The organism is Bacillus sp. FSL M8-0350 (genome assembly GCF_038593345.1).
GTDB lineage: Bacteria > Bacillota > Bacilli > Bacillales > Bacillaceae > Bacillus > Bacillus safensis.
On sequence record NZ_CP151985.1, the window covers coordinates 1,551,983 to 1,609,653 of the forward strand.

The following is a 57,671-nucleotide window of genomic DNA, read 5'->3' on the forward strand; positions in this document are numbered from 1 at the left end:
GAACGTGTCACAGTTGAAGGAAAAGTACATAGTGAGCCCGTTCTCACCTATTATGGCAAAAAACGAAGCAGGCTGACATTCAGGCTGCTTGTCGGGCGTTTTCTCATTACGGCGATTTGTTTCAATCGCCCGTATTTAAAACGAAGCCTTGTGTTAGGTGATACAGTTTCCGTCACAGGAAAATGGGATAAAAACCGTCAATCTATCATGGTGCAGGAATTTAAAAAAGGGACGCACGAGCAAGATGGCAGTATAGAGCCCGTTTATTCAGTAAAAGAAAATGTGACCGTGAAAATGATGAGGCGCTTTGTAAAGCAAGCCTTGTCACTTTATGCAGACAAAGCTGAAGATCCATTGCCAAAGCAGCTTGTTTCTGCCTATAAACTCATGTCCTATCAGGAAGCATTAAAAACCATTCATCTCCCAGAAACAAGAGACTCGCTCAAGCAAGCAAGACGCCGTTTTGTGTACGAGGAATTTCTCATCTTTCAGCTGAAGATGCAGGCGATTAGAAAGAAAGAACGAGAGAGAACATCAGGCATCCAGCATCCGTTTTCCAAAGAGGCAGTTTTTGAGTTTGTTGACAGCCTGCCATTTCCGCTGACGAAGGCACAATCAAGAGTGCTTGATGAAATCATGTCGGACATGGCGTCTCCATATCGAATGAACCGGCTGCTCCAAGGAGATGTAGGTTCAGGGAAAACAGCTGTTGCGGCCATTGCGCTTTATGCCGCTCATTTATCAGGTTTTCAAGGTGCATTAATGGTCCCAACAGAAATTTTGGCAGAACAGCATGCCGATTCACTTTACCAGCTGTTTGAAAAATGGGGGCTGAATATTGCCCTTTTGACAAGCTCTGTGAAAGGAAAGCGACGCAGAGAATTGCTTGAACGTTTAAAAGAAGGCGAGATTGACATATTAGTCGGCACGCACGCACTCATTCAAGACGAAGTCGAATTTCAACAGCTCGGTCTTGTCATCACAGATGAGCAGCACCGGTTTGGCGTAGAGCAGCGGAAAAAACTAAGAAGCAAGGGGCAGGACCCGGATGTCTTGTTTATGACGGCCACACCTATTCCGCGAACACTTGCGATCACTGTCTTTGGAGAAATGGACGTCTCCGTCATTGATGAATTGCCAGCTGGCAGAAAACAAATCGAAACGTATTGGGTGAAGCATGACATGCTTGAGAGAATTCTTGCTTTTGTTGATAAAGAGCTGAGAAAAGGCAGACAGGCATATATTATTTGTCCGCTCATTGAAGAATCAGACAAGCTTGATGTCCAAAATGCGCTTGATGTCCATAGCATGCTCACTGAGGCATACCGCGGCAAGTGGTCGATTGGCTTAATGCATGGGAAGCTGGCGAGTGATGAAAAAGATCAGGTCATGAGAGCCTTTACCGCAAATGATGTACAAATTCTCGTTTCAACCACAGTCGTTGAAGTCGGGGTCAACGTACCGAATGCAACCATCATGGTCATTTATGATGCAGACCGCTTCGGACTGTCTCAGCTTCATCAGCTAAGAGGCCGGGTCGGACGAGGAGAGCATCAATCATTTTGTATTTTAATGGCTGATCCGAAGTCAGAAACGGGGAAAGAGCGGATGCGGATTATGTCCGAAACAACCGATGGCTTTGAATTGTCTGAAAAGGACTTAGAACTAAGAGGACCTGGCGACTTCTTCGGTAAAAAACAAAGCGGAATGCCAGAATTTAAGGTAGCAGATATGGTTCACGACTATAGAGCGCTGGAAACGGCTAGAAAAGATGCAGCAGACCTTGTCCAATCGGACGCCTTTTGGACTGATCCCGAATACAAAGAACTCCGGCAAACGCTGATAGACAGCGGTGTGCTGGGAGGAGATAAATTAAGCTGATCAAATGCTGGAGGAATTTTCTTGTCTTTTTGAAACAAGGATTGATTTATCATCTATGAGATTATATACTACTATTAGTACCTAGTCATAAATGTACGGATGGTGTCTGCATATGAAACTAAATAAAAAAGAACGTCAAAAGCTTCTCCAGCAAACGATCAGCTCGACTCCATTCATTACTGATGAAGAATTGGCAAGTAAATTCGGTGTCAGCATACAAACGGTTCGTCTTGATCGTTTAGAGCTGTCGATCCCTGAATTACGCGAAAGAATTAAGCATGTGGCCGAAAAGACATTAGAGGATGAAGTAAAGTCACTTCCACTGGATGAAGTGATTGGAGAAATGATTGATGTAGAGCTTGATGACCAAGCCATTTCCATTTTAGAAGTGAGAAAAGAGCATGTATTCAGCCGAAACCAAATTGCCAGGGGACATCATCTCTTCGCCCAGGCAAATTCGCTGGCAGTTGCCGTCATCGACGATGAACTGGCTTTGACAGCAAAAGCGAATATCAGGTTTACAAGGCAGGTGAAACAAGGCGAAAGAGTCGTCTCTAAAGCCAAAGTAGCCTCACATGATAAAGAAAAAGGAAGAACCGTAGTTGAAGTAAACAGCTATGTTGGTGAGGAAGTTGTCTTTTCAGGTGACTTCGTCATGTATCGCTCAAAACAAAAGTAAAAGGTGGCACGTAATATGAGAATTGCAGTCGATGCAATGGGGGGAGATCATGCCCCTAAAGCCATTATTGACGGTGTGCAAAAAAGCTTAACAGCATTTTCAGATATCGAGATTACACTTGTCGGCGATGAAAACAAAATCAAACCATACATAACAAACAACGACCGCATCACGATTTTAGATGCAAAAGAAGTGATTGAACCGACGGATGAACCAGTGCGTGCAGTTAGACGTAAAAAGGATTCATCTATGGTGAAAATGGCGCAGGAAGTATCCGAGGGACGAGCAGATGCCTGCATCTCAGCAGGAAATACTGGCGCCCTCATGACAGCTGGACTGTTTATCGTAGGCAGAATTGACGGTATTGACAGACCGGCACTTGCCCCAACCTTGCCAACACTGGATGGCAGCGGCTTCTTGTTACTAGATGTTGGTGCCAACGTTGATGCTAAACCAGAACATCTCGTGCAATATGCCATGATGGGATCAATCTACGCAGAGCGTGTCTTCCCAAAGAGCAATCCGCGTGTTGGACTGTTAAATGTAGGAACAGAAGATAAAAAAGGCAACGATTTAACGAAAAAAACCTTTGAATTATTAAAAGCATCAGATTTGAATTTCGTAGGAAATGTAGAGTCTCGTGACTTATTAGAAGGTGTTGCTGACGTTGTTGTCACAGATGGTTTCACTGGAAATATTGCGCTTAAAACAATTGAAGGCACAGCCCTTTCTGTCTTTAAAATGCTGAAAGAAACATTAACATCCAGTTTTACAGCAAAAATAGCAGCAGGCATGATGAAGCCAAAATTAATGCAGATGAAATCTAAAATGGATTACTCCGAATATGGCGGTGCCGCTTTATTTGGTTTAAAGGCACCTGTCATTAAAGCGCACGGCTCCTCTGACGAAAATGCCATTTTCCATGCAATTCGTCAGGCACGTGATATCGTAGAAAAAGACGTTTCAGCCATCATTCATCAAGAAGTCCAAAAAGAAACAACGAATGAGTCTTAATGGAGGTAAAGCAGCATGACTAAAATTGCATTTTTATTCCCTGGCCAAGGCTCTCAAAAAATTGGCATGGGAAAAGATTTATTTGACCAAGAAGCAGTATCTAAAGCTGTTTTTGAAGAAGCAGACAAGACCCTCGGGTTTGACTTATCTTCTCTGATTTTTGAAGGGGATGCAGAAGAACTGACGCTCACCTTTAACGCGCAGCCAGCTCTTTTAACGACAAGTATCGCCATCTTAAAGAAATTTGAAGAGAGCGGAATCAAAGCAGATTATACAGCAGGACACAGTCTTGGCGAATACACGGCCCTCGTTGCAGCAGGCGCACTTTCGTTTAAAGATGCTGTTTATGCAGTCAGAAAGCGCGGAGAATTAATGAATGAAGCTGTTCCAGCAGGAGAAGGCGCCATGGCAGCAATTCTTGGCTTAGACAAAGCGGCACTTGAAGAAGTGACAAAAGAAGTGACAGAGAGCGGTCACCTTGTAGAGCTCGCTAACTTAAACTGTCCTGGTCAAATCGTGATATCTGGTACAGCAAAAGGGGTAGAACTTGCTTCAGAGAAAGCGAAAGAAAAAGGCGCAAAACGTGCAATTGCCCTTGAAGTGAGCGGACCTTTCCATTCTGCATTAATGAAACCAGCCGCTGAAAAATTTACGGATGTTTTGTCAAAGCTGGATATTGCGGATGCGAAAACACCGGTCATCTCAAATGTAACAGCAGACATCGTGACTTCCCGAGATGAAATTGAGACAAAACTGATTGAACAACTGTATTCTCCTGTTCGTTTTGAAGAAAGTGTGGAACGCCTTATTGATTTAGGCGTCACAACATTTATTGAAATTGGTCCTGGCAAAGTGCTTTCAGGTCTTGTGAAAAAAGTGAATCGCCGCCTGACGACGATTTCCGTTTCAGATCAAGAAACAATTGAAGCAGCCATTCAAACATTGAAGGAGGATTCTTGATGCTTACAAATAAAACAGCCGTTGTAACAGGAGGATCACGCGGGATTGGCCGATCCATCGCGATTGATTTAGCGAAAAGTGGTGCAAATGTTGTCGTGAACTATTCTGGAAACGAAGCAAAAGCAAATGAAGTCGTAGATGAAATCAAAGCACTCGGCCAGCAGGCATTTGCTGTGAAAGCTGATGTCTCAAATGCTGAAGAAGTACAAGCCATGATGAAACAAGCGATTGATACCTTTGGTTCAATTGACATTCTTGTGAATAATGCAGGGATCACAAAGGACAACCTGCTCATGAGAATGAAAGAGAATGAATGGGATGATGTCATTAACATAAACTTAAAAGGTGTTTTTAACTGTACAAAAGCCGTGACACGTCAAATGATGAAGCAAAGAAGCGGAAGAATTATCAATTTGGCTTCAGTCGTTGGTGTGTGTGGTAACCCTGGACAAGCAAACTATGTTGCAGCAAAAGCTGGTGTCATCGGATTAACGAAAACAACAGCAAAAGAGCTGGCAACCCGTCATATTACTGTTAATGCAGTAGCACCAGGCTTTATTTCAACAGATATGACAGACAAGCTTGATGAAAATGTACAGACGGAAATGCTCAAGCAAATTCCGCTCGCACGCTTTGGTGCACCTGAAGATATTAGCAACGTCGTTGTCTTTTTAGCTTCAGAAGGAGCAGGTTATATTACAGGCCAAACCATCCAAGTAGATGGCGGAATGGTCATGTCCTAAGAAATATCAAAATTTCATTCGGTTTTCTCTAGTTTTTTAAAAACAATTCAACTATAATACTTTGAGGGGAGGTGAAAGGCAATGGCAGACGTATTAGAGCGTGTATCAAAAATTATTGTAGACCGCCTTGGCGTTGATGAGGCTGACGTGAAAATGGAAGCTTCATTTAAAGAAGATTTAGGCGCTGATTCCCTTGATGTAGTTGAGCTAGTTATGGAACTTGAAGATGAGTTCGATATGGAAATTTCTGACGAAGATGCTGAAAAAATTGCAACAGTCGGTGACGCTGTGAACTACATAAATAACCAGCAATAAGTGTAACAAAGTCCCGTCTACTTTTGACGGGACTTTGAAAATTTATGTTAGTTTCAACACATTCAGCTGATCAATTGTCAGCCTTTTTCAGATGCTGGGAGCAATGTTTCCCTGCATGTAGAAAGAGAGACTCCATATAATCAGTATCCTTAAAGGCGATTACGCCTACCTGGAGGTTGCTATGCCAAAACAATATAAAGACAAACAGAAACAGAGCAAAAAACTAGAGCAATTTAGAGAATTCCAGCAGCGCATTTCTGTACAATTTAAAAATGAAAAGCTTCTATATCAAGCCTTTACCCATTCCTCTTATGTGAATGAACACCGGAAAAAGCCATACGAGGATAATGAAAGACTTGAATTTTTAGGAGATGCTGTTTTAGAATTGACCATCTCTCAATTTTTATTTGCAAAATATCCAGCGATGAGCGAGGGAGATTTAACGAAACTAAGAGCGGCGATCGTATGTGAACCGTCACTTGTATCACTAGCACATGAGCTGTCCTTCGGAGACCTTGTTCTTTTAGGAAAAGGCGAAGAAATGACAGGCGGCAGAAAACGCCCAGCACTCTTAGCGGACGTATTCGAGGCGTTTATCGGTGCACTTTATTTAGATCAGGGGCTTGAGCCGGTTGAACGTTTCCTAGAAGCGTACGTCTATCCGAAAATTAACGATGGAGCATTCTCGCACGTCATGGACTTTAAAAGCCAGCTGCAAGAATTTGTGCAGCGCGATGGAAAAGGTGTGCTCGAATACCGTATCCTGCATGAAAAAGGGCCTGCACATAACCGGGAATTTGAAGCAAATGTATCCCTTCGAGGTGAAGTGCTCGGAATTGGAAATGGACGCTCTAAAAAAGAAGCAGAACAGCACGCTGCACAGGAAGCACTTGCTAAATTGCAGAAACATCATATGAACCAATAAAATCCCCCTCGTTATTCAGGGGGATTTCACTCTGTTTTCCATCATCTTTTTTCACTTCATATGGTAAGATGATAGTACTTTAAATACATAAGGAGGATCACTCTCATGTTCCTCAAACGTTTAGACGTGATAGGATTCAAATCATTTGCACAGCGAGTGACCGTGGACTTTGTTAAAGGGGTCACAGCTGTGGTTGGACCAAACGGGAGCGGCAAAAGTAATATTACCGATGCCATCCGCTGGGTACTTGGAGAACAATCAGCGAAAAGCCTCCGCGGAGGAAAAATGGAAGATATCATTTTTGCAGGAAGTGACTCAAGAAAAAGAGTCAATCTAGCAGAGGTGACTTTAACATTAGATAACGAAGATCACTTTTTACCGATCGATTTTCACGAAGTCAGTGTGACAAGAAGGGTTTATCGTTCAGGAGAAAGTGAATTTCTCATAAACAATCAATCTGTCCGCTTAAAGGATATTATTGATCTTTTCATGGATTCAGGTCTTGGAAAGGAAGCTTTTTCCATCATCAGCCAAGGAAAGGTAGAGGAAATTCTATCAAGTAAGGCAGAAGAGAGAAGAAGCATCTTTGAAGAAGCGGCTGGCGTTTTGAAATATAAAACAAGAAAGAAAAAAGCCGAGAATAAACTGTTTGAAACGCAGGACAACTTAAACCGAGTAGAAGATATTCTGCATGAACTAGAAGATCAAGTAGAACCATTAAGAATGCAAGCATCCATTGCAAAGGACTATTTGCAAAAAAAAGAAGAGCTTGAAAATGTGGAAATTGCCTTAACTGTCCATGACATCGAAGCACTTCATGAAAAATGGACAACACTTGGTGAAGCAGTCGAGCGCTTCAAACAAGATGAAATGAAGCAGTCTACAGATATCCAAGCAAAAGAAGCCAAAATTGAAGAGTCGAGAGACCGCATTCAAGCGCTTGACGAATCAATTAATGACCTGCAAGAAGTTCTTCTTTTCACAAGTGAGGAATTAGAAAAGCTTGAAGGAAAAAAAGAAGTGCTAAAAGAGCGAAAAAAAAATGCCGCTGCAAACCAAGGACAGCTTGAAGAAACGCTCGTTCGCTTAACTGAAAAGCAGGCGCTGTTAACCGAAAAGATTGAGCAGCAGAAAATCACGCGTGACAGCCTGCAAAAAGAGGTACACCAGCTAAAAGATGAAGTAAAAACAAAGCAGCATCAACTGTCGCTTCATAGTGAAGATGTGGAAGGTCAAATTGAACAGCTGAAAAGCGATTATTTTGATCTGCTCAATGAACAGGCTTCCATCCGTAATGAACGTAAATTACTAGAAGAACAGCAGCGCCAAGCAGCGATGCAGCTAGAGCGGCTGACGCAAAATAACCAAAAACATATCGAAGAACGAGTGTCTGTTAAAGAAAAGAAAACAGAAGCTGAGCAGCAGCTTTCAGCACTAGAAGAAGACATTCTGGCTCAAGTAAAACGCTTTAGAGAAGCAGAACAAAAGCTTGAGCAAATAAAACGTCAATACGAGAAAAAAGAAACGGCTCTTTACCAAGCCTATCAATACGTACAGCAGGCAAAATCAAAAAAAGAGATGCTTGAATCCATGCAGGAAGACTTCTCAGGCTTTTTCCAAGGAGTGAAAGAGGTCTTAAAGGCAAAAGAACGGTTAGGCGGTATTCACGGTGCCATTGCAGAGCTGATTCAAACGGATCAGCAGCATGAGACAGCGATTGAAATTGCGCTAGGTGCAGCCACGCAGCACATCGTCACAGAAAATGAAGCAGCTGCGAGACAAGCGATTGGATACTTAAAGCAGCACTCCTTTGGACGTGCAACCTTCCTGCCAATGAACGTGATCAAAGAAAGAACCATTCAGCTCAGAGATGTCCAAACAGCAGAGCAGCACGCTGCATTTATCGGCGTAGCGAGTCACCTCGTTTCCTTTGACGAAAAGTATCAAAAGGTGATTCAGAATTTGCTTGGAACTGTGCTGATCGTTAGAGACTTAAAAGGCGCCAATGAACTGGCAAAAATGCTTGGACATCGTTACCGCATCGTGACCCTTGATGGAGATGTCGTAAACCCCGGCGGTTCCATGACCGGTGGCGGCGTAAAGAAAAAGAACAACTCTCTTCTTTCAAGAAACCGGGAGATCGAAACGTTAACAAAGCAGCTCGTTGAAATGGAAGAGAAAACAACGATCCTTGAAAAAGAAACAAAAGAAACGAAGCAATTGATCGGAGCAAACGAAAGCCAATTAAACGAACTGCGTCAGCGCGGCGAAACCCTTCGTGAAAAGCAGCAAGATCTCAAAGGGAAGCTATACGAACTGCAAGTTGCAGAAAAAAATATCAATGCTCATCTTGAACTCTATGATCAAGAAAAAGAAGAATTGCAGCAGCGTTCTACTGAGCTCGCGGATAAGGACAAAAAGCAGGTCGCTCTTGAAGCCTCTATAGGTGAAAAATTGACGGCTCTTGATCAAGAAATCAATACATTAACAAAACGTAAGCAGACGCAAAGCTCAACGAAAGAAACCATTTCTGCAGAATTAACAGAGCTGAAAATCTCGCTTGCCAAAAAAGAGCAGTCCTTAGCGAATGAACAAGAAAAGCTTTCGAGCTTAATGTCTGAATTAGAAGAAGCTGAACAGACGCTGATGGAAACAAAAGAAGATCTGTCACTCTTAACAAGTGAAATGTCATCTAGTTCAAGCGGAGCCGAACAACTGGAAGAAGCGGCAAAAGAGAAGCTGGAAAACAAAAACAAAACAACCGCACTCATTTCAGAGCGTCGTAAGCAGCGTCTCGCTCTTTCTGAAACATTAGAATTTGCTGAACGTGAACTTAAAGAACAAAAGCGTTTGTTCAAGCAGCTCACCACAAGCTTAAAAGATGAAGAGATTAAGCTTGGCCGTATGGAAGTCGAGCTCGACACCCTGATCGCTTATTTGAACGAAGAATATGCCCTTTCGTTTGAAGGAGCAAAAGAGATGTATCAGTTGACGTTATCGCCAGAAGAAGCAAGAAAACGAGTGAAGCTGATCAAACTAGCCATTGAAGAGCTTGGAACAGTAAACTTAGGCAGCATTGACGAGTATGAACGTGTGAATGAACGCTATCTTTTCTTAACAGAACAGCGAAATGATCTGACAGAAGCGAAAAATACATTATTCCAAGTCATCGAAGAAATGGATCAAGAGATGACAAAGCGTTTCTCTGAGACATTCTCTCAAATCCGCGGGCACTTTGAATCTGTTTTCCAAGCATTATTTGGCGGCGGAAGAGCAGATCTTAAACTGACAGATCCAAATGATTTACTTAACTCTGGCGTTGATATTGTCGCGCAGCCGCCAGGGAAAAAACTGCAAAACTTAAGCCTTCTTTCAGGCGGAGAGAGAGCCTTAACAGCGATCGCTTTACTATTCTCTATCTTAAAAGTGAGACCTGTTCCATTCTGCGTGTTAGATGAGGTAGAAGCGGCGCTTGATGAAGCAAATGTTTTCCGTTTTGCGCAATATTTAAAGAAATACAGCCAGGAAACACAGTTCATTGTCATTACGCACCGCAAGGGAACAATGGAAGAAGCCGATGTGCTCTACGGCGTGACCATGCAGGAGTCAGGTGTTTCTAAGCTTGTATCTGTCAAACTAGAAGAAACGAAAGAGCTTGTCCAGTAATTAAAGGAGGTTTTTGAACCAATGAGCTTTTTTAAGAAATTAAAAGAAAAATTTACGCAGCAAACCGATTCAGTATCAGAAAAGTTTAAAGATGGACTCGAAAAAACGAGAAACTCCTTCCAAGGAAAAGTAAATGAACTGATTTCCCGCTACCGCAAAGTCGACGAAGACTTTTTTGAAGAGCTGGAAGAGGTTCTGATCGGCGCTGATGTCGGTTTCACAACTGTGATGGAACTGATTGATGAGCTGAAAAAAGAAGTGAAATTAAGAAACATTCAAGATCCAAGTGAAGTACAAGCGGTCATTTCTGAAAAACTGGTTGACATCTACAATAGCGGAGAGGAACAAATCTCTGCGCTGAACATTGAAGACGGGCGTTTGAATATCATTTTATTTGTAGGCGTCAACGGTGTTGGGAAAACAACGACGATCGGCAAGCTTGCAAATAAGCTGAAAAATGAAGGGAAATCCGTCATTTTAGCAGCAGGTGATACGTTCCGTGCCGGTGCCATCGAGCAGCTTGAAGTGTGGGGAGAACGTTCAGGTGTTCCTGTCGTCAAACAAACGGCAGGCTCTGATCCAGCAGCGGTGATCTATGATGCCGTTCAATCAGCAAAAGCGAAAAATGCGGATGTCCTCATCTGCGATACAGCAGGAAGACTTCAAAACAAAGTCAACTTGATGAAAGAGCTGGAGAAGGTCAAGAGAGTCATTGAACGCGAGGTTCCAGATGCACCTCATGAAGTATTGCTCGCTCTTGATGCGACAACGGGTCAAAACGCAATGGCACAAGCTAAGGAATTTTCTAAAGCGACAAATGTGACAGGGATTGCTTTAACAAAGCTTGACGGAACTGCAAAAGGCGGAATTGTTCTTGCGATTCGAAATGAGCTGAACATTCCCGTGAAGCTTGTCGGTTTAGGTGAAAAGGTGGACGATCTGCAAGAGTTTGATGCAGAATCGTATGTGTATGGATTATTCTCAGACGTAATTGATCAACAAGACTAACAAAAAAATGCCGGCGAAACTGCTGGCATTTTTATTTATACGCCGCTTCATGAAGTGACAAGATAAAAACTTGACACACAGAAGAGAACCGTGTAAACTTAGTTGATGTAAAGGGAATGAACTTAACAAAGGGGAGAGAGCCCATGACGCTTGAAAAAACAACGAGAATGAACTACTTGTTTGACTTCTATCAATCGTTGTTGACCGCAAAGCAAAAGAGCTACATGTCGCTTTACTACCTAGACGATTTTTCCCTCGGTGAAATTGCGGATGAATATGAAGTATCAAGGCAGGCTGTTTATGATAATATTAAACGGACTGAAGCGATGCTTGAACAATATGAAGAAAAGCTGCTCTTGTTTAAGAAATTTAAAGAGCGTAAAGAACTTCTCAAAAAAATGAGAGAGCTTGTAGCTGATTCTGCGCAAAGAGAAGAGGCAGAAGCTTTAATTGAATCGCTTGAGAAATTAGATTAGGAGGCGGCACAGTATGGCATTTGAAGGATTAGCCGACCGACTGCAGCAGACGATTTCAAAAATCCGCGGCAAAGGAAAAGTGTCAGAGCAAGATGTAAAAGAAATGATGCGCGAGGTACGCCTTGCCCTTCTTGAAGCTGACGTCAATTTTAAAGTAGTCAAAGACTTTGTGAAAAAAGTAAGTGAGCGGGCAGTTGGACAAGAGGTCATGAAAAGCCTTACCCCTGGACAGCAGGTCATTAAAGTTGTAAAAGAAGAACTCACTGAATTAATGGGCGGAGAAGAGAGTAAGATCGCTGTAGCGAAAAAATCTCCAACAGTCATTATGATGGTTGGTCTTCAAGGGGCAGGTAAAACAACCACAACTGGGAAGCTTGCCAATTTACTTCGCAAAAAACATAATCGCAAGCCGATGATGGTAGCTGCTGATATTTACAGACCAGCAGCGATCCAGCAGCTTCAAACGCTCGGGAAACAGCTTGATATGCCGGTGTTTTCATTAGGTGATCAAGTCAGCCCTGTCGAAATTGCCAAACAGGCAATTGAAAAAGCGAAAGAAGAACACCATGATTATGTCATTTTAGATACAGCAGGACGTCTTCATATCGATGAAGAATTAATGGATGAACTTCAGAAAGTAAAAGAAGTAGCGAATCCAGAAGAAATTTTCCTAGTTGTTGACTCTATGACAGGTCAAGATGCGGTCAATGTCGCAAAAAGCTTTAATGAACAGCTTGGTTTAACGGGTGTCGTTCTCACAAAACTAGATGGTGATACAAGAGGCGGTGCAGCACTTTCTATTCGAGCTGTCACCAACACGCCGATTAAATTCGCTGCACTAGGAGAAAAGCTTGATGCGATTGAACCATTCCATCCAGAGCGGATGGCATCAAGAATTCTTGGCATGGGAGATGTGCTCACGCTGATTGAAAAAGCACAGGCAAACGTCGACCAAGATAAAGCGAAAGAGCTTGAGCAAAAAATGCGGACAATGAGCTTCACGCTCGATGATTTCCTCGAGCAGCTTGGCCAAGTTCGGAATATGGGTCCACTTGATGAACTGATCCAAATGATGCCGGGAGCCGGTAAAATGAAAGGGCTCAAAAACGTCCAAGTAGACGAAAAGCAGCTCAATCACATCGAAGCGATCATTAAATCAATGACGACTCAGGAAAAAGAACAGCCAGAGGTCATCAATGCAAGCCGCAGAAAACGGATTGCAAAAGGAAGCGGGACATCTGTACAGGAAGTCAATCGCCTTTTAAAGCAATTTGATGAAATGAAAAAGATGATGAAGCAAATGACCAACATGTCCAAAGGAAAGAAAAAGGGCTTTAAATTACCATTTATGTAATTGGTTATACATGATAAAACCGTTGTTAAGAAAAAACACTTTACAAACCCTTTTATCATTGTTAATATACTATCTTGTTGAAATATTTTCGGAGGTGCTAGTAAAATGGCAGTAAAAATTCGTTTAAAACGTATGGGAGCAAAAAAATCTCCTTTCTATCGTATTGTTGTAGCAGATTCTCGTTCACCACGTGACGGTCGTTTCATCGAAACAGTTGGAACTTACAACCCAGTGGTATCACCAGCTGAGGTGAAAATCAACGAAGAATTAGCGCTTAAATGGCTTCAAAATGGTGCGAAACCATCTGATACAGTTCGCAACCTTTTCTCAAGCCAAGGAATTCTTGAAAAATTTCATAATGCGAAAAACAGCAAATAATGAATGAGCTGTCCTTGGAAGAATTGATTGTGTCCATCGTCGAGCCACTTGTTGATTTCCCTGAAGATATTCACGTATCTTCATTAGAAAAAGATGAGCAGGTGATTTACACACTGTCTGTCAATGCTGAAGATACCGGAAAAGTGATCGGAAAGCAGGGACGTACAGCAAAAGCGATACGAACAGTCATTTTTGCAGCAAGTGCAGAGTCTTCTAAGAAAGTTCAACTTGAGATTGCTGACTAAAAAGGGAGAGGGCTTAGGACCTCCCCTTTTTTTACACGTTTAAATCTATTTTTCGTTATACTGTAGAGGACAAATGCCTTCGGATAGGGGGACAAAAAGGAAGATGCAGATCATTCAACATGTCACCGTGATGCAAGTATTAACTGAAAGCAGTAAGGACAAACTGTTAACGACTTTTTTGGAGAAAAAAGAAAGACTAGAACGTGAATGCAATCAACTATATTTTCAACTAAAAAAACATGAAAAAGAACCACATCAGCAAGAAGCCATCCCTCAATTTCAAAAAGCGATCGATAAAAGGCAAGAGAAGATCCGACAAATTGATTTTCAAGTAGAGCAACTGCATATTTTGCCGCTTGGAAGTGAAATGAAAGAAACAGAAGTGGATGCATTGGTTGAAGTAAAAATAGGTGATAAATGGGATGACAAGATGCAAGATAATGTCATCGTCGTGAAAGACGGCACCATTGTGGAAATACGTCAGGGGTGATTGAGAACATGGAGCTAGAATGGTTGAATGTTGGAAAGATCGTCAATACACACGGAGTGCGCGGAGAAGTACGCGTCGTGTCAAAGACGGATTTCCCAGAAGAGCGCTACAAAAAGGGAAGCGTCCTCTATATTTTTAAGCAAGGTCAAAGCGAGCCGCTGAAAGTGACTGTCGCATCACATCGCCAGCACAAACAGTTTGATTTGCTCACATTTGAAGAAATCAACTCATTAAATGAAGCAGAGCATTTGAAAGAATCAATCTTAAAGGTAGAAAAAGAACATCTTGGGTCATTAGACGAAGGAGAATTTTATTTCCACCAAATCATTGGCTGTGAAGTATACGATGAAGAGGACAAGCTGATCGGCCAAATCAAAGAAATCCTTACGCCAGGGGCAAATGATGTGTGGGTGGTTGGAAGAAAAGGCAAAAAAGATGCCCTCATTCCATATATACCATCTGTCGTCAAAAAGATCGATATCTCATCCAAAACCGTACACATTGAAGTGATGGAAGGACTTATTGACGAATGAAAATCGATTTCTTAACCCTTTTTCCTGAAATGTTCGAAGGTGTGCTTCACTCATCGATCTTAAAAAAAGCACAGGAGAAAGAAGCTGTCTCATTTCAAGTCGTCAATTTTAGAGAGTATTCGGATCATAAGCATAAAACAGTGGATGACTATCCGTATGGCGGCGGTGCTGGTATGGTACTGAAAGCACAGCCCGTATTTGATGCGGTAGAAGATTTAACGAAGAAAGCAAGCACGAAACCCCGAATCATTCTTGTCTGTCCTCAAGGGGAAAGATATACACAAAAGAAAGCAGAAGAACTTGCAAAAGAAGAGCATCTTATGTTCATTTGCGGCCACTATGAAGGCTACGATGAGCGCATCAGGGAGCATCTTGTCACAGATGAGATCTCAATCGGAGATTTCGTCCTCACAGGCGGAGAGCTGCCAGCGATGATGATTGCAGACAGTGTGGTCAGGCTTTTGCCTCATGTGCTTGGAAAAGAAGCGTCTCACATCGAAGATTCATTCAGTACAGGTCTGCTTGAGCACCCGCACTATACAAGGCCTGCGGATTATAAAGGACTAAAAGTGCCGGATGTGCTTCTCTCTGGAAATCATGCCAAAATTGAAGAGTGGCGGCGCAAAGAATCCTTGAAGCGAACCTATACAAGAAGACCAGATTTGATCGATTCTTGCAAAACATTAACGGATGAAGAAAAAAGATGGCTTTGGCAGCTTCATAATGACTAGATTGTATTGCACACGGCATAGAGGTATGGTATGATACTACTTGTGACTTGGACGGCTTGCTGATCCAAGTTTGAAAACGATGTTCCGCTGCAATGAAGAAAGAGGACATGAGCATCTGTTGGAAGGAGTTGAAAACGATGCAACATTTGATTGAAGAAATCACAAAAGAACAATTACGCACTGATCTTCCTGCGTTCCGTCCTGGTGACACTTTACGTGTACACGTTAAAGTTGTCGAGGGTACTCGTGAGCGTATCCAGATCTTTGAAGGTGTTGTAATTAAGCGTCGTGGTGGTGGAATCAGCGAAACTTTCACAGTTCGTAAGATCTCTTACGGTGTAGGCGTTGAGCGTACATTCCCTGTACACACACCAAAAATCGCTAAGATCGAAGTTGTACGTCACGGTAAGGTACGTCGTGCGAAACTTTACTACCTACGTGAACTTCGCGGTAAAGCGGCTCGTATCAAAGAAATCAGACGATAATGATATCAAAGGAAAGAGCTTGTTACCTGTAACAGGCTCTTTTTTTGTACAATGTATAAAGATAATGGTAGAAGAAAGAAGGTGCACATATGACGATTCAATGGTTTCCAGGCCATATGGCAAAAGCAAGACGTGAAGTCACAGAAAAATTAAAGCTCATCGACATCGTATTTGAATTAACCGATGCAAGAATTCCGATGTCCTCTAGAAACCCAATGATCGAAGAAATCCTTCAAAACAAACCCAAAATCATGCTCTTAAACAAAGCAGATAAAGCAGATCCTCGTATGACAAAGGAGTGGCAGGCGCATTTTGAGCAGCAAGGCGTTCGGTCACTTGCCATTAACTCTGTCGATGGACAAGGGTTAAATCAGATCATCACGACTTCAAAAGAAATTTTAAAAGAAAAATTCGACCGCATGAAAGCAAAAGGCGTCAAACCACGTGCCATTCGAGCACTGATTATCGGAATTCCCAACGTCGGCAAATCGACCTTAATCAATCGTTTAGCAAAAAAGAACATTGCCAAAACAGGAGACCGGCCTGGGATTACGACATCACAGCAATGGGTAAAGGTAGGGAAAGAACTAGAACTGCTCGATACCCCTGGAATCCTCTGGCCGAAGTTTGAAGATGAGCAAGTAGGACTCAGACTTGCGGTGACTGGAGCGATCAAAGATTCGATCATCAATTTACAGGATGTCGCTGTGTATGCACTTCGTTTTCTAGAAGAGAACTACCCAGAGCGATTAAAAAAACGCTATGACCTAGCGGAGATACCTGAAGATACGGTTGAGCTGTTTGATGCAATTGGCACTAAGCGAGGCTGTCTAATGAGCGGGGGATTCATAAACTATGATAAAACCACCGAAATCATTATTCGGGATATTCGAACAGAAAAATTTGGTCCCCTCACTTTTGAGAAGCCTGAAAGCTAAAAGACACGCAGCTCATGCGGGTCTTTATTTTTTGCGAAAAACTGCCGATATAAAGAAGGAGGCTGCGAAAAAGCCTATGTACACGGTGAAACAAATAAAAGAACTTATAGAAAAGCATGCAGGAGACGAGTCCTACATTCGCGAGCTTGTGAAAGATGATACGAGAAAAAGTGTCCACAAACTCGTAGAAAAGTGGCACAAAGAGAGAGAAAAGCAGCAAGCACTTCGCGCGGCATGGGATGACATGCTGCAATTTGAAAACAAAGCAAAGGCGCAGGGATACACATGTATTGCTGGAATAGATGAAGCAGGAAGAGGACCGCTTGCCGGCCCAGTTGTGGCAGCAGCCGTTATATTAAAGGAAAATACAGTCCTGCTCGGTTTAAACGACTCAAAGCAATTATCTGAGAAAAAAAGATTGGCTTATTATGATTTAATTCAAAAAGAAGCACTTGATATCGGAATCGGCATTGTTGATGCGGCTACGATTGATGAAATCAATATTTATGAAGCATCAAGACTGGCGATGGTAAGAGCTGTAGAGCAGTTAACTCATACACCTGATTATCTACTCATAGATGCCATGACACTCCCGCTTTCTACTCACCAAGAGAAGATCATCAAAGGAGATGCAAAAAGTGTATCCATTGCAGCAGGTGCATGTATTGCGAAGGTGACAAGGGATCAGATGATGGAAGAGTACGGGCGTAAGTATCCTGAGTATCAATTTGAAAAACATAAAGGGTACGGAACGAAAGAGCACCTGGCTGCGATTCAAACACATGGTGCTACCCCCATCCACCGGTTATCGTTTGCGCCAGTGAAATCTGTTATATCATAAATTTTAATCTAAGGAGGCTGCCTGTGATGACAAGAGTTGAGGACATACATACAGCACTGAATAGCCGGCTGAATACGGCCGAATCGGTTCCATTAAACACCGAAGGGAAGGATAATGTTCATCGGCTGATTCTCGGTAAAGTACTAAAAATGCTTGGAGATGATACAGCCCTTGTTCAAATAGGTTCAACGAAAATAAAAGCACAGCTGGCGGCTCAGCTTAAAGCAGACGCATTTTATTGGTTCCAATTTGAACAAGAGGGTGGAGGCAGCCTCAATAAACTAAGACCCGTTCAGCAATTTGATCAAGATCCTAAGACATTAAAGGATGCAGCAGCCAAACTATTAGAAGGTCTCTCACTGAAAAATGGGCTTGAAAACATGCTGACAGCTACAGCTTTTTTAAAGGAAAAGTCCGTCATCAACGAAGGAGAGTTAAAAACGGCAGTGAAGTGGATCGAACAGCTTCAAGGAGCTGATGTGAAGAAAGGGCTCCAGGCCCTCCTCTTTGCTTTAAAGAAAGATTTACCGATCCAGCAAGGGGTGCTTCAATCTATTTTAGCCGTAAAATCATCCTCTGCCCTTCACCAGGATATAACAGCGCTATTAAATCAATTAACACAGCTTCCGAAGCACACAGATGCCACACAGACCCTTATACAAGCCGTTCGGTCAGTTGTAGATGCAGAGACAGCCGTCCATGCAGAAAAGCTCTTATCGGTCCTTCTAGCAGCGAGAGAAGGCGTGGCGAAGCAAGACGGCAATTCACCAATAACGACTCCGCTCAATCCGTCTCAGCAAAAAGAAAATAGTCTTGCCTCAATTGTTCAAGAGCGTCAGCCGTCCCAAGTTCTTCAGACAAACGTGCAGCAGCAGTCAACAAGTCCAACAGCGCTGCAAATTCCGCTTCAGCAAATTGAGCGGATACTGACAAGCTTGATGAAACAAGGTGCAGACGGGCAGCAAGAGCCCAACTTAAAACAGCTCACAGCATTGCTTCAAGGACTCCAGCAGGCAGGATCTCAGCCTGACGCAAAAGGAGCTGTGCTTCAAAAAGAGTTTCCCTTCCTGTCAAAAAGAGAGGCAAAAGCTTTGGCCCAGGTGGTGCAGCAGACTGAACCAACATTAAGCAATAAAACTGATGTGCTCGATTTACTTATGACGATGAAAAAGGCAATTGGTGTACGTGATGAAATCGGTATGCTGAAACTGCTCGAAAAAGACAGCCAGGATGTCAAAAGTCAGGAGCTGCACCAATTAAAGCTTGTGCTGAATGATGTGAAGCAGGCGGATTTACCAGAGCCCATTAAAAAAGAAGTGGATCAATTATTTCATAGATTGAATGGGCAGTTATTTGTGCAGCAGGAGAACCAAACCGTCAGTCAAATGATGGTTTCCTATCCTCTTTTCTCAAAACATAGTGTTCAAGATTTAACCTTTATACTAAAGGGACATAAGAAAAAAGATGGCTCTATTGATATTTCTCAGTGCCGCCTGATGTTTTATCTAAACATGGAAAACCTTGAAGAAACCTTAATAGACTGTACGATTCAGCAAAAGGTCATGTCCATTACTGTCGAGACAGCCCATGAACTGCAAGGAACCATTAATCCGATGATTCCGGCTGTTCGGGAGAATTTAAATGCTCTAGGATACAGTTTAACGGGAATTACAGCAAAAAAGAGACAAGAGCCAGTAGATCCGTCTCAATTTCTAGATGAACACTTTCATAAAATCAGCGAGAAAGGGCTGGACTTACGAGTATGAAGGATTCAAAACCGCTTAGAAGAGCGGTCGCTCTGCATTACGATGAAGAAAAACAAAAGGCGCCAAAAGTCGTTGCAACAGGCAGCGGCTATGTGGCAGATCATATTATTGAAGAAGCAAAAAAGTCGGGAGTCCCAATCCAGGAAGACCGTAATTTAGTCGAACTCATGCGCCACTTAACATTAGATGAGGAGATCCCCGAAGCGTTATACGATACTGTAGCAGAAATTTTTTCGTTTATCTACAGATTAGATCAAAAAATGAAAAAATAAGGTAAAAAAAGTGATTTGGCTGAAAAATTTATATTTTTAATAAAATAAAAGTTTGAATGTTTAGAAGGATTTTACGATTTTACATAGAACCCTAGACATTCTCTTTTTTATTCTTTAAAATGAAAGCGCAGTCTATTTTATAATTTTTGTTTCTACATATGTTGGGAGGATGGGAAATGAATATCCATGAGTACCAAGGAAAAGAAATCCTAAGAAAATATGGGGTTTCAGTTCCAAATGGTAAAGTAGCATTTACACCTGATGAAGCAGTGAAAGCATCAGAAGAGCTAGGGAGCTCTGTATATGTCGTAAAAGCACAGATTCATGCAGGCGGCCGTGGTAAAGCAGGCGGGGTAAAAATTGCAAAAACGAAAGATGAAGTGAAAGGGTTTGCAGAGGAATTGCTCGGCAAGACACTTGTCACACATCAAACAGGGCCTGAAGGGCGCGAAATAAAACGCTTACTTATTGAAGAAGGCTGCGATATTCAAAAGGAATACTATGTTGGACTAGTTTTGGACAGAGCGACATCAAGAATTGTATTGATGGCATCTGAAGAAGGCGGTACTGAAATTGAAGAAGTAGCAGAAAAAACGCCAGAAAAAATCGTCAAAGTGGTCATCGACCCAGCGATTGGCCTGCAAGGCTATCAGGCGAGAGAAGTAGCATTTAAAATTAATATTCCAACAAAATTAGTTGGCCAAGCTGTTAAGTTTATGACAAGCCTTTACAATGCGTTTATTGAAAAAGATTGTTCAATTGCTGAGATTAATCCACTTGTTGTAACAGGCGATGGAAAAGTCATGGCACTTGATGCAAAATTAAACTTTGATAGCAATGCCTTATATAGACAAAAAGATATATTAGAATACCGTGACCTTGATGAAGAGGATCCAAAAGAAATTGAAGCATCTAAATATGACTTAAGCTACATTTCTTTAGATGGAAATATTGGCTGTATGGTCAATGGAGCAGGACTTGCGATGTCTACAATGGATATCATCAAGCATTACGGCGGGGACCCTGCAAACTTCTTAGATGTTGGCGGCGGTGCAACAGCTGAAAAAGTAACGGAAGCATTTAAAATCATCTTATCTGATCAAAATGTCAAAGGGATTTTCGTGAACATTTTTGGCGGCATCATGAAATGTGATGTGATTGCAGAAGGTGTTGTTGAAGCGACGAAACAGGTCGGCTTAACATTACCACTTGTTGTACGTCTTGAAGGAACAAACGTTGAATTAGGGAAGAAAATCCTGAGTGATTCAGGCTTAAATATCACTTCTGCTGAGTCTATGGCTGACGGGGCAGAAAAGATTGTATCTTTAGTCAAGTAGAGCAGAAAGGCAGGGAACCTAAATGAGTGTATTTATTAATAAAAATACGAGAGTAATTGTTCAGGGGATTACCGGTTCAACCGCATTGTTCCATACAAAACAAATGATTGAGTACGGAACAAATATCGTTGGCGGTGTCACACCTGGAAAAGGTGGAACTGAAGTAGAAGGAGTTCCTGTATTTAATACTGTATCTGAAGCAGTGCAGACAACTGGAGCGAACGCTTCTGTTATCTATGTACCAGCACCATTTGCGGCAGATGCCATTTTAGAGGCTGTTGACGCAGAAGTCGATCTCGTCATTTGTATCACTGAACATATTCCAGTGCTTGACATGGTCAAAGTGAAACGGTATATGGAAGGGAAAAAGACAAGACTAGTTGGGCCAAACTGCCCAGGTGTCATCACACCTGAAGAATGTAAAATTGGTATCATGCCTGGCTACATTCATAAGAAAGGTCATGTGGGTGTTGTTTCTCGTTCCGGAACGCTTACATATGAAGCGGTACATCAGCTTTCAGAAGCTGGCGTTGGACAATCGACAGCTGTAGGAATCGGGGGGGACCCGGTAAATGGGACAAACTTTATTGATGTTTTAAAAGCATTCAATGAAGACCCTGAAACGCATGCTGTGATTATGATCGGTGAAATCGGCGGTACGGCTGAAGAAGAAGCAGCTGAATGGGTAAAAGCAAATATGACTAAGCCAGTCGTTGGCTTTATTGGCGGTAAAACGGCGCCTCCAGGAAAACGTATGGGACATGCTGGTGCCATTATTTCTGGTGGTAAAGGAACAGCTGATGAAAAGGTAAAAACAATGCGTGAATGTGGAATTGAAGTGGCAGAAACACCATCTGTCATGGGAGAAACGTTGATTAAAGTATTAAAAGAGAAGAATCTCTTCGAAGCTTGTAAAACGCATTAATGACACAAGAAGACTTGTTCTTTGGCAAGTCTTCTTCTTTCTATTTTAAACTGGAGGAATGGTATGTACAACGTGTCCGAAAGAATGATTTTTCACCGCTTAAAAGGCCTCATCTCACCCTCATTATTAACAAAATGGTGGAAAGTCGATCCTGAGCTATATATAAATGAAGAAACACATCATTTTAAACAGGATCGAGCATTACAAACGATCGACCTTACCCGCTTAAAACAAGCTGAAGAAAATGAATTCCCCATTTTTCAACACATCGTTCAAGCCTATTTAAAGCAAAACATTCACATGATTCCCATCACATCACCCTTATATCCCAGCACACTAAAAAATATTTATGATCCTCCCCCTGTGTTATTCCTAAAAGGAAACGTATCATATTTAAATGAAGAAAAAAGTTTAGGTGTAGTCGGCACGCGAGTTCCATCGTCTTATGGAGAAGCATGTGTGAAGAAAATTGTTGGTGAGCTTGTAAAGGAAGATTGGATGATTGTCAGTGGTTTAGCTAAAGGAATTGATGGACTTGCACATAAAGAGTGCATCAGGAAAAAAGGAAAAACGATCGGCATTATAGCAGGCGGTTTTCAGCATTTATACCCAAAAGAGCATGAGCAAATGGCTCAATACATGGGCGAGCATCATTTGCTTTTGTCAGAGCACCCTCCTTATGTCAAACCAGAAAAGTGGCATTTTCCAATGAGAAATCGTTTAATTAGTGCACTGACGAAAGGAACCATCGTGATACAGTGCAAAGAAAAGAGCGGTTCTCTTATTACAGCCTATCAAGCACTTGAGCAAGGAAAAGAGGTATTTGCGGTTGCTGGATCCATCTTTGATCCTAATTCCACAGGTCCGGCAAGACTCATTCAGCAGGGAGCAAAGCTTGTTCATTCAACAAAAGATATTTTAGAGGAATTCTCCTTCCGCAGCGTTCAATATACTGAACCAACATAAAAATATCGTTTGACAAAAGACATCGGAATATTTAATAATAGTGAGGATTTAAGTTTACACTTTGTTTTTCGTGTTTATAATGATGTTCATCATAAAGAATTTTTAATGATTGCCTGTTAGATAGGTGCAATTAACATAAATATGAATTGTGAAATGTATAAAGAGAGAACACCTCTTAAGGGGGATTTTGAGTATGGCTGATTATTTAGTCATCGTTGAGTCGCCAGCAAAGGCGAAAACGATTGAGCGTTATTTAGGAAAAAAGTATAAAGTGAAAGCTTCAATGGGGCACGTAAGGGATTTACCGAAAAGTCAGCTCGGTGTTGATACTGAGCATGACTTCGAACCGAGATATATTACGATTCGCGGGAAAGGCCCGGTTTTAAAAGAATTAAAAACAGCGGCGAAAAAAGCAAAAAAAGTCTATCTCGCAGCTGACCCCGATAGAGAGGGAGAAGCGATTGCTTGGCATTTAGCACACAGCCTTGACCTTGACCTCTCTTCTGACTGCCGCGTTGTTTTTAACGAGATTACAAAAGATGCGATTAAGGATTCCTTTAAGCATCCACGTATGATCAATATGGACTTAGTTGATGCGCAGCAGGCAAGACGGATTTTAGATCGTCTCGTTGGGTATAAAATCAGTCCGATTTTATGGAAGAAAGTGAAAAAGGGCTTAAGTGCCGGACGTGTTCAATCAGTTGCACTCCGCCTGATTATTGATCGCGAGAATGAAATTAATGAATTTAAACCAGAAGAATACTGGACTATTGACGGTACATTCCTTAAAGGAAAAGAAAGCTTCGAAGCGAGTTTCTTTGGCCTCAATGGCAAAAAACATCCATTGAAAACAAAAGAAGATGTAAAAGAAATCCTTTCGAAATTAAAAGGAAGCAAATTCTCTGTAGAGAAAGTAACGAAAAAAGAGCGGAAACGTAATCCAGCCGTTCCGTTTACGACTTCTACTTTACAGCAGGAAGCTGCAAGAAAATTAAACTTCCGTGCGAAAAAAACAATGATGATTGCACAGCAATTATATGAAGGAATTGATCTTGGTAAAGAAGGTACAGTCGGTCTCATTACATATATGAGAACGGACTCAACACGTATTTCCAATACGGCGATTGAAGAAGTATCTGCTTTCATTGATCAGACGTACGGCAAGAATTTCTTAAACACAACAAAACGACCGGCCAAAAAGAATGAAAATGCACAAGATGCTCACGAAGCCATCCGCCCGACTTCTACGTTAAGAAAACCGGCAGATGTCAAGCATGTGCTAAGCCGCGATCAGCTTCGTCTGTATAAATTGATTTGGGAACGATTCGTGGCAAGCCAAATGGCGCCGGCTGTTCTTGATACAATGAGTGTGGATCTTGATCATAACGGTCTTACTTTCCGTGCGAATGGCAGTAAAGTGAAATTTCCTGGGTTTATGAAGGTTTATGTGGAAGGAAAGGACGACCAGCTAGAGGAAAAGGACAAAATGCTTCCTGATCTCAAAGAAGGGGATACAGTTCTTTCAAAAGATATCGAACCTGAACAGCACTTCACACAGCCGCCTCCACGTTACACTGAGGCAAGATTGGTCAAAACACTTGAAGAGCTCGGTATAGGCCGTCCATCTACGTATGCACCAACATTAGATACGATTCAAAAGCGCGGCTATGTCGCACTTGATAATAAACGATTTACTCCGACAGAGCTTGGAGAGATTGTACTCAACTTAATCATTGAATTCTTCCCTGAAATCATTAACGTTGAATTTACAGCGAAAATGGAAAAGGAACTTGATAGTGTTGAAGAAGGTACGATCGAATGGGTTCGTATTATCGACAGCTTCTATCAAGACTTTGCAAAACGGGTAGAAAAAGCTGAAGCAGAGATGCAAGAAGTTGAGATTGAGCCGGAATACGCCGGAGTTGATTGTGAAGAGTGCGGACATCCGATGGTGTACAAAATGGGTCGATACGGTAAGTTCATGGCTTGCTCTAACTTTCCTGACTGCCGTAACACAAAACCAATTGTCAAAGATATCGGTGTCAAATGCCCGTCATGTCATGAAGGAAACATTGTTGAACGAAAATCGAAGAAACGCCGCATTTTTTACGGCTGTGATCGTTTTCCAGAGTGTGAATTCGTCTCTTGGGACAAACCAATTGAAAGAAAGTGTCCAAAATGCGAAAATATGCTTGTAGAGAAAAAGCTGAAAAAAGGCGTTCAAGTTCAATGTGTGAACTGTGATTATAAAGAGGAACAACAAAAATAGCGGTGAGCAGCCTTGTTCACCTGCTTTTTTATGTCATCAAACAGACCTTACGAAATAGGAGAGTTGTACAATGAGTCAATTTGTAAATGTGATCGGAGCCGGTTTAGCTGGAAGTGAAGCAGCATGGCAAATCGCTAAACGAGGCATTAAAGTCAATTTATATGAAATGAGACCTGTGAAACAAACGCCGGCTCACCACACAGATAAATTTGCGGAGCTTGTATGCAGCAACTCACTGCGTGCGAATGCTTTGACGAATGCAGTAGGTGTATTAAAGGAAGAAATGCGTCATTTAGATTCAGCTATTATCGCAGCAGCAGATGAAAGCTCAGTTCCTGCTGGCGGCGCGCTTGCAGTAGACCGTCATGAATTTGCAGCAAACGTGACAGACCGCGTGAAAAATCATCCGAATGTTACTGTCTTTCAAGAAGAGGTGCAGAGCATTCCAGAAGGTCCGACAATTATCGCGACTGGCCCGCTGACATCTGAAGCACTTTCCAAAGAATTAAAATCGTTAACAGGAGAAGAATATCTCTATTTCTACGATGCAGCAGCACCTATTCTAGAGAAAGACAGCATTGATATGGATAAGGTGTACTTGAAATCTCGCTATGACAAAGGAGAAGCTGCTTATTTAAACTGTCCAATGACAGAAGAAGAATTCGATCGTTTTTATGAGGCGCTCATTTCTGCTGAAACTGTACCATTAAAAGAATTTGAAAAAGAAATCTTCTTTGAAGGCTGTATGCCAATTGAAGTCATGGCGAAAAGAGGAAAGAAAACGATGCTGTTTGGTCCGATGAAGCCAGTAGGACTTGAAGATCCGAAAACAGGCAAAAGACCTTACGCTGTTGTTCAATTAAGACAGGATGATGCAGCAGGTACTTTATATAACATCGTTGGCTTCCAGACACATCTGAAGTGGGGCGATCAAAAGGAAGTATTCCGTTTGATTCCAGGTCTTGAAGAAGCAGAGATTGTCCGTTACGGCGTGATGCACCGTAATACATTTATTAACTCGCCAAGCCTTTTAAGACCGACTTATCAGTTTAAAAATAGAGATGATCTATTCTTTGCCGGACAAATGACAGGCGTTGAAGGGTATGTCGAGTCCGCAGCGTCGGGACTAGTGGCTGGTATTAACGCCGCTCGTTTTGTCAAAGGAGAAGAGCTTGTGACACTTCCGGAGGAAACAGCGATTGGCAGTATGGCTCACTACATCACATCGACAAACAAGAAAAGCTTCCAGCCGATGAATGCGAATTTTGGTTTGCTGAAAGATCTAGGAGTTCGAATTAAAAACAAACAAGAACGTTATGCAGAGTACGCTAAGCGTGCAATCGAAACTATTCAAACTATTTCGAAATCTCTGTAGTAAAACATTGCACGGAAAGCAAGATATGTGATACCATTTAAAAGCCTTAAAGAGGTGTAAAAATGACGAATAAACAGCGTCTTGTCCACTTATTCATTGAATATCTGCAAATTGAAAAAAACTATTCAGCTTTAACGATCTCAGGATATACAGAAGCCATTGAAGAGTTTGTCAGATTTATGAACATTCAAGGAATAGACGGTTTTGAAGAGGTATCCTATCAAGATACGAGAATTTATTTAACAGAAGCTTATGAAAAAGGCCTGACAAGAAGAACGATTAGTAAGAAAGTCTCTGCGCTTCGCAGCTTTTATAAATTTCTATTAAGAGAACAGCTTGTGAAAGAAAATCCTTTTTTACTCGTTAGCTTACCAAAGCAGGATAAGCGGATTCCTTCATTTTTGTATGAAGAGGAACTAAAAGAGCTTTTTACAGTTTCTGATGTCAGCACACCACTTGGGCAAAGAAATCAAGCCATTTTAGAACTTCTTTATGCAACAGGTATGAGGGTCAGTGAGTTATGTTCATTAAAAGAATCTGATCTTGATTTATCGATGGATACAGTGCTTGTTCATGGGAAAGGCAGCAAACAGCGGTATGTTCCTTTCGGGTCATATGCTCATGAAGCGCTCATTACTTATTTAGAGGATGGAAGGCAGAAGCTGAAAGCTAAGGGGAAAGACCGTGCTGATACTCATGTGTTTTTGAATCAGCGCGGGACGCCTCTTACAGACAGAGGTGTTCGATTCATTCTCACTGAATTAATGAAAAAGGCGTCAGGTACATTACATATCCATCCTCACATGTTGAGGCACACCTTTGCCACGCATCTCTTAAACGAGGGAGCAGATTTGAGAAGTGTTCAAGAACTTCTCGGTCATTCAAATTTATCATCTACACAGGTGTACACGCATGTATCAAAAGATTCTTTAAGAAACACGTACATGTCTCATCACCCAAGGGCTTTTAAACGATCCTAAAAGGAGGTTTTTTCATGTCATCATTTCATGCAACAACCATCTTTGCCGTTCAACATAAAGGAAAAAGTGCAATGGCTGGCGACGGTCAAGTTACTTTCGGGCAGGCTGTCGTGATGAAACACACAGCAAAAAAAGTGCGCCGTCTTTTCGGAGGCAAGGTGCTTGCAGGTTTTGCAGGTTCAGTAGCAGATGCTTTTACACTCTTTGAAAAGTTTGAAACAAAGCTTGAAGAATATGGTGGTAACTTAAAGCGTGCAGCCGTAGAACTAGCGAAGGAATGGCGAAGTGACAAGATGCTAAGGCAGCTTGAGGCTATGCTCATCGTCATGAATAAAGAAAGTATTTTGCTCGTCTCTGGAACTGGAGAGGTCATTGAACCAGATGATGGGATTTTGGCCATTGGCTCAGGCGGCAACTATGCGCTTAGCGCCGGGAGAGCTCTCAAAACCCATGCAGGTGATCATCTCACAGCAAGAGAAATTGCAAAGGCCGCTCTTGAAACGGCCGGAGAAATCTGTGTCTACACGAACGATCAAATCACTTTAGAAGAGCTTGAATAGAAAGGACATGAGACGTATGGAGAAAAAGCCGTTTACCCCAAGAGAGATAGTTGAAAAGCTTGATCAATACATCATTGGTCAGCTTGATGCGAAAAAAGCAGTGGCGGTGGCTTTAAGAAACCGTTACAGAAGAAGTCTTTTACATGATAAGCTAAAGGATGAAGTCGTTCCTAAAAACATTTTAATGATTGGCCCAACAGGTGTGGGGAAAACAGAAATTGCCCGCAGAATTGCTCGAATTTCTGGTGCGCCTTTTATTAAAGTGGAAGCGACGAAGTTTACTGAAGTGGGTTATGTCGGCCGTGACGTAGAGTCCATGGTGAGAGATTTAGTTGAAACAGCGATTAGACTTGTCAAAGAAGAAAAGATGAAAGATGTTCAAGAAGAAGCAGAAAAACAAGCAAATAAACGTCTTGTTCATTTACTTGTTCCTGGTAAGAAAAAGAGCCAGTCTGTGAAAAATCCTTTTGAGATGCTGTTTGGCGGTTCTGATGAAGATGACCGTGATCGAGATCATTCAAATGAAGAAGTGGAACTCGAATCGACAAGAAAGCGAATCGCTCATCAGCTGGCTATGGGAGAACTTGAAGATCATTACGTCACGATTGAAGTAGAAGAACAGCAGCCTTCCATGTTTGATATGCTTCAAGGCTCGGGTATGGAGCAAATGGGTATGAACATGCAGGATGCGCTCGGCAATCTCATGCCTAAAAAGAAAAAACGCAGAAAGCTGACTGTCAGAGAAGCAAGAAAGGCGTTAACGGCTGAGGAAGCTTCAAAACTGATTGATATGGATGAAGTCAGTCAGGAAGCGGTCTACAAAGCAGAGCAGCAAGGAATTATTTTTATCGATGAAATCGACAAAATTGCCAAAAGCGGTGGTGCATCATCTGCAGATGTTTCTCGAGAAGGGGTTCAGCGTGATATTTTACCGATTGTAGAAGGTTCAACTGTGATGACGAAATATGGTGCCGTTAAAACTGATCATGTGCTGTTTGTTGCAGCAGGTGCATTTCATATGGCAAAGCCATCAGATTTGATTCCGGAGCTTCAGGGACGTTTCCCAATCCGTGTAGAATTAGATAAATTAAGTATAGAAGACTTTGTGAAAATCTTAACGGAACCAGATAATGCATTATTAAAGCAATATAAAGCTTTACTTGAAACAGAAGGTATATCTCTTGAATTTTCTGACGATGCTATTCATAAGATTGCCGAAGTGGCTTATCATGTCAATCAGGAGACAGATAACATCGGTGCAAGAAGGCTTCATACCATACTTGAGAAGCTGCTTGAAGAGCTTTCATTTGAGGCGCCTGATATTACGATGGAGACAGTGACCATTACCCCTCAGTATGTCGAAGAGAAGCTAGGAAAGATTGCAAATAACAAAGATTTAAGTCAATTTATACTTTAACAAATGAATAAAGTAATCTAGGAGGATCATTATTATGGCGTTACTACAAAAAACAAGGATTATTAACTCAATGCTGCAAGATGCAGCGGGGAAACCAGTTAATTTTAAAGAAATGGCAGAAACACTGAGAGATGTCATTGATTCAAACATTTTCGTATTAAGCAGAAGAGGAAAGCTTCTTGGCTACTCCATTAATCAGCAGATCGAAAATGCACGTATGAAAAAAATGCTTGAAGATCGTCAGTTCCCTGAGGAATATACAAAGAGTCTATTCAATGTCCCTGAAACGTCTTCAAACCTTGATATTAACAGTGAATATACAGCTTTCCCTATTGAGAACCGTGACTTATTCCAATCAGGCTTAACAACAATTGTCCCAATTATCGGCGGAGGAGATCGTTTAGGTACGTTAATCCTGTCCCGCTTACAAGATACATTCACAGATGATGATTTAATTCTTGCTGAATACGGGGCAACAGTTGTTGGAATGGAGATTCTTCGCGAGAAAGCAGAGGAAATCGAAGAAGAAGCAAGAAGCAAAGCGGTTGTCCAAATGGCGATTAGCTCTCTTTCATATAGTGAGCTTGAAGCGATTGAGCACATTTTTGAAGAGCTGGATGGAAACGAAGGTCTTCTTGTCGCAAGTAAAATTGCAGATCGTGTAGGGATTACGCGTTCAGTGATCGTAAACGCCTTACGTAAGTTAGAAAGTGCAGGCGTAATCGAATCTCGTTCTCTTGGAATGAAGGGAACGTACATCAAAGTGTTAAACAACAAATTTTTAATTGAACTCGAAAATTTAAAATCTCATTAATCAAAAACCCTTTTTGGCCGAAATAAATGCTGAAAAGGGTTTTTTTATGTGAAAAAATGAGGATTTGTCCGAAAAATGTCACTCTTTTTTCCAAGAAACCCCTTACAAATCTGTAGTGCTTTGAATCTAGGTCTTTATACCTATTCGTAAAATAGATATATATTACGAGTTTTTTTTACATATACATCATAGACTTTAATCCTATTATTTCTTACAATGAACATATGGTTTTACAAATCTCGACATGATTAAATGGAATGAAATACATATGATTGGAGGTATATGGTTTTGGATATATTTTCTGGAACGATAAGCAACCTTGAGAATGCCTTGGGCAGAGCGAATGTTAAGCAAAAAGTCATAAGCAATAATATCGCGAATATAGATACACCGAACTACAAGTCGAAAAACGTCGCATTCCATGACATGCTAAATGATGCGTCAATCAAATTAGATGCTAAAAAAACATACCAAGGTCACATTGATTTTTCAAAAACAGGGTCTAATTATTCAGTTGTTTCGAGCAACCGTACTTCTTATCAAGAAAACGGAAATAATGTCGATATTGATCAAGAGATGAGTGAACTCGCTAAAAACCAAATTCAGTATAATGCGCTGGTGGAAAGAATGAGCGGGAAATTCAATTCTCTTAAAACAGTTTTGACAGGAGGTAAGTGATGTCGATCTTTTCAGGAGTGAACGCTTCGGCCTCAGCATTAACGGCACAGAGGCTCAGAATGGACGTTGTATCCTCAAACCTTGCAAATATGGATACGACAAGAGCTAAACAGGTTGATGGCAACTGGGAGCCTTATAGACGTAAGCTTGTCACATTACAGCCGTCAGGTGAATCGTTTTCATCTATATTGAACTCAAGTATGAATTCGAGCGGCAAATTAGGAAACGGCGTCAAAGTAACAAAGATTACTGAAGACGAAACTCCATTCAACCTTCAATATGATCCTACAAATCCCGATGCCAATGAAAATGGATATGTTCAAACACCAAATGTCGATCCATTAAAAGAAATGGTCGACCTCATCAGCAGCTCAAGATCATATGAAGCAAACGTGACTGCTCTAAATGCGAATAAAAGCATGCTGATGAAAGCTTTAGAAATAGGAAAGTAAGGTGAAAACAATTGGTTAATGCAATATCTCCTTTCTAGCTTCAAACTGCTCAGCAAGCAAGTGAATTGACGAATGCAACGCCCATTCAGGCGGCTGCACCTAAAAGTCAAACGAATTTCTCTGATGTGCTGAAGAATTCCATTGAGGCATTAAATCAATCACAGCTGAAATCAGACCAGTATACAAATGCGCTTGCACAAGGAAAAGATGTCAATCTCGATGAAGTCATGATTGCTTCACAAAAAGCGAGTGTCACACTCACAGCTGCAACAGAGTTTCGAAATAAAGCAGTCGAAGCGTACCAAGAGATTATGAGAATGCAGATGTAGGAGGTGCTGGTGGACAAAAAAAGACTGAATGGAATGACCGGGGGTTAAGATGAATCGTACTTTAATGCAATTAAGAACAAAAACAGTTGAGTTTTGGCGAAATCGATCAAAATTACAAAAAATACTCATGATTGGCGGCGTTGCTGCCCTAGCAATCATTATTACGGTTGTTAGCATCTTTGCTTCTTCTGAAAAAATGGTTCCGCTCTTTAGAGACTTGTCTGAGGCAGAAGCTGGACAAATCAAACAGGAACTAGATGGCAAAAACGTTAAATCGGAACTTGCAAACAATGGGACAACGATTCTCGTTCCAGAAAAGCAAGCAGATTCTTTAAAAGTAACACTCGCATCCGAAGGGCTCCCTAAGACAGGCAACATTGATTATTCCTTCTTTGCAAATAATTCAGGCTTCGGTTTAACAGATAATGAATTTGATGTTCTGAAAGTAGACGCAACTCAGACAGAACTATCCAATCTGATCAACACAATTGATGGGATTAAAGATTCAAAAGTGATGATTAACCTGCCAAAAGATTCCGTTTTTGTTGGAGAAGAGCAAAGTAATGCATCAGCATCCATAGTGCTGCAGGTTGAGCCGGGCTACACGCTCACACCGCAGCAAGTAAAAGGCCTTTATCATCTTATTTCAAAAAGTATGCCGAATTTAAAAACAGAAAACATTGTCATTATGGACCAAGATTCCAACTACTACGACTTAAACACCAGCTCCGATTCATATGCAAGTGGAATGGATGCACAGCAGCAGAAAAAAGAGGAAATCGAAAAGAATCTTCAAAGAAAAATTCAGCAGCTGCTTGGAACAATGATGGGTCAAGATAAAGTGGCTGTATCGGTCACAACAGACATTGATTTTACTGAAGAAAAAAGAAAAGAAGACCTAGTAGAACCTGTTGATAAAGAAAACATGCAGGGGATTGCTGTCAGCGCTGAAAAGATTGCTGAAACTTATTCAGGTAACGGCGCAGCAGCTGGAGGCACCGCTGGAACAGGTGACGATGATGTCACAAATTATCAAGGTGCCGATGGAGCGAATGGAAGCGGAGATTACGAAAAGAGCGAAGATCGCATCAATTATGAAGTCAACCGCATTCATAAAGATATCAAAGAAAGCCCTTATAAAATTAGAGATGTTGGCATTCAAGCATTGGTCGAACCACCAACTGCAAACGATGTAAACTCTTTAACGGCTGAAAGACAAGATGATATCAAAAAGATTCTTTCAACGATCATTAGCACATCGATTGATAAAGAATACACAAATGGTCAAGCGCTCACTCAAGCCGACTTAGATAACAAAATCGTTTTATCTGTATCAAAATTAGACGGTAAACAGCAAACTGCGGCAGATAACCCTTCAAACAATATTCCAATTTGGGTTTATATTGTAGGCGGTGTGCTTCTACTTGCAATTATCGCTCTTATCATTCTTCTTGTACGCAAGCGTAGAAGAGATGAGGAAGAAGAGTTTGAGTTTGATGAACGTACACCAATCGATGTTCCTGATATCGACACTGAACCAGAAACAGAAGAAATGGTGAGAAAAAATCAGCTTGAAAAAATGGCAAAAGAAAAACCAGAAGACTTTGCTAAATTGCTACGCAGCTGGCTGTCCGAGGATTAGGAGGAATACACATGTCGAGAAAAGATCCAAATCGACTAACAGGCAGACAAAAAGCAGCAATCCTAATGATTTCCTTAGGGCTAGATGTGTCAGCATCTGTATACAAACATCTGTCTGAAGACGAAATAGAAAAATTAACATTAGAAATTTCCAATGTACGAAGTGTAGATACTGCTAAAAAAGATGAAGTCATCGAAGAGTTTCACAGCATTGCCATCGCGCAGGACTACATATCGCAGGGCGGTCTTATGTACGCAAGACAAGTGCTTGAAAAAGCGCTTGGTGAGGATAAAGCGGACAGCATCTTAAACAGGCTAACATCCTCTCTTCAAGTGAAACCATTTGATTTTGCTCGAAAGGCTGACCCAGAACAAATTTTAAACTTTATCCAGCATGAGCATCCACAAACGATAGCACTTATCCTTTCCTACCTGGATCCAGTGCAGGCTGGGCAAATTTTATCTGAGTTAGGCGAGGAAGTACAAACTGAGGTTGCGAGACGTATTGCCTTAATGGACCGTACATCTCCAGAGATCATCAATGAGGTGGAGCGTATTCTTGAACAAAAGCTCTCTTCAACCTTTACGCAGGACTATACGCAAACGGGCGGAGTCGAAGCGGTTGTAGAAGTGCTAAATGGTGTAGACCGTGCAACTGAGAAAACCATTTTAGACACACTTGAAATTCAAGATCCAGAGCTTGCTGATGAAATTAAGAAACGTATGTTTGTCTTTGAAGATATTGTCACTCTTGACAGCAGAGCGATTCAGCGTGTCATCAGAGATGTTGAAAATGATGACTTATTGCTCGCACTCAAAGTGGCAAGCGAAGAAGTCAAAGAAATTGTCTTCCGCAACATGTCACAGCGGATGGTCGAAACATTCAAAGAAGAAATGGAGTTTATGGGGCCTGTCCGGCTTAGAGATGTCGAGGAAGCACAAACCCGTATTGTCAGCATCGTAAGACGACTTGAGGAAGCTGGAGAAATCGTCATAGCTCGAGGCGGAGGAGACGATATCATTGTCTAGGATTATCAAACATGAAACATCTGTTATTCCTGAACAAGGACGGCAAACGATTCCTTTACAGCAAGTAAACTTTAAAAGAGAACATCACGAAGAAGAGCTTGTCAATGAAACTGAAGCATCGCAGCTAGTACTCAGTGATGCAGAAGATCAAGCGAGCCGCATATTAGAACAAGCAAACAGTGAGCTGGAAAAAACAATGGCTGAAATCAATCAGCGCCGGACTGATTTTGAAGAGGAAAGAATGCAGCTCATTGAAGAAGCGAAACAAGCAGGTTATCAAGAAGGCTTCCAAAAGGGCGAAGCAGATGCGAATATGCAGTACCAAGCTATTCTTGATCAAGCAAATGACATCGTCAGTCTTGCAAGGCAGGATTACGAAGAAAAAATTGAAAGCTCTGCTGAGCAAATTGTAGAACTCGCTTTTGAACTCGCCAAACGCGTTTGGAATGCAGCTGAGGACACGAAAGATCCATTTTTGGCTCTTGTGAAGCAGGTCATTTCAGAAGTGAAAGAATATGATGATATTTCCATCTATGTTGACCCTGAACATTACGAGCATGTGATGGAATATAAAGACGAATTGATTAGAATCCTTCAAAAGGATACACACCTTGCCATTTACTCGGATGAAAAAGCGCCAAAAGGAACTTGTTACGTAGAAACAAGTTTTGGAAAAGTGGAAGCGAGTGTTGATACCCAAATGAATCAGTTGAAAGAAAAATTATTAGAAGTCATTGATTCAGGTGATCACAAATGAAAATGGATGTACTAAAAGAAACGATTGAAACTGCCGATCCTTATAAACGATTTGGTAAAGTCAATCGAGTGGTTGGGCTCATGATTGAATCTAAGGGGCCGGAGAGTTCGATCGGTGATGTATGTCTCATTCATAAAAAAGGGAGCAAGCACCATCCGATAAAAGCAGAGGTCGTAGGGTTTAGAGATGAAAACATTCTGCTCATGCCTTATGTAGAAGCATCCAATATTTCACCAGGAAGTCTTGTTGAAGCGACGGGTGAGTCGCTGAAGGTCAAAGTAGGGACTGGATTAATTGGTGAAGTCGTTGATGCCTTCGGTCATCCGCTTGATGGCAGTATGCTTCCAAAAGGACTTGCACCTGTTTCGACAGATCAGTCACCTCCAAATCCGATGGACAGGCCGCCTATTCGAGAAAAGATGGGTGTTGGTGTTAGAGTCATCGACAGTCTGCTCACAGTTGGCACTGGTCAAAGGATCGGGATTTTTGCCGGAAGTGGTGTTGGAAAAAGTACCTTAATGGGGATGATTGCAAAGCAGACAGAAGCAGACCTGAATGTCATTGCCCTTGTTGGAGAGCGTGGCCGTGAAGTTCGTGAGTTTATTGAAAAGGATTTAGGTGCTGAAGGACTGAAGCGATCAATTGTTGTCGTTGCTACTTCTGACCAGCCTGCACTGACGAGACTGAAAGCTGCGTATACAGCAACAGCTATTGCGGAGTATTTCAGGGACAGAGGCAAAAATGTCATGTTCATGATGGATTCTGTTACGAGGGTCGCCATGGCGCAAAGGGAAATAGGACTCGCAACTGGCGAGCCGCCAACAACAAAAGGATATACACCTTCAGTGTTCGCTATACTGCCAAAATTGCTCGAACGAACTGGGACAAATCAGCTTGGTTCCATCACAGCGTTTTACACAGTGCTTGTTGATGGAGACGATATGAACGAGCCGATCGCTGATACAGTGAGGGGGATCCTTGACGGGCACATTGTACTTGATCGTGCTTTAGCCAACAAAGGACAATTTCCCGCTGTTAACATTTTGAAAAGTATCAGCCGTGTCATGAGTAATATCGCAAGTCATGATCACAAGGAAGCGGCTAACCGGTTCCGCCAGCTTTTGTCCACTTATCAAAACGCTGAAGACCTCATTAATATTGGAGCATATAAAAAAGGCTCCTCCAAAGATATTGATGAGGCCATGCAGGCTTATCCTCATCTGATTTCATTTTTGAAGCAGGATGTAGAAGAGGCTGTATCTATTGAAGACAGTGTGAGTTTATTGCTCAGTTTGATGAATAGAGAGGATTGACAAAAACAGTGAGATATCAATACAAATTTCAAAAGCTCTTAGAACTGAAAGAAAGTGAAAAAGACAAGTCACTCGCAGCGTACCAACAATCCGTTTCGGCATTTGAGCAAGTCGCTGAAAAACTCTATGAAAATATGAGTAAAAAAGAGCTGATGGAAAAAAGCAAAGAAGAAAAGCTGAGAAGTGGAATGAGTGTTCAAGAAATGCGTCATTACCAGCAATTTGTGACCAACTTAGATAACACCATTCAGCATTATCAGCAGCTTGTGATCATGAAACGTCACCAAATGAATGAAAAACAATCTGATTTAACTGAAAAAAACATTGAGTTTAAAAAGTTTGAAAAAATGAAAGAAAAGCAATTTGAAAAGTTCTCCCTTGAACATAAGGCAATTGAAATGAAAGAAATGGATGATATCTCTATCAGCCAATTCATGTTTCAAGGACATTAGGAGTCGAGATGAATGCCTAAGAAGGAAAAAACGAAGGAATCAGGCGGCGGAAAATTTCAATGGATCTTGTTTATTGTCATCATCCCATTGATTGTGCTTGTGATTGTCACTGGCACGATCCTTTATATGGCAGGTTTTGATCTAAAAAAACCGCTCCAAAACATTCCTGGGATCAGCAGTTTGGTTGGTTCAGATGACACCTCAAAAACGTCATCTTCACCTAATGATCAAAGCGATGCAGAGTTGAAAGAACTGAAAAAGACCATTAAAGAGCAAAAAAATGAGCTCGAAATTGCACAAAAAGATTTGAAAACAAGTGATGAAGAGATTAAAAGATTGAATCAAAAAATCAACTCACTTGAAAAAACATCTGAAAATGATGCAAAGAATACGTCAGCCAATGACAGTTCATCGAATAACGGCTCATCGAATAACGGCTCATCGAATAACAGCTCATCAAATAACACGTCAGGTAATAACTCAGCAGGGGCGTCCTCTGATACAGCGGCTTCCTCTAATCAGCAGACAAAAGGAAAGGTCGCCAGCATTTATGAAAGCATGGACCCAGGGAAATCCGCCAAAATTTTATCAGAATTAAGTGATAAAGAGGCGTTAAAAATCCTTGAAGAGCTGAGCAAAAATAAACTGACAGACATATTAGCAAAACTGACACCTCAGAAGGCAGCAACGTTTACAAAAGAGCTTGCCAAAAAAGAAGAAAGTGAAAATGGGGGTGGACAATAAGTGAAGCTATTGGATATTGGAGCCTTACAGCAATCTTCTCAAGGTCTCTCAGGGCTAAAAGGAGACGGCGCTGCATCTGCACGCGGTTTGTTTAAACAATTGCTTAGCGGAGCAGGCGCTCAAAGCGGTTCTGTTCATGCTGAAACAGCCGCTCTTGCCTCTCTTTCTATCAATGATGCGATGCAAATTGTTGAAAAATGGATGCAATCACCTGAAGAAGGAATGAGCGCAGACTTACTCAGTGCGCTTCAAACACTACAAGGTCAAACGCTTGAATCATCTGATCTCAAGTCACTTGAAGAACTATTTCAAAAAATGGAATCTTCCATTTACGGTGATCAAGCTGAAAAGCCAGGTTCTGAGCATAGTGAACAGCTCATACAAGTCCACTTTTTCATCTATCAGTTGCTCAATCAACAGCCGCTCAGTTTTGATGCGAAACTTGTGCAGGATATTGAAGGGAAAGGTCAAGACTTTATCCACTTTCTTTCTAAAAACGGGGTAGATGAAAAACTCATTCAGCAAGTAAAAGAGCAGTTCTTCTCGCAGGGTTCAGCGCCAAAGCTGAATTCGATGACTCAAAGTGAGCTAAAGCACTTTAATCAGCTAATCGACCATATGATGGCGAATGCGAAAGGGTCTGACAAAGAGTGGAAAATTTCACTAGGAGAGTTGAAGGAACTAATCTCTCCAAAACAAGAATCTACACTCGCTTCTCCGGCAAAAGGGAATGCATCTCTTGAGTGGCTCATCAAAAAAGAAGTCGTTAAAGGACAAAGCGCTGCTGCACCAGCTTCTGAAAAAATAATGACCCACTCGCTTCTGCCAGGTCATAAGCAGTTTTTCCAACTGCAGTCAGCGGCTCCTGTTCAGCAGACACAAACGACTGATGAAAAGCCAGGAACGGTTGATCAGCAAATTCTAAACACGTGGAAGCAAATGAAATTCACGCCGTTTGGTAATTCAAGCGGACGCTTTACCGTTCGATTAAATCCTGAAAATCTTGGATTCATTACCATTCAGCTAACGAAGCAAAACGGTATGTATGCGAGTAAAATTACAGCCTCGACGCAAGCAGCGAAAGAGCTGTTAGAGCATCATCTGCCGCAGCTCAAGCAGGCGCTTCCAAATATGTCGGTTCAAGTGGACCGTTTCCATATACCGCTTCAATCAAATGAGCAGCCGTTATTTGGACAGTTTAGTGAAGAAAACAAGCAGCAGCAGCCAAAAGGACAGAATTTCCAGCAGACTGATGAACAGGAAACAGAATTCCAAGATGTACTGGATGCTCTTGTTGGGTCAGATGAAGAAGAGGAGGAGATCTAATGGCAACAGTTGATGCTACGAATAGAACAGCCGCACAAGCAGACACTTCTTCAAAAGCAGAAAAGAAAACAGATACGCTTGGCAAAGATCAATTCTTGAAAATTTTGCTCACGCAGCTTCAAAACCAAGATCCGACAAACCCGCTTGATGACCGTGAGTTTGTCACGCAGCTTGCGACATTTTCATCTTTAGAACAGCAAACCAATATGAACGATTCGATCACCAAGCTGAATCAGCTCATGTCTACATTTGTTGCACACCAAGATCCGTTTACGACGTATGTAGGCTGGATTGGTAAAGAAGTATCGGGCAAATTGGATGATAAAGAGATATCGGGCACTGTGAAGTCTGTTAAAAACATAGACAATGAATACTTACTTGTTTTAGAAGATGGAACGAAAATCAGCCCTTGGGATGTTACAGCAGTTGGAGAAAAAACGAAGTAATTCGAGGAGGAAAATAAATGTTACGCTCACTTTACTCAGGAATTAGCGGAATGAAAAACTTCCAATCAAAATTAGATGTGGTAGCCAACAACGTAGCCAACGTCAATACACACGGATACAAAAAAAGCCGTATCACGTTTAAAGATATGGTCAGCCAAACCATTTCAAGCTCAGGTGGACCAACGAACAACTCTGGTTCAATCAACTCAAAACAAATTGGTTTAGGATCATCTTTATCTTCTATTGATAAAATCATGAAATCAGGTTCTTCTCAAAATACAGACGAACCATTTGATTTCTATATTAATGGAGATGGATTTTTCCGTATTCAAAAGCAAGGTGAAATCCTATTTACAAGAACAGGGAACTTCAAACCTGATTCAAATGGGGATTTGGCAACACCTGATGGAAACTATCTACTTGGCATGGATGGGCAAAGAATCAACATTCCAAGCGACAATGTGTCAAGTGTCAGTGTTGGGCCAGATGGGACCGTTTCTGTTGTTGAGAACAACGTTTCTCGTACTGTTGGGCAAGTATCACTTGTGTCATTCAGTAATGCAGGAGGATTAGACAAAGTTGGGGATAACCTATACCGCCAAACGCTCAGTTCCGGTGCGCCAAGTAATGCCATCGCTCCTGGAAGTCAAGGAACAGGTGAACTTCAAACAGGGAAACTTGAAATGTCAAACGTTGATTTAACAGACGAGTTTACCGAAATGATTATCGCGCAGCGTGGATTCCAATCGAATGCAAAGACGATTACAACATCTGATGAAATTCTGCAAGAGCTTGTGAATCTGAAACGATAGGAGGTAGGGGGAGCGGATGCTCGCTTCTCTGCTTAATATGATTGAAGTGACAAGATTAAATGGCAAAGGATTTATGCTGAACGCTCTCCATATCGAGCAAATCGAAAGTTTTCCAGACACGACCATTACTTTGGCCAATGGAAAGAAATTCGTTGTGAAAGAAGATGAAGAGCAGCTTCAAGAGAAAATCATTTCTTTCTACAGAAAAATCCAAGTCATTTCATTGAATCAAGGAATAGAGGAGTTTGAATGAAGAAGAAATTAGTCGTAGTAATGCTAATCATGATTATTGCCATCGTCGGAATTGGAGCAGGCATCTTTTTTCTGCTGAATGGATCAGACGAAGCAAAAGCTGAAAAAGAGCCAACAGCAGATGAAGTCGTAAAAGCTTCTGTTGAAATTCCTGAGATTATCACCAATTTAAAGTCTGAAGGAAATGCTGTCAAACTTGTCCTGAATATTGAAACGGACTCTGAAAAAGCAAAATCAGAGCTTGAGAAAAGAAGTTTCCAGGTAAAAGATGCTGTAATCGACATTTTATCAGACACGAATGCAGATGAACTTGATGGCAAAAAAGGCAGAGAACATTTTAAAACACAAGTCAAAAACAAAGTGAATAACTATTTGCAAGATGGCAAGGTGAAAGAAGTATATATAACCTCCTTTAATCTGCAATAGAGGCGATTAATTAACGCGATGGAGGTGAAGAAATGTCAGGAGAAGTGCTTTCCCAGAATGAGATCGACGCATTATTATCCGCCATCTCAACAGGCGAAATGGATGCAGAAGAGCTGAAAAAAGAGGAAACGACGAAAAAAGTGAAGGTGTATGACTTTAAACGTGCACTGCGCTTTTCAAAAGACCAGATTCGAAGTTTAACAAGGATTCATGATAACTTCGCTAGACTGCTCACCACGCATTTTTCAGCGCAGCTAAGATCATATATTCAAATTACTGTCAGCTCGGTTGACCAAGTACCGTACGAAGAATTTATTCGTTCGATTCCTAATATGACATTATTAAACTTATTTTATGTCAGCCCGCTTGAAGGAAGAATCATGCTTGAAGTAAACCCAACAATCGGCTATGCGATGATGGACAGGCTGATGGGCGGGATTGGCATTAGTCATAATAAGACAGAATCACTTACAGAAATTGAAACAAAGATTATCTCAAACATGTTTGAGGGAGCTTTGGAAAATTACAGAGAAGCGTGGCAGTCCATAACCGACATCGAGCCTGAAATGGCAGATTTCGAGGTAAATCCCCAGTTTGTTCAAATGGTGTCACCAAACGAAACAGTTGTCGTCATTTCTCTTAATACACAGATTGGCGAGGTAAGCGGGGTTATTAACCTATGTATTCCTCACGTTGTATTAGAGCCTATTATTCCGAAGCTGTCTGTACACTACTGGATGCAGTCTGAACGAAATGAACCAAAACAGCAAGAAACAAAGGCCATTGAAAAACGGATTATGAAGGCAAAAATACCGGTAGTCGCAGAGCTGGGACAATCGGAAATGACGGTGGAAGAGTTTTTGAATTTGGAAATTGGTGATTGTATTGCCTTGGACAAACCAGTAAATGCGCCTCTTACTGTTATGGTCGGAAATAAACCGAAATTCTTGGGACAGGCCGGCCGCGTGAATCGGAAACAGGCGATTCAAATTCTAGATCACGACATAAGAGGTGAAGAAGATGGAGAATAACGGAAGTAAATTATCACAAGACGAAATCGATGCGCTCCTTAAAGGAGGCAGCAATGACGATATAGAGCCTGATACAGTCCTTTCTGCAATGGAGCAAGATGCTATTGGAGAAATCGGAAATATTTCATTCGGCAGCTCTGCAACAGCACTTTCAACCCTATTAAATCAAAAAGTGGAGATTACAACTCCAACTGTTACAGTGATTCAAAAAAGTATGCTGAATGAGGAATTTCCTCATCCGTATGTTGCTATTGAAGTGAATTATACGGAAGGCTTCAGCGCAAGTAACCTGCTTGTCGTCCAGCAAACAGATGCAGCAGTTATTGCGGACTTAATGATGGGTGGAGACGGGACAAATGCTGACCCTTCTTTAAGCGAAATTCACTTAAGTGCAGTACAAGAAGCAATGAACCAAATGATGGGTTCTGCTGCGACATCCATGTCGACTGTCTTTAATAAAAAGATTGATATTTCTCCGCCGCGCGTCGAATTACTTGATGTGAAAGAAGGAGAAGGGACAGACCGCATTCCAGCTGAAGAAATGCTTGTCAAAGTATCCTTCAGATTAAAAATAGGTGAACTCATCGATTCAAATATTATGCAGCTTTATCCTATTACATTTGCGAAGGATTTAATCGCAGAATTAACAGATCCTGCGCAAGAAGAAGAGCCGGTTCAAGAAGAAGTGAGTGCACCTGAACCTCAGCCGGCAGCTCCGCAAACGCAGTCTGCCCCAGCGCAGCAAGCAGCACCGCCGAAAAGACAGGCGAAGCCAAAGCCGGCAGCACCTGTAAATGTGACGCCAGTTGAATTTGAATCGTTCAGTGAGCCTCAGCATACAACAAACCAGCTTGGAAACCTTGACATGCTGATGGACATTCCGCTTTCCATTACGGTGGAACTTGGAAGAACTCAGCGCAGTGTAAAAGAAGTTCTTGAGCTTTCAGCAGGAAGTATCATTGAACTGGACAAACTTGCTGGTGAGCCAGTAGACATCCTAGTTAACAAACGAATCGTCGCCAAAGGGGAAGTCGTTGTCATTGATGAGAACTTTGGTGTTCGTGTGACTGACATTTTAAGCCAGTCAGAAAGACTTTCTAATTTAAAATAAACAAACATACAGGGAGAGAATAAGTAAATGGCTACTAAGGTATTAATCGTAGATGATGCAGCATTCATGAGAATGATGATCAAGGATATTCTTGTAAAAAACGGATTTGATGTAGTAGGAGAAGCAGAAAACGGCGCACAAGCAGTTGAAAAATATAAAGAAACATCTCCTGATCTTGTCACAATGGATATCACAATGCCAGAAATGGACGGAATCACTGCACTAAAAGAAATTAAACAAATCGATGCTTCTGCAAAAATCATCATGTGTTCTGCTATGGGACAGCAGTCAATGGTTATTGACGCGATCCAAGCAGGTGCAAAAGACTTTATCGTGAAGCCATTCCAGGCAGACCGCGTACTTGAAGCAATTAATAAAACGTTAGGCTAAAAAAGGGTGTAAGATTTGTTGAAAAAACGTTTGATATGTATAGCAATGATCAGTTTTATGCTTTTCTTGACGATGCAACCTGCCTCACTGTTTGCCGAAACGAAAGATCCTGAGAATGGCACAGTGAATGACTGGCTCAAAGGTGAGAAAGAAAGCAAAAAGGATACAGAGAAGAAAACCACTGACAATCAAACGAATCCGGCAGAAGAAGTTCCCTCTTCTTCTGTCTCCATTATGGATTTTGTCAAAATGATTGGTGCCTTACTTTTTGTCATCCTGCTTATTTATGGATTGGTGAGATTTGTTGGTAAGCAAAACCGCTTACTCAAACCATTTCGATATGTTGAAAATATTGGCGGAACGACAGTCGGACAAAACCGTTCAGTCCAGCTGATCAAAGTGGGCAAAAGAGTATTAGTTGTCGGCGTAGCAGACTCAATCCAGCTGCTAAAAGAGATTGATGATGAACAAGAATGTGAAGCAATCGTGAAACAATATGAAGAAGCGATGGAAAGCAAAACCGATTTACCAAAAATGGTTCAAAAATTCACATCGCAGGTAAAGAAACATGATCAGCCGACCACTTCTTCTTTTTCAGCCAATTTAAAGGCACAGCTAGCCGAATTGAAAAAGACCCAATCAGAAGTCAGAAAGAAAGGCCCGAAACAAAATGAATGAGTTTATCGATTTATTTAATTCCAGCGGTGCAGGAAATATCAGCACATCTGTCCGTCTTCTATTACTTTTAACTGTATTTTCGGTTGCACCGGGCATTCTCATTTTAATGACGTGTTTTACACGGATTGTGATTGTTCTTTCATTCGTCAGAACATCACTTGCAACCAACTCAATGCCGCCAAACCAAGTGCTTGTTGGACTTGCTTTGTTTCTCACATTTTTTATCATGGCTCCCACGTTCTCACAGATTAATAAAGAGGCGCTGACGCCGCTTTTAAATGATGACATCACGTTAAATCAGGCGTATGAAAAAGCCGAAGTGCCTATTAAAGAGTTTATGAGTAAACATACAAGACAGAAAGATTTGGCTTTATTTCTTAGCTACGCAAAAATGGATACACCTGAATCGATTAAAGATATTCCATTAACGGCGATGGTTCCCGCTTTTGCCATTTCAGAATTAAAGACGGCATTTCAAATTGGTTTTATGATCTTTATTCCATTTTTAATTATTGACATGGTGGTCGCAAGTGTTCTGATGTCAATGGGGATGATGATGCTTCCGCCGGTTATGATATCGCTCCCTTTCAAAATATTGTTATTTGTTTTAGTCGATGGATGGTATTTGATAGTTAAATCTTTGCTGCAAAGCTTTTAGAGTAGGTGCTTAAAACATGAGTTCAGAATTTGTCATTACGATGGCTGAAAGATCAGTGTATGTAGTATTGCTTGTGAGTGGGCCGCTTCTAGCGCTCGCACTTATTGTGGGACTGATTGTCAGTGTGTTTCAGGCGACAACCCAAATTCAAGAACAGACGCTTGCGTTTATTCCTAAGATTGTTGCTGTACTCATTGGGCTTGTTGTGTTTGGTCCATGGATGCTTTCAACAATCGTGTCCTTTACGACAGAGCTGTTCTCGAATTTAGATCGATTTGCAGGTTAACAAGCGATGTCAATCATAGAATTATTCCCTGCTTTTCTTTTAGTTTTTATTCGGATCACCGCTTTTTTTGTGACAGTACCGCTTTTAGCGCATAGAACGATCCCAGCTGTACACAGAGTTGGATTCTCCCTGTTTTTAGCTGTCATTAGTTTTAGCACCATAAAAGAACCGCCAGCACTCGACATAGACGGCCTTTATATGATGCTTGCGGTGAAAGAAGCAATGGTCGGGCTTCTGCTTGGGCTGATTGCATACATCATGGTGTCCGCTGTTCAAATTGCCGGCTCATTCATTGATTTTCAAATGGGTTTTGCGATTGCCAATATTATTGATCCGCAAACAGGGGCGCAGACGCCGCTGATGGGACAGTTTTTTTATACGGTCACATTACTGTTGATGCTGGCAACAAACGCACATCACTTGCTGCTTGATGGAATCTATTACAGCTTTCAATACATTGCAGTTGATCAATACGCATTGAATTTCGGCAGTGAATCCTTTGCTTACTTTATCGCAAAGAGCTTCAACCAAATGTTTATCATCGCCTTTCAAATCTCGGCACCTGTCGTGGCAAGTCTGTTTTTAGTCGACTTGGCGCTAGGGATTGTGGCACGTACAGTTCCGCAAATGAACGTATTTGTGGTTGGACTTCCTATTAAAATGGGTGTGAGTTTTATTATGATCATCATCTGTATGGGCGTCATCTTCGGTGTTGTCCAAAATACATTTGAAACGATTGTACTCACCATGAGGAATTTCTTAGCATTGGTCGGTGGTTCGTCATGATGACAAGGCTTAGACTAGACTTGCAATTTTTCGCAGGTGAAAAAACAGAAAAAGCAACGCCGAAAAAAAGGCGGGATTCGCGTAAAAAAGGACAGGTTGCCAAAAGCACCGACGTCAATACAGCCATCTCATTTCTATTAATCTTTTTATCATTCTTTTTTATTGGGCCTTTTATGAAAGAGCGGATTATCGCGCTCATAGAACGTTTTTATTCAACAACCATGCTAATGAAGGTTAGCACATCTAATATTCATCAATTATTCTTGGAATTGCTTCAGGAAACAGGGCTCCTCCTCATGCCAATCCTTGGTGTTGGTATGCTGGCGGGCATTATCAGTAACTATTTACAAGTCGGCTTTCTCTTTTCACCAGAAGTGATCAAACCGAAATTAGAAAAGCTTGACCCAATCAAAGGGTTTAAACGGATATACAGTATTCGAGCCCTCGTAGAGCTATTAAAATCCATTTTGAAAATTGGCTTTGTAGGCTTTGCGACATTTATTGCTCTTTGGATGCACTTTGACGAAATTCTGCGGCTTCCTTTATTAACAGCAGAGGAAACCCTTCATTTCGTTGCAAATATGACCTTAATTATGGGGCTGTATGCTGCTGGTGCTCTTCTGATCTTAGCAGGGCTTGATTATATGTATCAGAAATTTGATTATGAAAAAAACTTGCGGATGTCCAAACAAGACATCAAAGATGAGTATAAAAAATCAGAGGGTGACCCGCTCATCAAATCAAAGATTAAACAGCGTCAGCGGGAAATGGCCATGAGACGGATGATGCAGGAAGTCCCAAAAGCGGACGTCATCATTACAAACCCAACCCACTATGCCATTGCTTTAAAGTATGACGAAGAAAAAATGGACGCGCCCTTTGTTGTGGCAAAGGGAACGGATATTTTGGCTTTGAAAATTAGAACGATTGCGAAAGAGCACGATATCATGACCGTAGAAAACCGGCCGCTCGCCCGCGCGCTCTATGATCAGGTCGACATCGACCAAGCGGTGCCGGAAGAATACTTTAAGGCCATCGCAGAAATTTTAGCTTACGTCTATAAAACGAAACAAAAGATTTTATGAATTTTTGGTTTTAAAAGGAGAGAACAGGCATGTCAGCAAGAGATTTATCTGTTTTATTCAGTGTTATTTTAATTGTGGCGATGCTGGTCATACCGTTTCCGCCAATGCTATTAAGTATTTTAATCATTATTAATATTTCTCTTGCGCTTATCGTGCTTCTCACCACAATGAACATGCAAGAACCACTGCAATTTTCAATTTTTCCATCATTGCTTTTGCTCTTAACGCTGTTTCGTTTAGGGCTTAACATCTCTACAACACGTTCTATTCTTTCAACAGGAGATGCTGGAAAGGTTGTAGAAACGTTCGGTTCATTTGTTGTTGGAGGAAATATCCTCGTGGGTCTCGTTGTTTTCCTTATCCTGATTATCATTCAGTTTATTGTTATCACAAAAGGGGCAGAGCGTGTATCAGAGGTTGCGGCAAGATTTACTCTCGATGCGATGCCAGGTAAACAAATGAGTATTGACGCAGATTTAAATGCAGGTATGCTGACAGAAAGTGAAGCAAGAAACCGCCGTGAAAAAGTAGCGAGAGAAGCAGACTTTTATGGAGCGATGGATGGTGCAAGTAAGTTCGTTAAAGGGGATGCCATCGCAGGTATTATCATCGTCATTATTAATATTATTTTTGGAATCATTATTGGGATGCTTCAGCAAGGAATGTCGATTCAAGAATCAGCTTCCCACTTTACGCTATTAACGGTAGGAGACGGGATTGTTTCACAAATTCCTGCACTTCTCATTTCAACAGCAACAGGGATTGTCGTCACAAGGGCTGCTTCTAATGGGAACCTTGGTTCAGATATCACTGAACAACTGTTTGCATTCCCTGCTATGCTTTACGTCACAGCAGGCACGATCTTCCTTCTTGGGCTGTTTACGCCAATCGGCGTACTTTTGACAGGACCGATCGCAGGTTTACTTGCCCTCGGCGCATACTTGATGTCGAAAAACAAACAAGACCAAGAAGAAATTGAAGAGGTACTGGAGGAACAGGCAGAGGTAGAAGAGATGAAAAGTCCAGAAAGTGTCATTCATCTCCTGCAAATGGATGCCATTGAATTTGAATTTGGCTACGGCCTCATCCCGCTCGCTGATGCAAACCAGGGCGGTGACCTGTTAGACCGGATTGTGATGATCCGAAGGCAGCTTGCCCTTGAACTTGGTCTCGTCATTCCAGTCGTCCGAATCCGGGACAATATTGCACTGAACCCAAATGAATACCGGTTGAAAATTAAAGGGAACGAAGTAGCAAAAGGAGAGCTGCTGCTTGATCATTACTTAGCGATGTCCCCAACGCCTGATGATGATCCGATTGAAGGAATTGAAACAATCGAACCATCCTTTGGCCTGCCGGCTAAATGGATATCAGAAGCAGAAAAAGATCAGGCTGAGATGCTAGGCTATACGGTTGTGGATCCAGCGTCTGTTGTGTCTACTCACATCACAGAAAAGATTAGACAAAACACACACGAGCTGCTCGGACGCCAAGAAACGAAGCAATTAATCGATCATCTGAAAGAAAGTTATCCTGTCTTAGTGGATGAGGTAACGCCAAATCCGCTGGCAGTCGGTGATATTCAAAAAGTACTGGCGAAGCTGCTGAAAGAAAAGGTCTCTATCCGAAACCTTGTCACCATTTTTGAGACGCTTGCAGACTACGGAAAATTAACGACTGATACAGATTTATTAACAGAGTATGTGAGACAGGCGCTGGCAAGACAGATTACCGCACAGTATGCAAGAGAAAATGAATCACTCAAAGTCGTGACATGCTCAGGCCGAGTAGAAAAGGTGATTGCAGACAGCGTTCAGCAGACAGAGCATGGTAACTACTTATCGTTAGATCCAGAATCCTCTGAAAGTGTGATTCAATCAGTGGCGAGAGAAATTGAACAGCTTTCGCTTCGTCAGGAAACGCCGGTTCTATTATGCTCACCTCCTATAAGAATGTACGTTAAGCAGTTGTTAGAAAGATATTTCCCAGATTTACCGGTACTATCTTATAACGAACTAGAAGCGAATGTGGAAGTACAGAGCATCGGAGTGGTGGATATCTAATGAAAATGAAAAAAATCACAGCAAATTCTATGCAGGAGGCAACGATTCAAATCAGGCAGCAGCTTGGGAAAGATGCCGTTATTTTAAATTCTAAAACCGTTGTCAAACGCAAACTGTTCGGTTTGAAGAAACAGCAAATGGTCGAAGTGATTGCAGTGCTGGATCAAGATTTCGAGGAAAGAGCTGGTAAAGGGTTAAACCCTGCACCGCCTCTTCCAGTGTTGCCAAAAAAGGAAAAGCTGCCCGAAGAGCCTTCATTTGTTCCCAAGGCGGCGAAACCAGCGCCTTCTCATACCCAGCCTTTAGAATATGTGAGGAATGAACGGCATGCGGGTATTCTGCCTGATCCTCTTATAGCAATCGATCAAAAGCTAAAGGATCAAGGGCTTGATGATGCCATTCGAGACGAATGCCTGAAGGGTCTTTTAACAAAGGGTGCTGTTAAAGAAAATCACATAAAAAAAGAACTTGAACAACTGCTGACAAATATGCTGCCAGCTAAAACCACTGATGAGCCGATGATTTCTTCAAAATACATTGTTTTGTTCGGTTCCACTGGAGCTGGTAAAACGACAACGATTGCAAAGCTGGCTGCTAAAACGGCTATTCAGCAGCAAAAGAAAATCGCTTTTATTACAACCGATACGTACCGTATTGCAGCGATCGAACAGCTGAAAACTTATGCTGAACTGCTGAATGCACCGCTTGAGGTTTGTTATTCGAGAGAGGATTTTGTAAAAGCCCAAGAGACCTTTAAAGAATATGATCATATTTTCATCGATACAGCAGGACGTAACTTTAAAGAAGAAGCGTATATCAAAGAGCTGACCGACATTATTCCATTTGATGAGAGCATTCAAAGTTTTCTCGTGATGAGTGCTACATCGAAGTATCAAGACATGAAAGCCATGGTCAAACGCTTTGAGCACGTTCCAATCAATCAATTCATTTTTACAAAAGTAGATGAAACGGACACGATGGGAACCATTTTTCAAATCATTGCTGACTCTCAAATCAAACTTGGTTTTTTAACAAATGGTCAAAATGTGCCTGAGGATATTCTTGAAGGTTCTCCTCTTGAACTTACAAGGATGGTTTTACAATCATGAAGCCTGACCAAGCAGAAGGGTTAAGAAAACTAGTTCAGCAGAGTCAAATCATCACACCTTCTCCTCTTAACGCCAGCGGACAGGCAAAGACCATTGCCGTCATGAGCGGTAAAGGCGGGGTAGGTAAATCGAATTTGACCCTGAATATGGCACTGTCTATCGCAAGTACAGAGAGAAGAGTGTTAGTGATTGATCTTGATTTTGGGATGGGGAATATTGATATTTTACTAGGGAAAACATCGACTAGTTCTATATTAGATGTTCTCGTTAGAAAAAAATCCTTCCAAGCAGCCATGACAAAAGGAACGGACAACCTATATTACATTTCTGGCGGAAGCGGGCTTGAACAGCTGTTTTCTTTAGATAAAGATCAATGGTCGTTCTTTTTGGAAGAGATGGAAAGAATCATGCAGGACTTCGATTGTATCTTTTTCGATATGGGTGCCGGCTTGTCAAAAGATCAGCTGCCTTTTGTCTTATCGGCAGGAGAAGTGGTCGTTGTGACTACGCCAGAGCCAACATCCATCATGGATGCCTACAGCGCGATTAAACACTTAGCCATTCATCAGTTTGAACGGTCTGTGCAAATCATTGTCAATCGGTGCAAAACCCCGTCAGAAGGGTCTGAAACCTACCGGAAATTAGCAGGAGTGGTCACATCTTTTCTTCACAGAAAACTTGTATTTGCTGGCGCTGTGCCTGATGATCCTGCGGTTCCTAAAGCAGTATCAGAACAAATTCCATTTTATATGAAGCAGCCTCATTCAAGGCTGAGTAAAACCATTAAGATGCTGGCAGAAACACTATATCATCAGCAGATAAGAGAGGCACGGAGAGAACAGCATACGTTTATAGATAAGTTGTCCTCTTTTTTTAAAAGGAGGAAGGTGGACTCATGATTAGAGTGCTAGTAGTAGATGACTCGGCCTTTATGAGAAAGCTCATTAGTGATTTTCTAAGTGCCGAGCAAGAAATAGAAGTCGTCGGAACGGCGCGAAATGGGGAAGATGCCTTAAAACGGATCAAGGAACTGAATCCAGATGTTGTCACGTTAGATGTGGAAATGCCTGTTTTAAATGGAACAGAAGCATTAAAACAAATTCTGGCTGAACACGACCTTGCCGTGATTATGGTGTCAAGCCAGACAAAGCAAGGAAAAGATTTAACCATCCATTGCTTAGAACTCGGTGCTTTTGACTTTGTGACAAAGCCTTCGGGAAGTATTTCTCTCGATTTGCACAAAGTGAGGGGGCAAATTGTAGAGCGGGTACTTGCAGCAGGACTGTCAAGGAAACGCACTGAAGAGAAGGTGTCTCCTAAGCCGGTGATAAAGCCGCCAAGTCCAGTGGCTGCACCCCGTCTGCAACCAGTAAAAGGCAGCTCACTCCGAAAGATTATTACTATCGGAACATCTACAGGAGGACCAAGGGCACTTCAACGAGTCGTCACGAAGCTGCCTAAGGACATCGAGGCACCTATATTGATTGTGCAGCATATGCCAGCAGGATTCACGGCATCACTTGCTACTAGGTTAGATCATTTATCACAAATTACGATTAAAGAAGCGCAAGATGGAGACATCGCGAAAAATGGAGTGGCTTACATAGCTCCTGGTGGAATGAATATGTCACTTCATGACCAAGGGGGGTCACTTGTCATCAGGCTGTCCACTGAAGACACGGAAAGCCGGCACAAACCATCTGTTAACTATTTATTTGAATCCATCAGCAGCATAAAGGGTTACGAGAAAATCGCTGTCATTATGACAGGTATGGGCAGTGATGGTACTGAAGGTGTCAAAAAAATGGTCGCAAGCGGTCATACGAAAGTCATTGCAGAAAAAGAAGAATCATGTGTTGTTTTCGGAATGCCTAAATCAGTCATTAAAGCAGGCCTTGCACATGAAACAAGGCATGTGGATGACATCGCACATGCAATTATTAGCTCCATGAAAAAAGAGAGGGCGTGAACACGTTGGATGTAAACCAATACTTAGATATCTTTTTAGATGAAAGCAGAGAACACTTACAAACTTGTAATGAAAAACTTCTTGATTTAGAAAAGAACCCAACCGACTTGCAGCTAGTGAATGATATATTCAGAGCGGCTCATACATTGAAAGGAATGAGTGCAACGATGGGCTTTGATGATATGGCTCATTTAACGCATCATTTAGAAAACATGTTTGATGCTATCCGTAATGAACAAATGATTGTCACTCCTGAGTCAATGGATACGATGTTCGAAGCACTCGATCATCTTGAAGCAATGGTTCAATCGATTGCAGAAGGAGGAGACGGGAAACGTGATGTCACAGAGATTAGTAAAAAGCTAGATGTGACAGGAAGCCATGCTGAAGCAGCTTCTAGCGTTGAAACAGCAGATGCATCAGCTGCTGCTAATGACTTAGATTATAACGAATTTGAACGTACGGTTCTTGATGAAGCGAGAGAGCAAGGCTTCAAATGCTATGAACTTAACGTGACATTAAGCGAAGCGTGCTTACTAAAAGCTGTTCGTGTCTATATGATTTTTGAAAGACTAAATGAAGCAGGCGAGGTTGTCAAAACCGTTCCAAATGCAGAACTGTTAGAATCAGAAGATTTTGAATCTGAATTCAGCATTTCTTATCTTTCTAAACAGCCGATGGACGAAGTGCAGAAAATCGTCACGGCGATCTCAGAGGTTGAGAAGGTTGAGATCTCTGAAGTCTCCGCATTTGAAGAAGCAGCTCCGGCTGAAAAGCAAGAGGTGCAGCCTGAACAGAAAAAAGAAGAAACATCCGTTCCTGCTGTAAAAGCGCCAGCAAATGATGCGCCAAAAGCAAATGGCAGTAACGGTGCAGCTGCCGGCGGAACGAAAACAATTCGTGTCAACATCGACCGTCTTGATTCTCTTATGAATCTATTTGAAGAACTTGTGATTGATAGAGGCCGATTGGAACAGATTGCTAAAGAACTAGAAAATAACGAACTCACAGACACAGTCGAAAGAATGACCCGTATTTCTGGAGACCTGCAATCAATCATCCTGAACATGAGAATGGTACCTGTGGAAACTGTCTTTAACAGATTCCCGCGTATGATTCGTCAATTGACGAAAGAGCTTAATAAGAAAATTGAACTGATTATTGAGGGTGCTGAGACGGAGCTTGATCGAACAGTGATCGACGAGATTGGAGATCCGCTGTTGCACTTACTTAGAAACAGTCTAGATCACGGGATTGAATCACCAGAAGAACGTGTGAAAAAAGGCAAGCCGGAAAAAGGTACGGTTCTATTAAAAGCGTATCATAGCGGAAACCATGTCTTCATTGAAGTAGAAGATGATGGAGGCGGGATTAACCGTAAAAAGGTGCTTGAAAAAGCGTTAGAGCGCGGGGTTATTACAGAAAGAGAAGCAGAAACGCTTGAAGATCATCAAATTGATTCATTGATCTTTGCAGCAGGATTCTCTACAGCTGATACGATTTCTGACATCTCAGGCCGCGGTGTAGGTCTTGACGTTGTGAAAAACAAGCTGGAATCACTTGGCGGATCTGTGAGCATTAACTCAACAGAAGGACAGGGTTCACTATTTTCGATCCAGCTTCCGCTTACATTATCGATTATTTCCGTTCTTCTTGTAAAACTAGAAGAGGAAACATTTGCGATTCCGATTTCTTCTATTATTGAAACGGCGGTCATTAAGAAAAGTGACATCCTGCAAACGCATGATCGTGAAGTGATTGATTTCCGCGGATTTATCGTACCGGTCGTGTACTTGAAGAAACAATTCCACGTACCAAATGCGAATGAATTAGAGGAAGAACTGCACATCATTGTTGTTCGTAAAGGAGACAAGCTGACAGCATTTGTGGTCGATTCATTTATTGGTCAGCAAGAGGTTGTATTGAAATCACTAGGAGATTATCTGCCAAACGTATTTGCGATATCCGGCGCAACGATCCTAGGTGACGGTCAAGTTGCACTCATCGTTGACTGTAATGCACTGATCAAGTAAAAAACAATAGAGGAGCGGTCTGAAATGAGTACAGATATCAAAACTGGCGAAAAGATGATTGTGTTTATCGTAAACAAAAAAGAATACGCCATTTCAGTATCAGAAGTAAAGTCCATTGAAAAATGGCAGCAGCCGACAAGAGTTCCTGGCGTTGCCCCTTATATATGCGGTGTTATAAATTTACGCGGTGTCGTGACGCCTGTCATTGACCTGAGAGTCAGACTTGGTTCTACTGACAACGAGATTACAGATGAAACAAGAATGATCATTGTACAAGTTGGTGACATTGAAGTCGGCTGGATTGTTGACGAAGCAAATGATGTTATTACCGTCCATCAGGAAGAAGTAGAATCTTCTCCTGAATCAGCTGAAAAAGAAGGACAGTCATGGGTGACAGGTATCATTAAGCATGATCAGCGTCTTTTCAATATTATTCATGCCGGTGCTGTCCTCGACAAGAGCGTTCAAGGTGCACCTGTTCATTAAGGGGGATGTGAAATGAGCATTTTCAACGAAATTAAAGATGAACAGCTAGATATTTTAGGAGAGGTTGGGAATATCGGGGCAGGCCACGCAGCGTCTGCTCTTGCCAACCTATTGGATCGCAAAATAGATATGGCTGTTCCTTTTGTCAAGGTTCTCTCGTTTGAAGATTTAATGGATTTCTTTGGCGGTGCAGACCTTCCTGTTGCAAGTATTTTCCTGCGAATGGAAGGGGATTTAACCGGCTCAATCTTTTTCATTATGCCGTTTGAGCAAGCGGAGCAATTTGTAAGAGAGCTTGTCCAGGACCCTGCATTTGATATTGATACGATTCATGAACATGAGATGGGGACGTCAGCACTTCATGAACTGGGAAATATTTTAGCGGGCTCTTATTTATCAGCCCTTGCCGATTTAACCAAATTGCAGCTTTACCCAAGTGTTCCAGATGTGACGCTCGATATGTTCGGGGCTGTCATTAGTGAAGGGTTGATGCAATTCAGTCCTCTTGGCGATCAGGCGATTGTGATTGATACATCTATTTTTGATGATCAAAATAAGCAAGAGCTGAAAGGAAATATGTTTCTATTACCAGACTTTGAATCGTTTGAAAAACTATTCAAAGCATTAGGTAACCTATAATGAACGTGCAAATTCCGGCAGTTGTAAAGGTTGGTATTGCGGATGTTCAGCTTGTTAAATCACCGGACCGCATTCGGACATCCGGTCTTGGTTCCTGCGTAGGGCTTGTCTTGTTTGATCAAGACAAAAGGCTGGCAGGCCTTGTCCATGTTATGCTTCCAGACTCCTCTCTTTCAAAAGGGGCGGTGGAGAACTTGGCTAAATATGCAGATACAGGTGTCAAGCATACAATTGATCTGCTCCTAAAAGCAGGCGCACGCAAACATGCGCTAAAGGCAAAACTTGCTGGCGGGGCGGAAATGTTTAAGTTTAAGTCAACCAATGATCTAATGAGAATTGGACCTAGAAACGTTTCAGCTGTAAAAGAACATCTGTCTCTTCATCATATCCCGATTATTAGTGAGGATACAGGCGGAAACAGTGGCCGTACGATTGAATTCGATCCGCTTACGGCAGAGCTTGAGATCCGTACTGTGAAGCAAGGCATTATGAAGATATAACTAAGGAAGTATAGGGGGATAAAGATGCAATCCTTAAATTACGAAGATCAGGCGCTATGGGCTAGATGGAAAGAGTGGAAAGACCCAGCTGCTGGAGATGATCTTATGCGCCGCTATATGCCGCTCGTCACATATCATGTTGGAAGAATTTCCATCGGTCTCCCGAAGTCAGTGCATAAAGAAGACTTGATCAGTCTAGGGATGCTCGGTTTATATGATGCCCTTGAAAAATTTGATCCCGGAAGAGATCTGAAGTTTGATACATATGCATCCTTCAGAATCCGCGGGGCCATTATCGACGGTCTTCGTAAAGAGGACTGGCTGCCTCGTACATCAAGAGAAAAAACAAAAAAAGTAGAAGCGGCTATTGAAAAGCTTGAACAGCGGTATTTGCGTAATGTGACGCCGACAGAGGTGGCTGAGGAACTCGGCATGAGTGAACAGGATGTCGTCACAACGATGAATGAAGGATTCTTTGCAAATCTGCTCTCAATTGATGAGAAGCTGCATGATCAAGAAGACGGAGAGAACGTCCAAGTCATGATTCGCGACGAGAAGTCTGTGACTCCAGAAGAGAAAATGCTGAAAGATGAATTAATTGAACAGCTTTCTGAAAAAATCACAGAGCTTTCAGAAAAAGAAAAGCTTGTGATCAGTCTTTTCTATAAAGAAGAACTGACATTAACGGAAATCGGTCAAGTGCTCAATTTATCTACCTCGCGCATTTCGCAAATTCATTCAAAGGCCTTGTTCAAGCTTAAGCATCTGCTTGATAAAGCCATTCAATCTTAAAGAGTTAGTGAGTGAAAAAATATGTTATGGCTGATTAGCTTCATGCTTCATGCTGCACTTATTTATTTTGTGATTATTTTATATACGAGAATGAATTCGCTGAAGGCAACAGAACAAAAGCAGCGAGAACTTCTAGAAGAAACGGAAAATACCCTGGCTGCATTTTTGTTGGAGGTCAAAGAAGAGAATGACAAACTATCAAAAGTGGCAGCCGCTTCCCCTGATTTTTCTGCTGAAGAGCTGAAATCGGATCTTCAGACACCAAAGCAGCCACAACCACCAATTGAATCCCAGCAATCGGTCGAAAGTGAAGATCCCGTACCAGAGCACCTGTCGGCTCTCCTTAGCGAAGTTGAGGTGCAGGAAGAGAAGGTAAACGAACCCGTTCCACAACTCGAAACAGAGGCTTCTATGCCTTCTAAAAGTGAAATAGAAGAAACATTCGAGGACCAAGTGAAGACCCTATATGATGAAGGGCGGTCACTAGAAGAAATAGCGAAAGAAATGAAAACTGGCAAGACAGAAATCGAGCTTTTATTAAAATTTAGCGGAAAGCTGTAAAGGATTCTTGATTGTCAGTCCATCATGTGTTATATTATTTCTTGGTGTTAAATACACACGCTTAATGATTCGTATGAAGGTGCTGCCGTGGCGCAGTTTTATGTGAACATGACTTAAGCGGAGGAAAAAAACCATTATATTAGGAGGCAACAAAATGTCAGTTATTTCTATGAAACAATTGCTAGAAGCTGGTGTTCACTTCGGTCACCAAACTCGCCGTTGGAACCCAAAAATGAAGCGTTACATCTTTACAGAGCGTAACGGTATCTACATCATCGACCTTCAAAAAACGGTGAAAAAAGTAGAAGAAGCTTACAACTTCACGAAAAACCTTGCTGCTGACGGAGGAAAAATCCTTTTCGTTGGTACGAAAAAGCAAGCACAAGATTCAGTGAAAGAAGAAGCAATCCGTTCTGGTATGTTCTATGTGAACCAACGCTGGCTTGGTGGAACTTTAACAAACTTTGAAACAATCCAAAAACGTATTAAACGTT

At 41.7% G+C, this 57,671-nt stretch carries 63 protein-coding genes (2 of these 63 running past the window's edge); all 63 read left to right on the plus strand.

What is annotated here, in order from left to right; translation table 11 throughout:
* Positions 1–1,881, plus strand: partial view of an ATP-dependent DNA helicase RecG gene (recG, locus tag NSS80_RS07915; RefSeq protein WP_217008589.1) — the 3' portion only. Its footprint begins 168 nt before the window's first position; only the last 1,881 of its 2,049 coding nucleotides appear in the window; its start codon lies beyond the left edge, outside the window; the stop codon is at positions 1,879–1,881.
* Between the two features lie 112 nt (positions 1,882–1,993).
* Positions 1,994–2,560: a transcription factor FapR gene (gene fapR / locus NSS80_RS07920; RefSeq protein ID WP_024424199.1), complete on the plus strand. Its 567-nt coding sequence runs from the start codon at positions 1,994–1,996 to the stop codon at positions 2,558–2,560.
* A gap of 15 nt (positions 2,561–2,575) precedes the next feature.
* Complete coding sequence (plsX, locus tag NSS80_RS07925) at positions 2,576–3,574, plus strand: phosphate acyltransferase PlsX (protein WP_034281756.1); 999 nt, start codon at positions 2,576–2,578, stop codon at positions 3,572–3,574.
* Positions 3,575–3,589: 15 nt separating this feature from the next.
* Entirely contained in the window at positions 3,590–4,534 is a 945-nt protein-coding gene (fabD, locus tag NSS80_RS07930) for an ACP S-malonyltransferase (protein ID WP_101677207.1), read from the plus strand.
* Positions 4,534–5,277 carry a 3-oxoacyl-[acyl-carrier-protein] reductase gene (gene fabG / locus NSS80_RS07935; protein ID WP_317222051.1) on the plus strand — a complete coding sequence of 248 codons (744 nt, stop codon included), beginning with the start codon at positions 4,534–4,536 and terminating at the stop codon, positions 5,275–5,277. The genes fabD and fabG overlap by 1 nt, the downstream gene beginning before the upstream one ends.
* 81 nt (positions 5,278–5,358) lie before the next feature.
* Positions 5,359–5,592 carry an acyl carrier protein gene (acpP, locus tag NSS80_RS07940; protein WP_008344853.1) on the plus strand — a complete coding sequence of 78 codons (234 nt, stop codon included), beginning with the start codon at positions 5,359–5,361 and terminating at the stop codon, positions 5,590–5,592.
* Positions 5,593–5,773: 181 nt separating this feature from the next.
* Complete coding sequence (gene rnc, locus NSS80_RS07945; protein ID WP_034281759.1) at positions 5,774–6,517, plus strand: ribonuclease III; 744 nt, start codon at positions 5,774–5,776, stop codon at positions 6,515–6,517.
* A gap of 105 nt (positions 6,518–6,622) precedes the next feature.
* Complete coding sequence (smc, locus tag NSS80_RS07950) at positions 6,623–10,183, plus strand: chromosome segregation protein SMC (protein ID WP_317222050.1); 3,561 nt, start codon at positions 6,623–6,625, stop codon at positions 10,181–10,183.
* Between the two features lie 21 nt (positions 10,184–10,204).
* Positions 10,205–11,191: a signal recognition particle-docking protein FtsY gene (ftsY, locus tag NSS80_RS07955; RefSeq protein WP_024424194.1), complete on the plus strand. Its 987-nt coding sequence runs from the start codon at positions 10,205–10,207 to the stop codon at positions 11,189–11,191.
* A gap of 143 nt (positions 11,192–11,334) precedes the next feature.
* Positions 11,335–11,667 carry a putative DNA-binding protein gene (locus tag NSS80_RS07960; protein ID WP_317222049.1) on the plus strand — a complete coding sequence of 111 codons (333 nt, stop codon included), beginning with the start codon at positions 11,335–11,337 and terminating at the stop codon, positions 11,665–11,667.
* Positions 11,668–11,680: 13 nt separating this feature from the next.
* Positions 11,681–13,021, plus strand: coding sequence for a signal recognition particle protein (gene ffh, locus NSS80_RS07965; protein ID WP_024426967.1), 1,341 nt, complete (start codon positions 11,681–11,683; stop codon positions 13,019–13,021).
* Between the two features lie 105 nt (positions 13,022–13,126).
* The gene (rpsP, locus tag NSS80_RS07970; RefSeq protein WP_008344841.1) at positions 13,127–13,399 is read left to right on the plus strand and encodes a 30S ribosomal protein S16; all 273 of its coding nucleotides are present in this window, start codon (positions 13,127–13,129) and stop codon (positions 13,397–13,399) included.
* The gene (locus NSS80_RS07975; protein WP_024424192.1) at positions 13,399–13,644 is read left to right on the plus strand and encodes a KH domain-containing protein; all 246 of its coding nucleotides are present in this window, start codon (positions 13,399–13,401) and stop codon (positions 13,642–13,644) included. The genes rpsP and NSS80_RS07975 overlap by 1 nt, the downstream gene beginning before the upstream one ends.
* Positions 13,645–13,747: 103 nt before the next feature.
* Positions 13,748–14,134: a YlqD family protein gene (locus NSS80_RS07980; RefSeq protein ID WP_024424191.1), complete on the plus strand. Its 387-nt coding sequence runs from the start codon at positions 13,748–13,750 to the stop codon at positions 14,132–14,134.
* A gap of 8 nt (positions 14,135–14,142) precedes the next feature.
* Positions 14,143–14,667 (plus strand): ribosome maturation factor RimM, encoded by a 525-nt coding sequence (rimM, locus tag NSS80_RS07985; RefSeq protein WP_024424190.1) that lies wholly within the window; start codon positions 14,143–14,145, stop codon positions 14,665–14,667.
* Entirely contained in the window at positions 14,664–15,398 is a 735-nt protein-coding gene (trmD, locus tag NSS80_RS07990; RefSeq protein WP_024424189.1) for a tRNA (guanosine(37)-N1)-methyltransferase TrmD, read from the plus strand. The genes rimM and trmD overlap by 4 nt, the downstream gene beginning before the upstream one ends.
* A 137-nt stretch (positions 15,399–15,535) precedes the next feature.
* Positions 15,536–15,883 carry a 50S ribosomal protein L19 gene (rplS, locus tag NSS80_RS07995; protein ID WP_008354510.1) on the plus strand — a complete coding sequence of 116 codons (348 nt, stop codon included), beginning with the start codon at positions 15,536–15,538 and terminating at the stop codon, positions 15,881–15,883.
* 89 nt (positions 15,884–15,972) lie between these two features.
* On the plus strand, positions 15,973–16,821 hold the full coding sequence (gene ylqF / locus NSS80_RS08000) for a ribosome biogenesis GTPase YlqF (RefSeq protein ID WP_024424188.1): 849 nt from the start codon (positions 15,973–15,975) through the stop codon (positions 16,819–16,821).
* A 76-nt stretch (positions 16,822–16,897) separates the two neighbouring features.
* The gene (locus NSS80_RS08005) at positions 16,898–17,662 is read left to right on the plus strand and encodes a ribonuclease HII (protein ID WP_317222048.1); all 765 of its coding nucleotides are present in this window, start codon (positions 16,898–16,900) and stop codon (positions 17,660–17,662) included.
* Positions 17,663–17,688: 26 nt separating this feature from the next.
* Complete coding sequence (locus tag NSS80_RS08010) at positions 17,689–19,428, plus strand: glycosyltransferase (protein ID WP_317222047.1); 1,740 nt, start codon at positions 17,689–17,691, stop codon at positions 19,426–19,428.
* Positions 19,425–19,700 (plus strand): FlhB-like flagellar biosynthesis protein, encoded by a 276-nt coding sequence (locus NSS80_RS08015; protein WP_003211418.1) that lies wholly within the window; start codon positions 19,425–19,427, stop codon positions 19,698–19,700. The genes NSS80_RS08010 and NSS80_RS08015 overlap by 4 nt, the downstream gene beginning before the upstream one ends.
* A 176-nt stretch (positions 19,701–19,876) precedes the next feature.
* Complete coding sequence (gene sucC, locus NSS80_RS08020) at positions 19,877–21,037, plus strand: ADP-forming succinate--CoA ligase subunit beta (RefSeq protein ID WP_024426972.1); 1,161 nt, start codon at positions 19,877–19,879, stop codon at positions 21,035–21,037.
* Positions 21,038–21,059: 22 nt separating this feature from the next.
* A complete protein-coding gene (gene sucD / locus NSS80_RS08025) occupies positions 21,060–21,962 on the plus strand; it encodes a succinate--CoA ligase subunit alpha (RefSeq protein WP_007499624.1) in 903 nt (300 codons plus the stop codon).
* A 63-nt stretch (positions 21,963–22,025) separates the two neighbouring features.
* Positions 22,026–22,928 (plus strand): DNA-processing protein DprA, encoded by a 903-nt coding sequence (gene dprA / locus NSS80_RS08030; protein WP_061109838.1) that lies wholly within the window; start codon positions 22,026–22,028, stop codon positions 22,926–22,928.
* A 193-nt stretch (positions 22,929–23,121) separates the two neighbouring features.
* The gene (gene topA, locus NSS80_RS08035) at positions 23,122–25,197 is read left to right on the plus strand and encodes a type I DNA topoisomerase (RefSeq protein WP_041108973.1); all 2,076 of its coding nucleotides are present in this window, start codon (positions 23,122–23,124) and stop codon (positions 25,195–25,197) included.
* A 70-nt stretch (positions 25,198–25,267) separates the two neighbouring features.
* Positions 25,268–26,572, plus strand: a complete 1,305-nt coding sequence (gene trmFO / locus NSS80_RS08040) for an FADH(2)-oxidizing methylenetetrahydrofolate--tRNA-(uracil(54)-C(5))-methyltransferase TrmFO (RefSeq protein ID WP_024424183.1) — start codon at positions 25,268–25,270, stop codon at positions 26,570–26,572.
* Between the two features lie 62 nt (positions 26,573–26,634).
* A complete protein-coding gene (xerC, locus tag NSS80_RS08045) occupies positions 26,635–27,552 on the plus strand; it encodes a tyrosine recombinase XerC (protein ID WP_034281771.1) in 918 nt (305 codons plus the stop codon).
* Positions 27,553–27,566: 14 nt separating this feature from the next.
* A complete protein-coding gene (gene hslV / locus NSS80_RS08050) occupies positions 27,567–28,112 on the plus strand; it encodes an ATP-dependent protease subunit HslV (protein WP_034281773.1) in 546 nt (181 codons plus the stop codon).
* Between the two features lie 16 nt (positions 28,113–28,128).
* On the plus strand, positions 28,129–29,529 hold the full coding sequence (gene hslU / locus NSS80_RS08055) for an HslU--HslV peptidase ATPase subunit (protein ID WP_024424180.1): 1,401 nt from the start codon (positions 28,129–28,131) through the stop codon (positions 29,527–29,529).
* A 34-nt stretch (positions 29,530–29,563) separates the two neighbouring features.
* Positions 29,564–30,343, plus strand: a complete 780-nt coding sequence (codY, locus tag NSS80_RS08060; protein WP_007499612.1) for a GTP-sensing pleiotropic transcriptional regulator CodY — start codon at positions 29,564–29,566, stop codon at positions 30,341–30,343.
* Positions 30,344–30,631: 288 nt separating this feature from the next.
* Positions 30,632–31,021 carry a flagellar basal body rod protein FlgB gene (gene flgB, locus NSS80_RS08065; RefSeq protein WP_012009952.1) on the plus strand — a complete coding sequence of 130 codons (390 nt, stop codon included), beginning with the start codon at positions 30,632–30,634 and terminating at the stop codon, positions 31,019–31,021.
* Positions 31,021–31,473 (plus strand): flagellar basal body rod protein FlgC, encoded by a 453-nt coding sequence (flgC, locus tag NSS80_RS08070; RefSeq protein ID WP_024424179.1) that lies wholly within the window; start codon positions 31,021–31,023, stop codon positions 31,471–31,473. Before flgB ends, flgC begins: the two co-directional genes overlap by 1 nt.
* A 65-nt stretch (positions 31,474–31,538) precedes the next feature.
* A complete protein-coding gene (gene fliE, locus NSS80_RS08075) occupies positions 31,539–31,802 on the plus strand; it encodes a flagellar hook-basal body complex protein FliE (protein ID WP_231122764.1) in 264 nt (87 codons plus the stop codon).
* Positions 31,803–31,851: 49 nt separating this feature from the next.
* The gene (fliF, locus tag NSS80_RS08080) at positions 31,852–33,444 is read left to right on the plus strand and encodes a flagellar basal-body MS-ring/collar protein FliF (protein ID WP_342498452.1); all 1,593 of its coding nucleotides are present in this window, start codon (positions 31,852–31,854) and stop codon (positions 33,442–33,444) included.
* Positions 33,445–33,455: 11 nt separating this feature from the next.
* Positions 33,456–34,472: a flagellar motor switch protein FliG gene (fliG, locus tag NSS80_RS08085; RefSeq protein ID WP_034281776.1), complete on the plus strand. Its 1,017-nt coding sequence runs from the start codon at positions 33,456–33,458 to the stop codon at positions 34,470–34,472.
* On the plus strand, positions 34,465–35,229 hold the full coding sequence (fliH, locus tag NSS80_RS08090) for a flagellar assembly protein FliH (RefSeq protein WP_034281779.1): 765 nt from the start codon (positions 34,465–34,467) through the stop codon (positions 35,227–35,229). The genes fliG and fliH overlap by 8 nt, the downstream gene beginning before the upstream one ends.
* Positions 35,226–36,542 carry a flagellar protein export ATPase FliI gene (gene fliI / locus NSS80_RS08095; protein WP_041117382.1) on the plus strand — a complete coding sequence of 439 codons (1,317 nt, stop codon included), beginning with the start codon at positions 35,226–35,228 and terminating at the stop codon, positions 36,540–36,542. Before fliH ends, fliI begins: the two co-directional genes overlap by 4 nt.
* Before the next feature lie 8 nt (positions 36,543–36,550).
* Positions 36,551–36,994 (plus strand): flagellar export protein FliJ, encoded by a 444-nt coding sequence (fliJ, locus tag NSS80_RS08100; RefSeq protein WP_024424173.1) that lies wholly within the window; start codon positions 36,551–36,553, stop codon positions 36,992–36,994.
* Between the two features lie 12 nt (positions 36,995–37,006).
* Complete coding sequence (locus NSS80_RS08105) at positions 37,007–37,738, plus strand: MotE family protein (RefSeq protein WP_041117384.1); 732 nt, start codon at positions 37,007–37,009, stop codon at positions 37,736–37,738.
* Positions 37,739–39,064 (plus strand): flagellar hook-length control protein FliK, encoded by a 1,326-nt coding sequence (locus NSS80_RS08110; protein WP_342498453.1) that lies wholly within the window; start codon positions 37,739–37,741, stop codon positions 39,062–39,064.
* Positions 39,064–39,510, plus strand: a complete 447-nt coding sequence (gene flgD / locus NSS80_RS08115; RefSeq protein ID WP_024426978.1) for a flagellar hook assembly protein FlgD — start codon at positions 39,064–39,066, stop codon at positions 39,508–39,510. Before NSS80_RS08110 ends, flgD begins: the two co-directional genes overlap by 1 nt.
* 17 nt (positions 39,511–39,527) lie before the next feature.
* Entirely contained in the window at positions 39,528–40,322 is a 795-nt protein-coding gene (gene flgG, locus NSS80_RS08120; RefSeq protein WP_034281786.1) for a flagellar basal body rod protein FlgG, read from the plus strand.
* A 37-nt stretch (positions 40,323–40,359) separates the two neighbouring features.
* Entirely contained in the window at positions 40,360–40,575 is a 216-nt protein-coding gene (locus NSS80_RS08125) for a flagellar FlbD family protein (RefSeq protein WP_008344794.1), read from the plus strand.
* A complete protein-coding gene (gene fliL / locus NSS80_RS08130) occupies positions 40,572–41,000 on the plus strand; it encodes a flagellar basal body-associated protein FliL (protein ID WP_024424168.1) in 429 nt (142 codons plus the stop codon). Before NSS80_RS08125 ends, fliL begins: the two co-directional genes overlap by 4 nt.
* A 32-nt stretch (positions 41,001–41,032) precedes the next feature.
* Positions 41,033–42,031 carry a flagellar motor switch protein FliM gene (gene fliM, locus NSS80_RS08135; RefSeq protein ID WP_024424167.1) on the plus strand — a complete coding sequence of 333 codons (999 nt, stop codon included), beginning with the start codon at positions 41,033–41,035 and terminating at the stop codon, positions 42,029–42,031.
* The gene (gene fliY, locus NSS80_RS08140; RefSeq protein ID WP_034281787.1) at positions 42,021–43,142 is read left to right on the plus strand and encodes a flagellar motor switch phosphatase FliY; all 1,122 of its coding nucleotides are present in this window, start codon (positions 42,021–42,023) and stop codon (positions 43,140–43,142) included. The genes fliM and fliY overlap by 11 nt, the downstream gene beginning before the upstream one ends.
* Before the next feature lie 27 nt (positions 43,143–43,169).
* Positions 43,170–43,532, plus strand: coding sequence for a response regulator (locus NSS80_RS08145; RefSeq protein WP_007499584.1), 363 nt, complete (start codon positions 43,170–43,172; stop codon positions 43,530–43,532).
* Between the two features lie 57 nt (positions 43,533–43,589).
* Positions 43,590–44,210 (plus strand): flagella biosynthesis regulatory protein FliZ, encoded by a 621-nt coding sequence (fliZ, locus tag NSS80_RS08150; protein WP_231506887.1) that lies wholly within the window; start codon positions 43,590–43,592, stop codon positions 44,208–44,210.
* On the plus strand, positions 44,203–44,868 hold the full coding sequence (gene fliP / locus NSS80_RS08155) for a flagellar type III secretion system pore protein FliP (RefSeq protein WP_008354479.1): 666 nt from the start codon (positions 44,203–44,205) through the stop codon (positions 44,866–44,868). Before fliZ ends, fliP begins: the two co-directional genes overlap by 8 nt.
* A gap of 16 nt (positions 44,869–44,884) precedes the next feature.
* A complete protein-coding gene (gene fliQ, locus NSS80_RS08160) occupies positions 44,885–45,154 on the plus strand; it encodes a flagellar biosynthesis protein FliQ (RefSeq protein WP_003211206.1) in 270 nt (89 codons plus the stop codon).
* A 6-nt stretch (positions 45,155–45,160) separates the two neighbouring features.
* A complete protein-coding gene (fliR, locus tag NSS80_RS08165) occupies positions 45,161–45,940 on the plus strand; it encodes a flagellar biosynthetic protein FliR (RefSeq protein WP_024426982.1) in 780 nt (259 codons plus the stop codon).
* Positions 45,937–47,025 carry a flagellar biosynthesis protein FlhB gene (flhB, locus tag NSS80_RS08170; RefSeq protein ID WP_029707677.1) on the plus strand — a complete coding sequence of 363 codons (1,089 nt, stop codon included), beginning with the start codon at positions 45,937–45,939 and terminating at the stop codon, positions 47,023–47,025. Before fliR ends, flhB begins: the two co-directional genes overlap by 4 nt.
* Positions 47,026–47,054: 29 nt before the next feature.
* Positions 47,055–49,088, plus strand: coding sequence for a flagellar biosynthesis protein FlhA (gene flhA, locus NSS80_RS08175; protein WP_034281791.1), 2,034 nt, complete (start codon positions 47,055–47,057; stop codon positions 49,086–49,088).
* On the plus strand, positions 49,088–50,197 hold the full coding sequence (gene flhF / locus NSS80_RS08180; protein ID WP_317222046.1) for a flagellar biosynthesis protein FlhF: 1,110 nt from the start codon (positions 49,088–49,090) through the stop codon (positions 50,195–50,197). Before flhA ends, flhF begins: the two co-directional genes overlap by 1 nt.
* The gene (locus tag NSS80_RS08185) at positions 50,191–51,096 is read left to right on the plus strand and encodes a MinD/ParA family protein (protein ID WP_051627337.1); all 906 of its coding nucleotides are present in this window, start codon (positions 50,191–50,193) and stop codon (positions 51,094–51,096) included. Before flhF ends, NSS80_RS08185 begins: the two co-directional genes overlap by 7 nt.
* Positions 51,093–52,166: a chemotaxis response regulator protein-glutamate methylesterase gene (locus NSS80_RS08190; protein WP_342498454.1), complete on the plus strand. Its 1,074-nt coding sequence runs from the start codon at positions 51,093–51,095 to the stop codon at positions 52,164–52,166. Before NSS80_RS08185 ends, NSS80_RS08190 begins: the two co-directional genes overlap by 4 nt.
* A 5-nt stretch (positions 52,167–52,171) precedes the next feature.
* Entirely contained in the window at positions 52,172–54,199 is a 2,028-nt protein-coding gene (locus NSS80_RS08195) for a chemotaxis protein CheA (RefSeq protein ID WP_317222045.1), read from the plus strand.
* 24 nt (positions 54,200–54,223) lie between these two features.
* Entirely contained in the window at positions 54,224–54,685 is a 462-nt protein-coding gene (locus NSS80_RS08200; RefSeq protein ID WP_024424157.1) for a chemotaxis protein CheW, read from the plus strand.
* A gap of 12 nt (positions 54,686–54,697) precedes the next feature.
* Positions 54,698–55,324, plus strand: coding sequence for a chemotaxis protein CheC (locus NSS80_RS08205; protein WP_024424156.1), 627 nt, complete (start codon positions 54,698–54,700; stop codon positions 55,322–55,324).
* The gene (locus tag NSS80_RS08210) at positions 55,324–55,824 is read left to right on the plus strand and encodes a chemotaxis protein CheD (protein WP_024426989.1); all 501 of its coding nucleotides are present in this window, start codon (positions 55,324–55,326) and stop codon (positions 55,822–55,824) included. Before NSS80_RS08205 ends, NSS80_RS08210 begins: the two co-directional genes overlap by 1 nt.
* 24 nt (positions 55,825–55,848) lie before the next feature.
* Positions 55,849–56,616 carry a FliA/WhiG family RNA polymerase sigma factor gene (locus NSS80_RS08215; RefSeq protein WP_024424154.1) on the plus strand — a complete coding sequence of 256 codons (768 nt, stop codon included), beginning with the start codon at positions 55,849–55,851 and terminating at the stop codon, positions 56,614–56,616.
* Positions 56,617–56,637: 21 nt separating this feature from the next.
* Positions 56,638–57,177, plus strand: coding sequence for a Swarming motility protein SwrB (locus NSS80_RS08220; protein WP_317222044.1), 540 nt, complete (start codon positions 56,638–56,640; stop codon positions 57,175–57,177).
* A 154-nt stretch (positions 57,178–57,331) separates the two neighbouring features.
* A protein-coding gene (rpsB, locus tag NSS80_RS08225) for a 30S ribosomal protein S2 (protein WP_024426991.1) crosses the window boundary here: on the plus strand, positions 57,332–57,671 show its 5' portion. Its footprint extends 395 nt past the window's final position; 340 of the gene's 735 nt are visible here — the first part of the coding sequence; it begins with the start codon at positions 57,332–57,334; its stop codon lies off the right edge, out of view.

Bases quoted from the DNA above. Each gene is read 5' to 3' on its own strand.
- NSS80_RS08005 (WP_317222048.1), top strand. From the start codon at position 16,898: ATGTACACGGTGAAACAAATAAAAGAACTTATAGAAAAGCATGCAGGA.
- NSS80_RS07975 (WP_024424192.1), top strand. From the start codon at position 13,399: ATGAATGAGCTGTCCTTGGAAGAATTGATTGTGTCCATCGTCGAGCCA.
- NSS80_RS08010 (WP_317222047.1), top strand. From the start codon at position 17,689: ATGACAAGAGTTGAGGACATACATACAGCACTGAATAGCCGGCTGAAT.
- NSS80_RS08145 (WP_007499584.1), top strand. From the start codon at position 43,170: ATGGCTACTAAGGTATTAATCGTAGATGATGCAGCATTCATGAGAATG.
- ffh (WP_024426967.1), top strand. From the start codon at position 11,681: ATGGCATTTGAAGGATTAGCCGACCGACTGCAGCAGACGATTTCAAAA.
- fliR (WP_024426982.1), top strand. From the start codon at position 45,161: ATGTCAATCATAGAATTATTCCCTGCTTTTCTTTTAGTTTTTATTCGG.
- plsX (WP_034281756.1), top strand. From the start codon at position 2,576: ATGAGAATTGCAGTCGATGCAATGGGGGGAGATCATGCCCCTAAAGCC.
- NSS80_RS08015 (WP_003211418.1), top strand. From the start codon at position 19,425: ATGAAGGATTCAAAACCGCTTAGAAGAGCGGTCGCTCTGCATTACGAT.
- fapR (WP_024424199.1), top strand. From the start codon at position 1,994: ATGAAACTAAATAAAAAAGAACGTCAAAAGCTTCTCCAGCAAACGATC.
- NSS80_RS08200 (WP_024424157.1), top strand. From the start codon at position 54,224: ATGAGTACAGATATCAAAACTGGCGAAAAGATGATTGTGTTTATCGTA.
- NSS80_RS08205 (WP_024424156.1), top strand. From the start codon at position 54,698: ATGAGCATTTTCAACGAAATTAAAGATGAACAGCTAGATATTTTAGGA.
- flgC (WP_024424179.1), top strand. From the start codon at position 31,021: ATGTCGATCTTTTCAGGAGTGAACGCTTCGGCCTCAGCATTAACGGCA.
- hslV (WP_034281773.1), top strand. From the start codon at position 27,567: ATGTCATCATTTCATGCAACAACCATCTTTGCCGTTCAACATAAAGGA.
- trmFO (WP_024424183.1), top strand. From the start codon at position 25,268: ATGAGTCAATTTGTAAATGTGATCGGAGCCGGTTTAGCTGGAAGTGAA.
- topA (WP_041108973.1), top strand. From the start codon at position 23,122: ATGGCTGATTATTTAGTCATCGTTGAGTCGCCAGCAAAGGCGAAAACG.
- dprA (WP_061109838.1), top strand. From the start codon at position 22,026: ATGTACAACGTGTCCGAAAGAATGATTTTTCACCGCTTAAAAGGCCTC.
- NSS80_RS08125 (WP_008344794.1), top strand. From the start codon at position 40,360: ATGATTGAAGTGACAAGATTAAATGGCAAAGGATTTATGCTGAACGCT.
- fabD (WP_101677207.1), top strand. From the start codon at position 3,590: ATGACTAAAATTGCATTTTTATTCCCTGGCCAAGGCTCTCAAAAAATT.
- flgD (WP_024426978.1), top strand. From the start codon at position 39,064: ATGGCAACAGTTGATGCTACGAATAGAACAGCCGCACAAGCAGACACT.
- rimM (WP_024424190.1), top strand. From the start codon at position 14,143: ATGGAGCTAGAATGGTTGAATGTTGGAAAGATCGTCAATACACACGGA.
- fliF (WP_342498452.1), top strand. From the start codon at position 31,852: ATGAATCGTACTTTAATGCAATTAAGAACAAAAACAGTTGAGTTTTGG.
- NSS80_RS08105 (WP_041117384.1), top strand. From the start codon at position 37,007: ATGCCTAAGAAGGAAAAAACGAAGGAATCAGGCGGCGGAAAATTTCAA.
- fliL (WP_024424168.1), top strand. From the start codon at position 40,572: ATGAAGAAGAAATTAGTCGTAGTAATGCTAATCATGATTATTGCCATC.
- xerC (WP_034281771.1), top strand. From the start codon at position 26,635: ATGACGAATAAACAGCGTCTTGTCCACTTATTCATTGAATATCTGCAA.
- fliM (WP_024424167.1), top strand. From the start codon at position 41,033: ATGTCAGGAGAAGTGCTTTCCCAGAATGAGATCGACGCATTATTATCC.
- trmD (WP_024424189.1), top strand. From the start codon at position 14,664: ATGAAAATCGATTTCTTAACCCTTTTTCCTGAAATGTTCGAAGGTGTG.
- fabG (WP_317222051.1), top strand. From the start codon at position 4,534: ATGCTTACAAATAAAACAGCCGTTGTAACAGGAGGATCACGCGGGATT.
- fliQ (WP_003211206.1), top strand. From the start codon at position 44,885: ATGAGTTCAGAATTTGTCATTACGATGGCTGAAAGATCAGTGTATGTA.
- flhF (WP_317222046.1), top strand. From the start codon at position 49,088: ATGAAAATGAAAAAAATCACAGCAAATTCTATGCAGGAGGCAACGATT.
- codY (WP_007499612.1), top strand. From the start codon at position 29,564: ATGGCGTTACTACAAAAAACAAGGATTATTAACTCAATGCTGCAAGAT.
- fliP (WP_008354479.1), top strand. From the start codon at position 44,203: ATGAATGAGTTTATCGATTTATTTAATTCCAGCGGTGCAGGAAATATC.
- NSS80_RS08215 (WP_024424154.1), top strand. From the start codon at position 55,849: ATGCAATCCTTAAATTACGAAGATCAGGCGCTATGGGCTAGATGGAAA.
- flhB (WP_029707677.1), top strand. From the start codon at position 45,937: ATGATGACAAGGCTTAGACTAGACTTGCAATTTTTCGCAGGTGAAAAA.
- fliZ (WP_231506887.1), top strand. From the start codon at position 43,590: ATGCTTTTCTTGACGATGCAACCTGCCTCACTGTTTGCCGAAACGAAA.
- ylqF (WP_024424188.1), top strand. From the start codon at position 15,973: ATGACGATTCAATGGTTTCCAGGCCATATGGCAAAAGCAAGACGTGAA.
- flgG (WP_034281786.1), top strand. From the start codon at position 39,528: ATGTTACGCTCACTTTACTCAGGAATTAGCGGAATGAAAAACTTCCAA.
- ftsY (WP_024424194.1), top strand. From the start codon at position 10,205: ATGAGCTTTTTTAAGAAATTAAAAGAAAAATTTACGCAGCAAACCGAT.
- sucD (WP_007499624.1), top strand. From the start codon at position 21,060: ATGAGTGTATTTATTAATAAAAATACGAGAGTAATTGTTCAGGGGATT.
- rnc (WP_034281759.1), top strand. From the start codon at position 5,774: ATGCCAAAACAATATAAAGACAAACAGAAACAGAGCAAAAAACTAGAG.
- rpsP (WP_008344841.1), top strand. From the start codon at position 13,127: ATGGCAGTAAAAATTCGTTTAAAACGTATGGGAGCAAAAAAATCTCCT.
- fliG (WP_034281776.1), top strand. From the start codon at position 33,456: ATGTCGAGAAAAGATCCAAATCGACTAACAGGCAGACAAAAAGCAGCA.
- rplS (WP_008354510.1), top strand. From the start codon at position 15,536: ATGCAACATTTGATTGAAGAAATCACAAAAGAACAATTACGCACTGAT.
- NSS80_RS07960 (WP_317222049.1), top strand. From the start codon at position 11,335: ATGACGCTTGAAAAAACAACGAGAATGAACTACTTGTTTGACTTCTAT.
- NSS80_RS08190 (WP_342498454.1), top strand. From the start codon at position 51,093: ATGATTAGAGTGCTAGTAGTAGATGACTCGGCCTTTATGAGAAAGCTC.
- NSS80_RS08210 (WP_024426989.1), top strand. From the start codon at position 55,324: ATGAACGTGCAAATTCCGGCAGTTGTAAAGGTTGGTATTGCGGATGTT.
- NSS80_RS08220 (WP_317222044.1), top strand. From the start codon at position 56,638: ATGTTATGGCTGATTAGCTTCATGCTTCATGCTGCACTTATTTATTTT.
- fliI (WP_041117382.1), top strand. From the start codon at position 35,226: ATGAAAATGGATGTACTAAAAGAAACGATTGAAACTGCCGATCCTTAT.
- acpP (WP_008344853.1), top strand. From the start codon at position 5,359: ATGGCAGACGTATTAGAGCGTGTATCAAAAATTATTGTAGACCGCCTT.
- NSS80_RS07980 (WP_024424191.1), top strand. From the start codon at position 13,748: ATGCAGATCATTCAACATGTCACCGTGATGCAAGTATTAACTGAAAGC.
- hslU (WP_024424180.1), top strand. From the start codon at position 28,129: ATGGAGAAAAAGCCGTTTACCCCAAGAGAGATAGTTGAAAAGCTTGAT.
- flhA (WP_034281791.1), top strand. From the start codon at position 47,055: ATGTCAGCAAGAGATTTATCTGTTTTATTCAGTGTTATTTTAATTGTG.
- sucC (WP_024426972.1), top strand. From the start codon at position 19,877: ATGAATATCCATGAGTACCAAGGAAAAGAAATCCTAAGAAAATATGGG.
- fliY (WP_034281787.1), top strand. From the start codon at position 42,021: ATGGAGAATAACGGAAGTAAATTATCACAAGACGAAATCGATGCGCTC.
- smc (WP_317222050.1), top strand. From the start codon at position 6,623: ATGTTCCTCAAACGTTTAGACGTGATAGGATTCAAATCATTTGCACAG.